49 protein-coding genes (2 of these 49 cut by a window edge) are annotated in these 56225 nt (G+C 69.5%); 21 read left to right on the top strand and 28 right to left on the bottom strand.

Annotated elements, in window-relative coordinates; all coding sequences use genetic code 11:
* A protein-coding gene (locus tag AC1DTW_RS13760; protein WP_477981714.1) for a helix-turn-helix domain-containing protein crosses the window boundary here: on the bottom strand, positions 1 to 477 show its 5' portion. It extends 342 nt beyond the left edge of the window; only the first 477 of its 819 coding nucleotides appear in the window; the start codon lies at positions 475 to 477; the stop codon falls past the left edge of the window.
* 145 nt (positions 478 to 622) lie between these two features.
* Here AC1DTW_RS13760 and AC1DTW_RS13755 point away from each other — a divergent pair, with 145 nt between their 5' ends.
* A complete protein-coding gene (locus AC1DTW_RS13755) occupies positions 623 to 1369 on the top strand; it encodes an acetyltransferase domain-containing protein (RefSeq protein ID WP_477981713.1) in 747 nt (248 codons plus the stop codon).
* Here the strand turns inward: AC1DTW_RS13755 and thrH are convergent, their stop codons facing one another.
* A complete protein-coding gene (gene thrH / locus AC1DTW_RS13750) occupies positions 1370 to 1984 on the bottom strand; it encodes a bifunctional phosphoserine phosphatase/homoserine phosphotransferase ThrH (RefSeq protein WP_477981712.1) in 615 nt (204 codons plus the stop codon).
* A 70-nt stretch (positions 1985 to 2054) separates the two neighbouring features.
* Here thrH and rlmB point away from each other — a divergent pair, with 70 nt between their 5' ends.
* Together rlmB and upp are read left to right on the top strand one after the other, a co-directional pair.
* Positions 2055 to 2804 carry a 23S rRNA (guanosine(2251)-2'-O)-methyltransferase RlmB gene (rlmB, locus tag AC1DTW_RS13745; protein WP_477981711.1) on the top strand — a complete coding sequence of 250 codons (750 nt, stop codon included), beginning with the start codon at positions 2055 to 2057 and terminating at the stop codon, positions 2802 to 2804.
* A gap of 18 nt (positions 2805 to 2822) precedes the next feature.
* A complete protein-coding gene (gene upp, locus AC1DTW_RS13740; protein ID WP_477981709.1) occupies positions 2823 to 3449 on the top strand; it encodes a uracil phosphoribosyltransferase in 627 nt (208 codons plus the stop codon).
* A 6-nt stretch (positions 3450 to 3455) separates the two neighbouring features.
* Here the strand turns inward: upp and AC1DTW_RS13735 are convergent, their stop codons facing one another.
* Positions 3456 to 3962 carry a GNAT family N-acetyltransferase gene (locus tag AC1DTW_RS13735; protein ID WP_477981708.1) on the bottom strand — a complete coding sequence of 169 codons (507 nt, stop codon included), beginning with the start codon at positions 3960 to 3962 and terminating at the stop codon, positions 3456 to 3458.
* 92 nt (positions 3963 to 4054) lie between these two features.
* Here AC1DTW_RS13735 and AC1DTW_RS13730 point away from each other — a divergent pair, with 92 nt between their 5' ends.
* Positions 4055 to 4576 carry a hypothetical protein gene (locus tag AC1DTW_RS13730; RefSeq protein WP_477981707.1) on the top strand — a complete coding sequence of 174 codons (522 nt, stop codon included), beginning with the start codon at positions 4055 to 4057 and terminating at the stop codon, positions 4574 to 4576.
* A gap of 2 nt (positions 4577 to 4578) precedes the next feature.
* On the opposite strand, the gene AC1DTW_RS13725 is transcribed toward AC1DTW_RS13730, so the two are convergent.
* The 4 genes from AC1DTW_RS13725 to AC1DTW_RS13710 are packed head-to-tail and all read right to left on the bottom strand — an operon-like array spanning position 4579 to position 7869.
* Positions 4579 to 5124 (bottom strand): chromate transporter, encoded by a 546-nt coding sequence (locus AC1DTW_RS13725; RefSeq protein WP_477981706.1) that lies wholly within the window; start codon positions 5122 to 5124, stop codon positions 4579 to 4581.
* Positions 5121 to 5699: a chromate transporter gene (locus tag AC1DTW_RS13720; protein WP_477981705.1), complete on the bottom strand. Its 579-nt coding sequence runs from the start codon at positions 5697 to 5699 to the stop codon at positions 5121 to 5123. Before AC1DTW_RS13720 ends, AC1DTW_RS13725 begins: the two co-directional genes overlap by 4 nt.
* Entirely contained in the window at positions 5699 to 6865 is a 1167-nt protein-coding gene (locus AC1DTW_RS13715) for an MFS transporter (RefSeq protein WP_477981704.1), read from the bottom strand. The genes AC1DTW_RS13720 and AC1DTW_RS13715 overlap by 1 nt, the downstream gene beginning before the upstream one ends.
* On the bottom strand, positions 6862 to 7869 hold the full coding sequence (locus AC1DTW_RS13710; protein WP_477981703.1) for a D-2-hydroxyacid dehydrogenase family protein: 1008 nt from the start codon (positions 7867 to 7869) through the stop codon (positions 6862 to 6864). Before AC1DTW_RS13710 ends, AC1DTW_RS13715 begins: the two co-directional genes overlap by 4 nt.
* Before the next feature lie 133 nt (positions 7870 to 8002).
* Here AC1DTW_RS13710 and AC1DTW_RS13705 point away from each other — a divergent pair, with 133 nt between their 5' ends.
* Positions 8003 to 8515, top strand: coding sequence for a DUF1993 domain-containing protein (locus tag AC1DTW_RS13705; RefSeq protein WP_477981702.1), 513 nt, complete (start codon positions 8003 to 8005; stop codon positions 8513 to 8515).
* On the opposite strand, the gene AC1DTW_RS13700 is transcribed toward AC1DTW_RS13705, so the two are convergent.
* Both AC1DTW_RS13700 and lexA read right to left on the bottom strand, forming a co-directional pair.
* Positions 8516 to 8818 carry a helix-hairpin-helix domain-containing protein gene (locus AC1DTW_RS13700; protein WP_477981700.1) on the bottom strand — a complete coding sequence of 101 codons (303 nt, stop codon included), beginning with the start codon at positions 8816 to 8818 and terminating at the stop codon, positions 8516 to 8518.
* Positions 8819 to 8829: 11 nt separating this feature from the next.
* The gene (lexA, locus tag AC1DTW_RS13695) at positions 8830 to 9522 is read right to left on the bottom strand and encodes a transcriptional repressor LexA (protein ID WP_477981698.1); all 693 of its coding nucleotides are present in this window, start codon (positions 9520 to 9522) and stop codon (positions 8830 to 8832) included.
* 106 nt (positions 9523 to 9628) lie between these two features.
* Here lexA and AC1DTW_RS13690 point away from each other — a divergent pair, with 106 nt between their 5' ends.
* On the top strand, positions 9629 to 10576 hold the full coding sequence (locus AC1DTW_RS13690) for an asparaginase (protein ID WP_477981696.1): 948 nt from the start codon (positions 9629 to 9631) through the stop codon (positions 10574 to 10576).
* Here the strand turns inward: AC1DTW_RS13690 and AC1DTW_RS13685 are convergent.
* Complete coding sequence (locus AC1DTW_RS13685) at positions 10573 to 10968, bottom strand: hypothetical protein (protein WP_477981695.1); 396 nt, start codon at positions 10966 to 10968, stop codon at positions 10573 to 10575. The genes AC1DTW_RS13690 and AC1DTW_RS13685 overlap by 4 nt on opposite strands.
* Positions 10969 to 11156: 188 nt before the next feature.
* Between AC1DTW_RS13685 and AC1DTW_RS13680 the strand changes: the two genes are divergently transcribed.
* Positions 11157 to 13433, top strand: coding sequence for a putative bifunctional diguanylate cyclase/phosphodiesterase (locus tag AC1DTW_RS13680; protein WP_477981694.1), 2277 nt, complete (start codon positions 11157 to 11159; stop codon positions 13431 to 13433).
* Here AC1DTW_RS13680 and AC1DTW_RS13675 read toward each other — a convergent pair.
* The 10 genes from AC1DTW_RS13675 to queF all read right to left on the bottom strand — a co-directional run bounded on the left by AC1DTW_RS13675 (position 13419) and on the right by queF (position 23597).
* Positions 13419 to 14477 (bottom strand): cyclic di-GMP-binding domain-containing protein, MshE-related, encoded by a 1059-nt coding sequence (locus AC1DTW_RS13675; RefSeq protein ID WP_477981693.1) that lies wholly within the window; start codon positions 14475 to 14477, stop codon positions 13419 to 13421. The two genes, AC1DTW_RS13680 and AC1DTW_RS13675, sit on opposite strands and share 15 nt — an antisense overlap.
* Positions 14478 to 14612: 135 nt before the next feature.
* On the bottom strand, positions 14613 to 15038 hold the full coding sequence (locus AC1DTW_RS13670) for an organic hydroperoxide resistance protein (RefSeq protein WP_477981692.1): 426 nt from the start codon (positions 15036 to 15038) through the stop codon (positions 14613 to 14615).
* A gap of 34 nt (positions 15039 to 15072) precedes the next feature.
* Positions 15073 to 15558 carry a MarR family winged helix-turn-helix transcriptional regulator gene (locus AC1DTW_RS13665; protein ID WP_477981691.1) on the bottom strand — a complete coding sequence of 162 codons (486 nt, stop codon included), beginning with the start codon at positions 15556 to 15558 and terminating at the stop codon, positions 15073 to 15075.
* A 107-nt stretch (positions 15559 to 15665) separates the two neighbouring features.
* A complete protein-coding gene (locus tag AC1DTW_RS13660) occupies positions 15666 to 17660 on the bottom strand; it encodes an ABC-F family ATP-binding cassette domain-containing protein (RefSeq protein WP_477981690.1) in 1995 nt (664 codons plus the stop codon).
* Positions 17661 to 17687: 27 nt separating this feature from the next.
* On the bottom strand, positions 17688 to 18575 hold the full coding sequence (gene prmB / locus AC1DTW_RS13655; protein ID WP_477981689.1) for a 50S ribosomal protein L3 N(5)-glutamine methyltransferase: 888 nt from the start codon (positions 18573 to 18575) through the stop codon (positions 17688 to 17690).
* A complete protein-coding gene (dapE, locus tag AC1DTW_RS13650; RefSeq protein WP_477981688.1) occupies positions 18572 to 19723 on the bottom strand; it encodes a succinyl-diaminopimelate desuccinylase in 1152 nt (383 codons plus the stop codon). The genes prmB and dapE overlap by 4 nt, the downstream gene beginning before the upstream one ends.
* A 21-nt stretch (positions 19724 to 19744) precedes the next feature.
* On the bottom strand, positions 19745 to 20935 hold the full coding sequence (locus AC1DTW_RS13645; protein ID WP_477981687.1) for a PilT/PilU family type 4a pilus ATPase: 1191 nt from the start codon (positions 20933 to 20935) through the stop codon (positions 19745 to 19747).
* A 92-nt stretch (positions 20936 to 21027) separates the two neighbouring features.
* A complete protein-coding gene (gene dapD / locus AC1DTW_RS13640; protein WP_477981685.1) occupies positions 21028 to 21861 on the bottom strand; it encodes a 2,3,4,5-tetrahydropyridine-2,6-dicarboxylate N-succinyltransferase in 834 nt (277 codons plus the stop codon).
* Positions 21858 to 23069 carry a succinyldiaminopimelate transaminase gene (gene dapC / locus AC1DTW_RS13635; protein ID WP_477981684.1) on the bottom strand — a complete coding sequence of 404 codons (1212 nt, stop codon included), beginning with the start codon at positions 23067 to 23069 and terminating at the stop codon, positions 21858 to 21860. Before dapC ends, dapD begins: the two co-directional genes overlap by 4 nt.
* A gap of 54 nt (positions 23070 to 23123) precedes the next feature.
* Positions 23124 to 23597, bottom strand: a complete 474-nt coding sequence (queF, locus tag AC1DTW_RS13630) for a preQ(1) synthase (RefSeq protein WP_477981683.1) — start codon at positions 23595 to 23597, stop codon at positions 23124 to 23126.
* Between the two features lie 126 nt (positions 23598 to 23723).
* Between queF and smc the strand changes: the two genes are divergently transcribed.
* From smc to AC1DTW_RS13610, 4 genes are all read left to right on the top strand, one after another.
* Positions 23724 to 27275: a chromosome segregation protein SMC gene (smc, locus tag AC1DTW_RS13625; protein ID WP_477981682.1), complete on the top strand. Its 3552-nt coding sequence runs from the start codon at positions 23724 to 23726 to the stop codon at positions 27273 to 27275.
* 70 nt (positions 27276 to 27345) lie between these two features.
* Positions 27346 to 28410, top strand: a complete 1065-nt coding sequence (locus AC1DTW_RS13620) for a cell division protein FtsZ (RefSeq protein ID WP_477981681.1) — start codon at positions 27346 to 27348, stop codon at positions 28408 to 28410.
* A 40-nt stretch (positions 28411 to 28450) separates the two neighbouring features.
* Complete coding sequence (ligA, locus tag AC1DTW_RS13615; protein ID WP_477981680.1) at positions 28451 to 30526, top strand: NAD-dependent DNA ligase LigA; 2076 nt, start codon at positions 28451 to 28453, stop codon at positions 30524 to 30526.
* Between the two features lie 8 nt (positions 30527 to 30534).
* Positions 30535 to 31350, top strand: coding sequence for an NUDIX hydrolase (locus AC1DTW_RS13610; protein ID WP_477981679.1), 816 nt, complete (start codon positions 30535 to 30537; stop codon positions 31348 to 31350).
* 4 nt (positions 31351 to 31354) lie between these two features.
* Here the strand turns inward: AC1DTW_RS13610 and AC1DTW_RS13605 are convergent, their stop codons facing one another.
* Positions 31355 to 33793 (bottom strand): GcvT family protein, encoded by a 2439-nt coding sequence (locus AC1DTW_RS13605; protein ID WP_477981678.1) that lies wholly within the window; start codon positions 33791 to 33793, stop codon positions 31355 to 31357.
* A gap of 114 nt (positions 33794 to 33907) precedes the next feature.
* Between AC1DTW_RS13605 and bcsA the strand changes: the two genes are divergently transcribed.
* The 3 genes from bcsA to bcsS are packed head-to-tail and all read left to right on the top strand — an operon-like array spanning position 33908 to position 39237.
* A complete protein-coding gene (gene bcsA / locus AC1DTW_RS13600) occupies positions 33908 to 36202 on the top strand; it encodes a UDP-forming cellulose synthase catalytic subunit (RefSeq protein ID WP_477981677.1) in 2295 nt (764 codons plus the stop codon).
* Between the two features lie 39 nt (positions 36203 to 36241).
* On the top strand, positions 36242 to 38530 hold the full coding sequence (locus AC1DTW_RS13595; protein ID WP_477981676.1) for a cellulose biosynthesis cyclic di-GMP-binding regulatory protein BcsB: 2289 nt from the start codon (positions 36242 to 36244) through the stop codon (positions 38528 to 38530).
* A complete protein-coding gene (gene bcsS, locus AC1DTW_RS13590; RefSeq protein WP_477981675.1) occupies positions 38527 to 39237 on the top strand; it encodes a cellulose biosynthesis protein BcsS in 711 nt (236 codons plus the stop codon). The genes AC1DTW_RS13595 and bcsS overlap by 4 nt, the downstream gene beginning before the upstream one ends.
* Before the next feature lie 6 nt (positions 39238 to 39243).
* Here the strand turns inward: bcsS and bcsZ are convergent, their stop codons facing one another.
* From bcsZ to AC1DTW_RS13555, 7 genes are read right to left on the bottom strand one after another with little or no spacing between them, the layout of a single operon-like run.
* Positions 39244 to 40422, bottom strand: a complete 1179-nt coding sequence (gene bcsZ, locus AC1DTW_RS13585; protein ID WP_477981674.1) for a cellulose synthase complex periplasmic endoglucanase BcsZ — start codon at positions 40420 to 40422, stop codon at positions 39244 to 39246.
* Positions 40419 to 41279, bottom strand: a complete 861-nt coding sequence (locus tag AC1DTW_RS13580) for a DMT family transporter (protein ID WP_477981673.1) — start codon at positions 41277 to 41279, stop codon at positions 40419 to 40421. The genes bcsZ and AC1DTW_RS13580 overlap by 4 nt, the downstream gene beginning before the upstream one ends.
* On the bottom strand, positions 41276 to 41842 hold the full coding sequence (locus AC1DTW_RS13575) for a phosphonate degradation HD-domain oxygenase (protein WP_477981672.1): 567 nt from the start codon (positions 41840 to 41842) through the stop codon (positions 41276 to 41278). Before AC1DTW_RS13575 ends, AC1DTW_RS13580 begins: the two co-directional genes overlap by 4 nt.
* A gap of 16 nt (positions 41843 to 41858) precedes the next feature.
* Positions 41859 to 43538, bottom strand: coding sequence for a Na/Pi cotransporter family protein (locus AC1DTW_RS13570; protein WP_477981671.1), 1680 nt, complete (start codon positions 43536 to 43538; stop codon positions 41859 to 41861).
* A 51-nt stretch (positions 43539 to 43589) separates the two neighbouring features.
* Positions 43590 to 45050: a phosphonoacetaldehyde dehydrogenase gene (gene phnY, locus AC1DTW_RS13565; RefSeq protein WP_477981670.1), complete on the bottom strand. Its 1461-nt coding sequence runs from the start codon at positions 45048 to 45050 to the stop codon at positions 43590 to 43592.
* Between the two features lie 2 nt (positions 45051 to 45052).
* Complete coding sequence (phnA, locus tag AC1DTW_RS13560) at positions 45053 to 46285, bottom strand: phosphonoacetate hydrolase (protein WP_477981669.1); 1233 nt, start codon at positions 46283 to 46285, stop codon at positions 45053 to 45055.
* Positions 46282 to 47025, bottom strand: coding sequence for a phosphonate utilization associated transcriptional regulator (locus AC1DTW_RS13555; protein ID WP_477981668.1), 744 nt, complete (start codon positions 47023 to 47025; stop codon positions 46282 to 46284). The genes phnA and AC1DTW_RS13555 overlap by 4 nt, the downstream gene beginning before the upstream one ends.
* Positions 47026 to 47206: 181 nt before the next feature.
* Between AC1DTW_RS13555 and AC1DTW_RS13550 the strand changes: the two genes are divergently transcribed.
* The 7 genes in view from AC1DTW_RS13550 to AC1DTW_RS13520 are tightly spaced (at most 28 nt apart) and all read left to right on the top strand, a layout consistent with a single transcriptional unit that may run on beyond the window.
* On the top strand, positions 47207 to 48244 hold the full coding sequence (locus AC1DTW_RS13550) for a putative 2-aminoethylphosphonate ABC transporter substrate-binding protein (RefSeq protein WP_477981667.1): 1038 nt from the start codon (positions 47207 to 47209) through the stop codon (positions 48242 to 48244).
* A 9-nt stretch (positions 48245 to 48253) separates the two neighbouring features.
* On the top strand, positions 48254 to 49339 hold the full coding sequence (locus AC1DTW_RS13545) for a putative 2-aminoethylphosphonate ABC transporter ATP-binding protein (RefSeq protein ID WP_477981666.1): 1086 nt from the start codon (positions 48254 to 48256) through the stop codon (positions 49337 to 49339).
* Positions 49340 to 49343: 4 nt separating this feature from the next.
* Entirely contained in the window at positions 49344 to 51056 is a 1713-nt protein-coding gene (locus AC1DTW_RS13540) for a putative 2-aminoethylphosphonate ABC transporter permease subunit (protein ID WP_477981665.1), read from the top strand.
* A gap of 28 nt (positions 51057 to 51084) precedes the next feature.
* Positions 51085 to 52197 (top strand): 2-aminoethylphosphonate--pyruvate transaminase, encoded by a 1113-nt coding sequence (locus AC1DTW_RS13535; protein ID WP_477981663.1) that lies wholly within the window; start codon positions 51085 to 51087, stop codon positions 52195 to 52197.
* A 19-nt stretch (positions 52198 to 52216) separates the two neighbouring features.
* Entirely contained in the window at positions 52217 to 53605 is a 1389-nt protein-coding gene (locus AC1DTW_RS13530) for a glutamine synthetase family protein (RefSeq protein ID WP_477981662.1), read from the top strand.
* A 14-nt stretch (positions 53606 to 53619) separates the two neighbouring features.
* Positions 53620 to 55203: an ABC transporter substrate-binding protein gene (locus AC1DTW_RS13525; RefSeq protein ID WP_477981661.1), complete on the top strand. Its 1584-nt coding sequence runs from the start codon at positions 53620 to 53622 to the stop codon at positions 55201 to 55203.
* Positions 55200 to 56225, top strand: partial view of an iron-containing alcohol dehydrogenase gene (locus tag AC1DTW_RS13520; protein ID WP_477981660.1) — the 5' portion only. It continues 114 nt past the right edge of the window; only the first 1026 of its 1140 coding nucleotides appear in the window; the start codon lies at positions 55200 to 55202; its stop codon lies beyond the right edge, outside the window. The genes AC1DTW_RS13525 and AC1DTW_RS13520 overlap by 4 nt, the downstream gene beginning before the upstream one ends.

The following is a 56225-nucleotide window of genomic DNA, read 5'->3' as shown; positions in this document are numbered from 1 at the left end:
GACGATGCGCGGCGCGAGTCCCTGCGGGTGCAGGCTCACGCGCAGCACGTTGACTGGGGGCCGCAGCAGCTCGGGCGCAATGCCGAGCTGCAGCAGCGCCGCGGCCGCCGTGTTGTGGAACAGCAGGTTCCAGTGGCGATCGACCGCGAGGGCCGGATAGGGTTCGTGCGCCTTCAGGATCTGCTCGACGGCCGAGCGGGCTGCGCCAAGTGCCGGATCGTCGAGCGCGCGCTCGGCGTACATCGGTGCGAAGCCCGCGGCGGTGAGCAGGCGGTTGCGCTCGCGCAGGGGCACGTCGAGGCGGTCTGCCAGGCGCAGCACCATCTCGCGGCTGGGCATCGCGCGGCCGGTCTCGACGAAGCTCAGGTGGCGGGTCGAGACCTCGGCGTCGACCGACAGGTCGAGCTGGCTCAGATGCCGGCGCTGGCGCCATTCGCGCAGCTGCGCGCCGACCGGCGCAGGGGTGGACAGGTTCATCGCCGGCACGATAGCGCAGGCTTGCGCCGGTCGCGATGACCTCGCGGGTCATCGCGGAATTGACCGATCAGGTCGGCGCCGTGCTCGTGGCACAGGCCACGCGGCGCACGCGGCCCGAACCGCGCTTGCGCTATCGTCCGCCGCGATGATCGCCACCGCCTTGCCCGAACTCCGCACGCCGCGCCAGCGCTTCGATCGCCTCGACGCGCTGCGCGCGCTCGCGATCGTCTGGATGGCGGTCTTCCATTTCTCGTTCGACCTGAACCACTTCGGGTTCACGCGGCAGAACTTCTACGCCGACCCGTTCTGGACGCTGCAGCGCAGCGCGATCGTCAGCCTGTTCTTGTTCTGCGCCGGGGTCGGCCAGGCGATCGCGCTCGATCAGCACCAGGCCCGGCCGCGCTTCTGGCGGCGCTGGGCGCAGGTCGCGGGGTGTGCGCTGCTGGTCACGCTTGGTTCGATGTGGATGTTCCCGCGCAGCTTCATCAGCTTCGGTGTGCTGCATTGCATCGCGGTGCTGCTGATCGTGATGCGGCTGAGTGCAGGGGCAGGGCGCTGGCTGTGGCCGCTCGGGCTCGCGGCGGTGCTGCTGCCGCAGCTCGTCCAGCACTCGTTCTTCGACACGCGCTGGACCGACTGGATCGGCCTGGTCACGCACAAGCCGATCACCGAAGACTACGTGCCGCTGCTGCCCTGGCTCGGCGTGGCGTGGTGGGGCCTGGCCGCCGGTCAATGGGTGCTGGCGCGGCGCCGGGCCTGGCTCACCAGCGCGTTGCCCGCGCCGCTCGCGCCGCTGGCGGTGCTCGGCCGCTGGAGCCTGAGCTTCTACATGCTGCACCAGCCGGTGCTGATCGGCCTGCTGAGCGCGCTGGTCGCGTTGCGCAAGGCGTGATCAGGCGCGCAAGCGCTCGGCGGCGCCGTCGATCGCCGCCTTCAGCTGCGCATAGCTGCGCGTCACCGGGAACTGCGGGAACTGCGCGACGATCGCCTCCGGCGGGTGGATGAAGAAGCCGGCATGCGCCGCGCCCAGCATGCCGGTGTCGTTGTACGAATCGCCGGCCGCGATGACCTGGAAGTTCAGCCCGCGCAGCGCGTTCACCGCGTGGCGCTTCTGGTCCGGCTGGCGCAGCACGTGGCGGCGCACGAAGCCTTCGGCATCGACCTCGAGCTTGTGGCACAGCAAGGTCGGCCACGCGAGCTGCTTCATCAGCGGCTGCGCGAACTCGTAGAAGGTATCGGAGAGCACCAGCACCTGGTAGCGGCTGCGCAGCTCGTCGAGAAAGTCCTTCGCGCCTTCCATCGGGCCCATGCCGGCGATCACGTCCTGGATGTCGGCCAGCTTCAGCCGGTGCTGCGCGAGCAGGCCGATGCGAAAGTTCATCAGCTTGTCGTAGTCGGGCTCGTCGCGGGTCGTGCGGGCGAGCTCCTTGATGCCGCTGCGCTTCGAGAACTCGATCCAGATCTCGGGCACGAGCACGCCTTCGAGGTCGAGGCAGATCATTTGCATGGGGGTCTCCGGCGCGTCGGGGTGAGGGCGGCGGGATCGTACCCGACCGACGCGCGCGTAACATCGGCGCATGACAAAAGGTACGCAGGTCCTGTTCGGTTTTCACGCGGTGACGGTCCGCCTCAAATCGGCACCGAAGTCGGTGCTCGAGGTTCATGTCGACACCACGCGGCGCGACCAGCGCATGCGCCAGTTCGTCGAGCGTGCACGCGATGCCGGCGCGAAGCTGATCGACAGCGACGACGATCGCCTGCAGAAGCTGAGCGGCTCGCACCGCCACCAGGGCGTCGCGGCGCGCGTCGAGGCGATCGCGCTCAGCCATTCACTCGACGACACGCTCGACGCCGTCGAGGGCCCGCCGCTGCTGCTCGTGCTCGACGGCATCACCGACCCGCATAACCTCGGCGCCTGCCTGCGCGTCGCCGACGGCGCCGGCGCGCACGCGGTGATCGCGCCGAAGGACCACGCGGTCGGCATCAACGCGACGGTCGCGAAGGTCGCGAGCGGCGCCGCCGACACCGTGCCGTACTTCATGGTGACGAACCTGGCGCGCACGCTGAACGAGCTGAAGGAGCGCGACATCCGCATCGTCGGCACCTCGGACGATGCGCCGCGTTCGCTCTACGAGCTCGACCTGACCGGCCCGGTCGCGCTGGTGCTCGGCGCGGAGGGCAGCGGCATGCGCCAGCTCACGGGCAAGACCTGCGACGAGCTCGTGCGCCTGCCGATGGCCGGCGCGGTCGAGAGCCTGAACGTCTCGGTCGCCAGCGGCGTGTGCCTGTACGAAGCGGTGCGCCAGCGCGCGCCGAAGAGCGTCTAAGCCCCAACGGAGTTCCCCATGCCAGTCATCGACGTCAAGCACCCGCTGGTCAAGCACAAGGTCGGCCTGCTGCGCGAGAACGACATCTCGACGAAGAAGTTCCGCGAGCTGACGAACGAGCTCGCCCGGCTGCTCGCCTACGAGGCCACGGCCGACTTCCCGCTCGAGACCACGACGATCGAGTGCTGGAGCGGCCCGGCCGAGATCCAGCGGATCAGCGGCAAGAAGGTCACGGTCGTGCCGATCCTGCGCGCCGGGCTGGGCATGCTCGACGGCGTGCTCGACATGATCCCGAGCGCGAAGGTCAGCGTCGTCGGGCTGTCGCGCAACCACGAGACCTTGCAGCCCGAGAACTACTTCGAGAAGTTCGTCGGCAAGCTCGACGAGCGCACCGCGCTGATCATCGATCCGATGCTCGCGACCGCCGGCTCGATGATCGCGACCGTCGACCTGCTGAAGAAGCGCGGTTGCAAGGACATCCGTGCGCTCGTGCTCGTCGCCGCGCCCGAAGGTGTGGAGGCACTCGCGAAGGCGCACCCCGACGTGCGTTGCTGGACGGCCTCGATCGACAGCCACCTGAACGAGATCGGCTACATCATCCCCGGGCTCGGCGACGCCGGCGACAAGATCTTCGGGACCAAGTGACGAGCGCTACAAGCGCGTGAAGCCGAGCTTGCCGAACAGCGTCTCGGAGGGCGTGTTGCCTTCGGTGATCACCGCGTAGACACGGCCCCAGCGTGCCTCGGCGAGCCGCGTCAGCGCCGCGTTCATCACCGCGATGCCGTGGCCCTGGCCGCGCGCGCTCGGGTGCACGATCACGTACGCGACGAGCGGGCCGGCGACGACCTGGTGGCGCTCGTTCCAGTCGCACATCAGCGCCGCGGCGATCGAGCGGCCGTCACGCTCGATGGTCACGCAGGCATCGAGCAGCGGCGCGCCGTACTTGCCGGCGAAGAAGCCGCGCATCTCGATCCGGGCCTGCGCGAGCGTTTCGCCCTCGTCGTCGATCGTGCCGAGATAGGCTTCGTAGAGCAGCCCGGCGAGCGCGTCGGCGTCTGCCGCGGTGACCGCGCGGCACGCCGCCGGCGGGCTGCGCAAGGCCGCGCGCCAGGCGCCGCCGCGGCCCGTGAGGGTGTACAGGTGACGTACGCTTTTCATCTCGAACGCGGTCCTGCGCACCCCGTCATCGGTTTACCAAACTTGACTCTATATGTCTTGCCGCTGTCACGTGGCGCTCCTACCCTAGCACCATGAAAAGCATAGTCCAACCCCTGGTGCAGCGCTGGCGTCAGGAGTCCTCCGGCGTGATCGCGCCGGCCATCGACGCGCGGCCGTTCCGCCTCTGGATGACCGGCAGCCTCGCCGTCGTGATGGCCGCGATGATCCCGCTGCGAACCTGGTCGGAGACCGAGCGCAGCCACGCGATGCGGCTGCTGCGTCACAGCCGCTACGACGTCAGCGAAACGCTGCAGCGCATCGAATCGGCGGCACGCGATCGTGGCCTGTCGGTGCTCGCGAAGGTTCCCGGTTCGCCGCCGGTGCTGGTGCTTGCGGCATCGATCGGCGGCACGCTGGTCGTGATGAACCAGCCCGACTCGCGGCCCGCGATGCCACTGAGCCTGATGGTCAGTGCGTCGGTCGACGGTGGCGCCGATGTGCTCGTCGCGGCGGCGCACCGCGAGGCGGTGGCGAGCGATTGGTCTGACGTGCCGGCCTCGGTGGTCGAGGAGTTGCACGCGCTGCCCGAGGTCGTCGAGCGCGCGCTGGTCTAGACCTAGACCCAGCCGAGCGCGCCGGCGATGCAGCCGAGCGCGACCAGCCACATCGGGCTCAGCTTCGTGCGCAGCATCACCGCGATGCTGACGACGATCAGCGCGAGGGCGCCCCAGCGCTGCGCCGGATCGCGCAGGTACGGCTCGGCGAGCACCCATCCGGTCGCGAGCAGCAGGCCGAGCGTCAGCGGCGTCAGGCCGGCGGTGAAGGCACGCACGAAACGGGTCTCGCGCCGCTGCGCGCCCCAGCGCGTTGCCCACAGCGAGAGCGCGGTCGAAGGCAGCAGGATGCCGGTCATCGTCGCGAGCGTGCCGAGCGGGCCGGCGACGTTCCAGCCGAGCACCGCGACGAACAGCACGTTCGGCCCCGGCGCCGCCTGCGCAATCGCGATCGACGCGGTGAACTGCGCATCGGTCAGCCAGTGGTGCTCGGCGACGATGTAGCGGTGCATGTCGGGCACGGTCGTGATCGCGCCGCCGACCGCGAGCAGGCTCAGGATCAGGAAGTGCGTGAACAGGCCGAACAGGTCGGAGGCGTCGTGGTTCATGTGCGCAGCCGCAACCGGTGCCAGGCCACCGCGATCGCCAGCGAACCGAGGCCGAGGATGACCCAGACCAGCGGCAGGCGCAGCCACGCCGTCGCGATCAGCGTCAGTGCGCCGAAGCCGAGGCAGATCGGCAGGCCCATCACGTTGCGCTTCAGCGTGCCGAGCAGCCTGAAGCCGGTCGACAGCACCAGGCCGGCCGCGACCGCGCCCATGCCACGCAGCGCGCCGGTGACCATCGGGTACTCGACGAAACGCGCATACAGCGCCGTCAGCGCGAGCACGACGAACATCGGCGCGAGCAGCATCCCGCCGAGCGCGGCGAGCGCGCCGCGCAGTCCGAACGCGCGGTCGCCGAACATCAGCGCGAGGTTCACGACGTTCGGGCCCGGCAGCACCTGGCTGATCGCCAGCATCTCGACGAACTGGTCTTTCGTGAGCCAGCGGTTGCGCTCGACCAACTCGCGCTGCGCCACCGGCAGCACGCCGCCGAAGCCCTGCAACGCGAGACGATTGAAGGCGAAGAACAACTCGCCCAGCGAGCCCGGCGCAGCAAGTGCCTCGTCAGCGGCGACCATCAGGCGAACACCGCCTTGCGCCGGCCGGCCCAGAGGCTCAGCGCGATCGCGGCCAGCAGCCACGCGAGACCGAACCAGTTCAACGGCGCGTAGCCGCCGTGTGCGATCAGCCAGCCGCCGCTCGAGGCGCCGGCGGCCTGGCCGAGGTAGATCGCCGAGGTGTTCAGCGCCATCAGCGCCGGCGCGAACGCCGGCGCGGCGATGCTCAAGCGCGCCTGCTGGGTCGAGTTCGACGCGAAGCAGCCGAGCGCCCAGGGGATCAGGATCACGGCCATGCCGACGAGCGTGGAGACCAGCGGCCAGACCAGCATCGACAGCGCGATCATCGACAGGGTGACCGCGACCGCGACGTTCGGTCCGACGCGGTCGATCACGCGCGTCAGCACGACATTGCCGATCAGGCCGAACACGCCGAACCACATCAGCAGCAGCGTGATCTGCTCGGTGCTCGCGCCGAGCGTGTGCCGGTAGTACGGCGCGAAGTACGAGAACAGCGTGAACTGGCCGGCGCCCGACAGGGCCGTGACGAGCACCATCGCCATCAGCACCGGGTTCGTCAGCACATCCTTCCAGGCCCGCAGCGAGAGCGCGGCCGGGCGCACGCCGTCCGGCATCACCGCGAACACCCAGACCGCGGCGACGAGCGCGAGCGCGGCGACCACGTCGAACGCGACGCCCCAGCCATGCGTCTCGCCGATCCAGGCCGACATCGGCAGCCCCAGCACCGAGGCGATCGACCAGCCGAGAAAGATGAAGGTGATCGCGCGGCCGCGCTCGTGCGGTGCGGCCATGAAGCCGATCGCGGCGGCGGCCTGCGGCGTGAACACCGCGGCGGCGAGCATCGTCAGCGCGCGCACCGGCCAGAGTGCCGCATAGCTCGGCATCAGCGCGCTGATCGCATGGCCGGCGCCGTACCAGAGCAGCGCGATCGCGAGCAGGCGCCGCCGGTCGAACCCCGCGACCCAGCCGGCGAGCAGCGGCGCGCCGAAGGCCATCGTCGCCGCGGCGATCGCGATCAGCTGGCCGGCCAGCGCGACCGAGACGTTCAGCGAGCGCGCCATGTCGTTCAGCGTGCCGGCCGCCGACATCACGCCGCAGCCGATCACGAAATTGCCGAACATCAGGGCCCAGCGGATGCCGCCGCGCAGCGGCGCTGCCTCGGTCATCTGAGCACTCGCAAGGCCTCGGGATTCAGGATGTTCGTCGGCGTGCCGTTGATGAAATTCACGACGTTCTCGAACGCGGCCTGGAAGTACAGCTCGTAGCTGTCCTGCTCGACGTAACCGATGTGCGGCGTGCAGACCGCGTTCTCGAGCCGCAGCAGCGGGTGGCCCTGCAGGATGGGTTCGCTCTCGAACACGTCGACCGCGGCCATGCCCGGCCGGCCGCGGTTCAGCGCCGAGACCAGCGCGCCTTCCTCGATCAGCTCGGCACGCGAGGTGTTGACGAGCAGCGCGGTCGGCTTCATGCGCGACAGCGCGTCGAGCTTGACGACGCCGCGCGTGCTGTCGTGCAGCCGCAGGTGCAGCGTGATCACGTCGCAGGTCTCGAAGAACGCTTCGCAGCTCGCTGCCGCGGCGTGGCCGTCGGCCTCGGCCCGTGCCCGCGCCGACTCGCTGCCCCAGACCGTGATGTGCATGCCGAAGGCCTTGCCGTAGCCGGCGACCATCTGGCCGATCTTGCCGTAGCCCCAGATGCCCAGCGTGCGGCCGCGCAGGACCATGCCGAGGCCGAAGTTCGCCGGCATCGACGCTGCCTTCAACCCCGACTGCTGCCATGCACCGTGCTTCAGGTTGCCGATGTACTGCGGCAGCCGCCGCATCGAGGCCATGATCAGTGCCCAGGTCAGCTCGGCCGGCGCGACCGGCGAGCCGACACCCTCGGCGACCGCGATGCCCATGCGCGTGCAGGTCTCGACATCGATGTGCGGGCCGGCCTTGCCGGTCTGCGAGATCAGCTTGAGCTTCGGCAGCTTCTCGAGCAGCTGCTTCGGGAACTGCGTGCGCTCGCGGATCAGCACCAGCACATCGGCATCGCGCAGGCGCACCGACAGCTGGCCGATGCCCTTGACGGTGTTGGTGAAGACCTTCGCGTTCAGTGCCTCCATCACGCTGGCGCACTTGAGTTTGCGCACGGCGTCCTGGTAGTCGTCGAGGATGATGATGTTCACGGGGATCGGGGTCGCTCGCTGTTGCCCGGCGGGTGCCTGGCGATTGCCCGCAGGCTCGACCTTCATTGTGCACGCCGAAGCGCGAGCCTGTAGCATGCCGGCTCGCATACCCAATGACCCGGAGACAAGAACCATGTCGATCACCATGCACTCGGCCAGCGCGCCGATCTTCATCACGATGCTCAAGAACCTGAGCGTCTGGCTCGACAAGGCCGAGGCGCACGCGCAGGCGAAGAAGTTCGAACCGAGCGTCTACCTCGGCACGCGTCTCGCACCCGACATGCTGGCGTTCACGACCCAGGTCCAGATCGCCTGCGACACCGCAAAATTCGCGATCGCGCGGCTCGGCGGCGTGGACGCGCCGAAGTTCGACGACGCCGAGGCGAGCCTGGCCGACCTGCGCGAGCGCGTGAGCGCGACGATCGAGTACATCAACTCGGTGCCGGCCGCGAAGGTCGACGGCAGCGAAGACAAGGAGATCACGATCCCGCGCCGCACCGGCCCGATCACGATGAAGGGCGAGGCCTACCTGAAGCACTACGCGCTGCCGAACTTCTTTTTCCACGTGACGACCGCGTACGCGCTGCTGCGCCACAACGGCGTCGATCTCGGCAAGATGGATTACCTGGGCGCGCCCAGGTCCTGATCAGACCTGGCCGAACAGCGCCTTGCGCTGCGGCGTGTAGTGCCACCAGGGCGCGGCCGGCGCGCCGCGCATGAAATCGACCGCGGCCATGAAGGTGTCGAGCACGCAGGGATCGTGGCGCTGGTCGGTTGCGGCGCAGAGCTTCTGGTAGAGCACGAACGCATCCTTGCCGCGCAGGTCGGAAGGGCGCTCGATGCCGATCAGGCGCAGGTCGGCGGCCAGCGACGGGCCGATGTTCGGCAGCTGCTCGAGGGCAGTGCATTCGGCGGCGTTGGCGGCCTTGGGTGACTTGATTGCGGCCATGGTTGTCGCCGTCACATCATCATGTTGTTGCGGATCAGGCCGACGGCCAGGCCCTCGAGTTCGAACTGCAGTTCGCCGGCGTCGGCGCCGCTGGTGGGCACGACGATGGTCTGGAAGTCGGGGTTCTCGGGAATCAGCTCGATGCTGTTGCGGGTGCGCCGAAAGCGCTTCACGGTGACCTCGTCACCGAGCCGCGCGACGACGATCTGCCCGTTCTTCGCGTCTTTGGTGCGCTGCACCGCGAGCAGGTCGCCGTCGATGATGCCGGCGTCGCGCATGCTCATGCCGCGCACTTTCAGCAGGTAGTCGGGCCGGCGCGGGAACATGCTGGCCTCCATCAGGTAGGTCTGGTCGATGTGCTCCTGCGCCAGGATCGGGCTGCCGGCCGCGACCCGGCCGATCAGCGGCAGGGTCAGCTGCGCGAGGCTCGGCAGCGGCAGGCTGAACTGCTTGCCGCGCTGCAGGTTCAGCTGGCGCAGCGTCTCGGAGCGCAGCCGGATGCCGCGCGAGGTGCCGCCGACCAGCTCGATCACGCCCTTGCGTGCGAGCGCCTGCAGGTGCTCTTCGGCGGCGTTCGCCGACTTGAAGCCGAGCTCGCTGGCGATCTCGGCGCGCGTGGGCGGGGCGCCGGTGCGCTCGATCGCGCTTTGCACCAGATCGAGAATCTGCTGTTGCCGGTCGGTGAGCTTGGGCGGTTCGTACACGGGATTTCCTTGATGATGGCGGCTTGGGTAGCGCTGTGCCTTCGCACCGCACCCGCCTCACTGGAAATTCATCCAGCACCTGTATTTTCATCCAGCTTCCAGAAAAATGCAAAACCATGTATCGAAGGTCGTCGTGCTCGGCACCGGCGGGACGATCGCGGGCGCCTCGGCGGATCCCTCCGACAACGTCGGCTATGTGGCCGCGCAACGCGCGGTCGCCGACCTCGTTCGCGGCGTGCCGGCGCTCGCCGGCGTCGCACTCGAGGTCGAGCAGGTCGCGCAACTCGACAGCAAGGACATGGACCACGCGACCTGGCGCGCGCTCGCGCTGCGCTGCGCGCTGCACCTGGCCCGGCCCGAGGTGGCCGGCCTCGTCGTCACCCACGGCACCGACACGCTCGAAGAGACCGCGTGGTTCCTGCAGCGCGTGCTGGCGCCGGCCAAGCCGGTCGTGCTAACGGCGGCGATGCGGCCGGCCACCGCGCTGCAGTCCGACGGCCCGCAGAACCTGCTCGACGCGGTCGTCGTCGCACGCATCGCGGGCGCGCGCGGCGTCGTCGCGTTGCTGGGTGGACAACTGTTCGGCGCGCGCGACGTGCGCAAGGTGCATCCGTACCGGATTGACGCGTTCAGCGCCGGCGACGCCGGCGTGATCGGCATCGTCGAGGAGGGCCGGTTGCGCCTGTTCCGCGCGTGGCCGGACAGCGGCGCCGCGATCGGCGTCGAGGCCTTGCCCGATGCCGATCGGTGGCCCTTCGTCGCGATCGTGACCAGCCATGCCGGCGCGAACGCCGCGGTCGTGCGGGCGCTGTGCGCGGCAGGCGTCCGGGGTCTTGTCGTGGCCGCGACCGGCAACGGCAGCGTGCACCATGAACTCGAGACGGCGCTGCTCGAAGCCCAGCGCGACGGCGGCGTGCAGGTGCTTCGCAGCACCCGCTGCGGCAACGGTCGCCTGCTGGACGCCGGCGACACCGCGCTCGCGTCGGCCGACGACCTCACGCCCGCGAAGGCGCGGGTCGAGTTGCTGTTGCGCCTGGTGACGGGCGCGGTTTAGGGTCGACGCGGCGTGGCGTCGTCGGAATCGAACGGCTGCGTGTCGGCGAAGCCGTGCGCAGTGGTCTGGGGCGCTTCGAACACCAGCCCCGCCGCGATCTCCGGCGCTAGCTTGACGCTCAGCCGCGCCGCGGCCGGCGGCGCGCTGGCAGCCTTCGCGGAGGCCGCCGTCGTCGAGGCCATGCGCCAGGTCGACAGATCCTTCTGCAGCTGCGCGACCTGCTGACGGGCCTGCTTGACCTGCTCCTGCAGCGCATCGCGGTCGCTCTGCAGCTTGCCGAGGCGGTGCTCGAGCCGGCGTCGCTGGCGGCCGTAGCGCCAGCGGCAGACCCCGGTCGCCACGGCCGCGCCGAGCGCCGCCAGCACCAGCCAGGAGGTTGTGAAGTCTTGCATGGTCTTCGGCCTATCGGCCGTCCGCGGCGAGACTTGAGCCCCACGGGCTAGGGCTTTCACTACTTCCGGCATCAAGTTGTGCCGCCTCGCGGCCGATATCCCCCGAGTGCCCCGGCACGGCGGACGAGATGCCGCCGTGCCGGGCCCGAGTCGCCGCTGTTCGGCGATCCTGCTCGAAAGGGAACCTGATGGAGGCCTTGCCCGTCCGCGTCGCGTTGTTCGCGGCCGCCTTGTTGCTCTGTCTCTATTTGCCGCACGTGGCGCTGGACATGGTCCGGCGCACGCGCGCGCATCGTCATGCCAGTCCGTGGGGCTGGCTGCTCGGCGGCGCCGCATCGTGGGGCACCAGCCTGTCGGCCGCGCTGTTGCTGACGCTGCTGGCGCGCCACGGCGAGCTCGACCTGTCGCACGACGGCGCCTTGCTGCTCGCGTCCTGGCTGGTGAGCATGGGCACGGCCTTCGGGCTCTATGCGTCCGCCGCGGTCACGCTCGCCGGCTGGCGCGGCTGGCTGCGCATCAGCGCCGGGGTCGCGCTGGGAACGAGCGCTTCGTTCGGCCTGCTGCTGGTCTCGCTGCAGCCGGTGAACCCGTGGGCGGCGCTGTGGGCGCAGTCCTGGCTGCTCTCGGCGATCACGGCCGGCACCAGCGGCCTGCTGGTGGCCTACATCCTCGCGAGCGAAGGCCTGCTGCAGCTGCCCGCGCGCTTCGTGCAGACGGCCTCGGCCGGCGCCGGGCTGGCAATCGCGGGCTTGCTGTGGCTCTCGATCGGCGACGAGGTGTCGTCCGGCGCGCCCGACAACATCATCGGCCTGCCGACCGCGCATGCGGCCTTGCTCGCCGGCGTCGCCACCGTGCTGTCGCTCGCGGTGACGCGCTTCATGTCACGCGTCCAGCGCCACCTGGTCGATCGCACCGACGGGCTCGAGCGCTCGCTGCGCCAGGCCAACTCCGACTTGCAGAAGATCGCGTACCACGACGCGCTCACCGGCCTGCCGAATCGGCTCGTGTTCGAAGACAAGCTGCTCGCCGCGGTCGGCCGGGCCGATCAGGCGAAGGCGCGCCTGGCCGTGCTGTTCATCGACCTCGACGGCTTCAAGCCGATCAACGACTCGTTCGGCCACAGCAGCGGTGACGCGGTGCTGCGCCAGGTGGGCGATCGGCTGCGGCGCCTGTCGCGCTCGGCCGACACGATGGCGCGCGTCGGCGGTGACGAGTTCCTGATGCTGCTCGAAGGCGATGCCGACGAGCAGAGCGCCGCGCAGGTCGCCGCGCGCATGCTCGCCACGCTCAGCGAGCCGTACTCGATCGGCAGCCGCGAGGTCGCGGTGTCGTGTTCGATCGGCATCGTGTTCTACCCGGATGGCGGCGCGCAGCCGAAGCTGATCGCGCGCGCCGACGCGGCGATGTACGCCGCCAAGCGCTCCGGCGGCGCCTGCTACTGCTTCTTCGAGCCGAGCATGGAGGCCGATGCGCACGAGCAGCTCGACCTGCAGCGCGACCTGCGCCTGGCGCTGGAGAAGAACGAGCTCGAGCTGTTCTACCAGCCCAAGGTCGACGCCCACAGCGGCAAGGTCACCGCCGCCGAGGCGCTGCTGCGCTGGAAGCACCCGACCAAGGGCATGGTCGGCCCGGCCACGTTCATTCCCGTGGCCGAGCGTTTTGGCCTGATCGGCACGCTCGGCAACTGGGTCATCGAAGATGCCTGCCGCCAGTCGCGCGCGTGGCGCGACAAGGGGCTGCGCATGCGCGTGGCGATCAACCTGTCGGCGTTCCAGATGCGCCAGGACGATCTGGTCGAGCGCATCACGACCGCGCTGGCGCGGCATCGCATCGACCCGTCGCTGCTGACCTGCGAGATCACCGAGTCGGTCGCGATGGAGGACACGCGCGCGACCCAGACCACGTTCAAGCGCCTCGGCGACGCCGGCGTGCACTTGTCGATCGACGACTTCGGCACCGGCTATTCGAGCCTGAGCTACCTGCGCAAGCTGCCGGCCGAGGAACTGAAGATCGACCGCAGCTTCGTGATGGACATCGAGACCAGCGCCGACGCGCGCGCCGTCGTCGATGCGGTGATCCACCTCGCGCATGCGCTCGGCCTGAAGGTCGTCGCCGAGGGCGTCGAGACGGAACGCCAGCGCGACGTGCTGATCCAGCTCGGCTGCGACGAACTGCAGGGCTACCTGTTCGCCAAGCCGATGTCGGCGCGCGCGCTGCTGCTGTGGGCCAGCGACGATCGCGAGCGCGAGGCCGCCTTCAAGCCCTCGTTGTTCGGCGAGACGCGGCCGGTGACGGCCGGCGACGTGCTGGCCCAGCGCCACGCCGTCACGTCGACGGTGCCGAGGGCGACGCGCCACGGCGGGCCGGCGAGCGGCGGCGCATTCGCCGATACCTTGCCGGGCGAACGGCTCGATCCGTGGGCCGTCACGGCGGTGCTCGACCCGGGCAGTTCAGACGGTCGTTGAGAAGAAGCCGATGCGATCGGCGACGTGGCCGGACCAGACGTCGTGCTTCTGGCGATCCTGCGCCAGCAGGATCTGCATGCGCGACGCCAGCACCGGCACCACGCTGAGCCCGGCGGTGTGATCGGCCTTGAGCTTGACGATTCGCGACGGCTTGTCGACTGCGACGATCAGCCGCGTGCCGTCGAGCATCAGCGGCACCAGGCGGAACTTGGCAGCGATGCCCTGCGGCAGTTTCGCGATCGCCTTCGGATCGATCGGAAAGCGCGTCAGGTCGACCAGCGGATAGCCCATCTTGTGGGCCAGCGCGGTCTGCAGGCTGCCGCGCGAAATCAGGCCGCTGGCCACCAGCGACTCGCCGAGCGGGACATCGCGGGTCTGGCGCGCCAGTGCGCGTTCGAGCTGGGCCGGCGTCAGCAGCCCGAGCTCCAGCATCGACTGGCCGAGCGGGCGGATCGGCATGCGCTGCTGGCGCTCGATCGCCGCGAGCAGCTCGGTCGGGCTCGCGATCCACATGCGGGCGGCCACCTCTTCGGCGGACGCGCCGAACTCGGCGAGCGTGTACGCCGTGCGCGGTACGAACACGCGCTGCAGCGCCGCTTCCTCATCGACCGGTGTGAACAGGTACAGGCCCTCGGGCGCTTCGACGCGGCCGGTGGTGCGCCCGCTGACGACCGCCGCGCCGGCATTCAGCTGCAGGCGATAGTCGCGCTCATGCGCGGCGGCCGGCAGCCGTTCGACCGGCACCGGGCCGATCTGCACGACCGGCTCCAGCGTTGATTTCAACGTGAGGCGGCGAATGCGGGCGAATGGCAGCTCGACCGCCGGTCCGGCGCTCGAGCTGCGGAAGGTCAGCGTGCGCCCGGCCGGGTCGAAGCCGAGCATCTCGCCGTCGACCGCCGTGCCGGCCCGGCTCTCGATGCAGCACGGCTGCGCCACATCGTGCGCTGGCGCCGGCCGATGCCGCCATGCGAAGGGCGGCGCGGGCCACTGCCAGCGTCCAGGGTCTTCGGGGGCGTCGGTGATCAGGGTCGGAAACGGGGTCACGGCAGGCAGCGCAGAGGACGAGCGGGATTGCGGCGGCCACCTCGATGGCCGGAACCCAGCGTACGCCCTTCCGCGCTGCCGTGAGCGATCGAGAAAGCGCCGGATGCGCCCTCTTTTGGGCCGATCCGCCAATGCTCAGGCGACCGTCAGCAGCACCTCGATGTTGCCGCGCGTCGCGTTCGAGTACGGGCACACCTGGTGCGCGGCTTCGACGATCTTTTCGGCGGCGGCGCGCTCCATGCCCGGGATCGTGACGTTCAGTGCAACCTGGATGCCGAAGCCGGCCGGGATCGGGCCGATGCCGACATCGGCCTTGATCGACGTGTCGGCCGGCAGCGTGATCTTCTGTGTCATCGCGACGTACTTCATCGCGCCGATGAAGCAGGCCGAATAGCCGGCCGCGAACAACTGCTCGGGGTTGGTGCCGACGGCGCCGCTGCCGCCCATTTCCTTCGGCGTCGTGAGCTTCAGGTCGAGCACGCCGTCGGACGACTTGGACGTGCCTTCGCGGCCGCCGGTCGAGGTGGCGTGGGCGGTGTAGAGAACTTTGTCGAGCTTCATGGTGCGTTCCTTCGTGGAGCGGTGGTGGGGGAAATCAGGCGGCCGCCGGCGCCAGTTGGCCGGCGATGTTGGCGCGCAGCGCTTGCAGTTGCGCGGTCAGTTCGGAGAGCTCGCTGAGCTTGCAGCCGGTCGCGCAGGCGACCTGCACCGGCACGCTCTCGGCGCGGCGGCGCAGCGCGCGGCCGGCCGCCGTGAGCGTGACGATCACGCGGCGCTCGTCGCCGACGGCGCGCGCGCGGGCCAGCAGGCCGGCCGCCTCCATGCGCTTGAGCAGGGGCGTCAGCGTGCCGGAGTCGAGGTACAGGCGCTCGCCGAGTTCGCCGACGCCGATCGCGTCGGTCTCCCACAGCACGAGCAGCACGAGGTATTGCGGATAGGTCAGACCGAGCGCGCCGAGCACCGGCTTGTACAGCTTGGTCATCACCAGCGAGCTCGAGTAGAGCGCGAAGCAGAGCTGGCGATCCAGGCGCTGCAGCTCGCGCGGATCGGACTTCAGGACGCTGGTTCTGGTGCTCGACATGCCGCCAGTATATTACATCGCTGGCAATTTGATTGTGTGCAATTGAAATGCCGGACGGCGACGCCGAATGCACGACTCGACGGCCGAGGTCGGGGCGTGGCTCGCGATCAGCCGGCCGGCTGGGCGCTCAATGCGTCGAGCCGGGTTCCGAGCTCGAGCCAGCGGGCCTCGAGCGTCTCGATCTCGTCGACGATCTGCTTCAGGCGCTTGCCTTGCTCGGCCCGTTGCGCCGGCGCGAGGCCCGGTGCGGCCAGCGCCGCTTCGACGCTGTCGCGGTCGCTCATCAGCACGCCGAGGCGGTTGTCGATGCCGGTCAGCTCCTTGCGCAGCGGCTTCAGCTCGTCGCTGCGCTGCTGGCGCACCGCGGCGCCGACCTTGCGATCGCCGGCGCTCGACGCCGGGGCCGGTGGCATCGCAGGCGTCGCGGGTGCCGCCGCGGCAGGCGCCGCCGCGCCGCGCTTGCGCTTGGCCTTGTCGCCCTTCGACTGCTCGCGCGAGGCTTCGCGCGATTGTTCGAGCAACCACTTCTGGTAGTCGTCGAGGTCGCCGTCGAAGGGCTTGACGGCGCCGTCGGTGACGAGCCAGAACTCGTCGCAGACCTCGCGCAGCAGCGCGCGGTCGTGGCTGACCAGCATCACGGTGCCCTCGAACTCGTTCAGCGCCATCGACAGCGCCTCGCGCGTCGTCAGGTCGAGGTGGTTGGTCGGCTCGTCCATCAGCAGCAGGTTGGGGCGCTGCCAGACCAGCATCGCGAGCACGAGCCGCGCCTTCTCGCCGCCCGACAAGGTGCCGACCGGCTGCGTGACCATCTCGCCGACGAAGCGGAACGAGCCGAGGAAGTCGCGCAGCTCCTGTTCGCGGCCGGCCGGGCCCTTGTCGCGCGCGAGGCGGACCATGTGCATCAGCGCGCCGTCGTCGAGCGAGAGCACGTCGAGCTCCTGTTGCGCGAAGTAGCCGATCGACAGGCCCTTGCCCTCGGTGATGTCGCCGGCCAGCCGCGGCAGGTCGCCGACGATCGTCTTGACCAGTGTCGACTTGCCCTGGCCGTTCGCGCCGAGGATGCCGATGCGCTGGCCGGCGAGCACCGACCGGTTGATGTTGTCGACGATGCGCGCCTCGTGGCCCGTCTCGGAACGGTATCCGCACGCGACCTGAGAGAACGCGAGCATCGGGTTCGGCAGATTCAGCGGCTCGCGGAACTCGAACTGGAAGTCGGCGCTGGTCAGCACCGGGCCGAGCTTCTCCATGCGCGCCAGCGCCTTCACGCGGCTTTGCGCCTGCTTGGCCTTGCTCGCCTTGGCCTTGAAGCGGTCGATGAACTTCTGCAGGTGCGCCATGCGCTCCTGCTGCTTCTGGAAGTTCGCGGCGGCCTGCAGCAGGCGCTCGGCGCGCATCTCTTCGAACGCGGTGTAGTTGCCGGTGTAGCGGGTCAGCTTGGTCGCATCGAGGTGCAAGGTGACGTTGGTGATCGCGTCGAGGAACTCGCGGTCGTGGCTGATCACGATCATCGTGCCGCTGAAGCGCTTCAGCCAGGCCTCGAGCCAGACGAGGGCGTCGAGGTCGAGGTGGTTGGTCGGCTCGTCGAGCAGCATCAGGTCGGCCGGGCACATCAGCGCGCGCGCGAGCTGCAGCCGCATGCGCCAGCCGCCCGAGAAGCTGTTGACCGGCGCATCGAGTTCGGCCGTCTTGAAGCCCAGCCCGAGCAGCATCGCCTGCGCGCGCGGCCGGGCGTCGAAGCCGCCGGCATCGCTGATCGCATGGTGCGCGTCGGCCATCGCGTGGCCGTCATCGTCGAGCTCGGCCTGCACGAGCTGGGCCTGCGCTTCCATCAGGCGCGTGTCGCCTTCGAGCACGAAGTCGGTCGCGCCCTGGTCGGTCTCGGGCATCTCCTGCGCGACCTCGCCGATGCGCCAGCGCGGCGGCATGCCGACGTCGCCGGCGTCGGACTGGAGCCGGTGGGTCAGCAACGAGAACAGCGAGGACTTGCCCGCGCCATTGCGGCCGACCAGGCCGACCTTCTCGCCCGGCTGCAGCACGACGCTGGCCTGGTCGAGAACGAGTTTGACGCCGCGGCGCAGCGAGACTTGGTTCAGAACGAGCATGGGGAGGGCAATCGGGAAAGTAGGTGTTCAGGACCAGCGGTACTTGGCGAGGGCTTCGCGCGTGACGAGCAGGACCTGATCGTCACCGGCACTGGTTTCGAGCCACGCAACCTCGAGGCGGCGGAACGCGTGCTCGAAATGCGCGCGCTCGTTGCCGATCTCGAGCACCAGCACCGCGTCGACGGTCATGTGCTTCGCCGCTTCGCGCAGGATTCTGCGGATCAGGTCCATGCCGTCGTCGCCGCCGGCCAGCGCGAGTGCCGGTTCGGCGCGGTACTCGGCCGGCAGCGTCTGCATGCTCTGCGCGTTCACGTACGGCGGGTTGCACAGGATCAGGTCGTACGGGCCGCGCACCGCCGCGAGCAGATCGGACTGCAGCAGCGCGATGCGCTTGCCGAGCTTGTGCTGGTCGATGTTGATGCGCGCGACCGCGAGCGCGTCTTCGGAGACGTCGGCGGCATCGACCGTGACTTCCGGGTACGCCATCGCCGCGATCACCGCGAGGCTGCCGTTGCCGGTGCACAGGTCGAGCACCTTGTGCGTCTGGTCGGAGAGCCAGGCGTCGAGCGTGCCGGTCTGTTCACCGTCGACGAGCAGTTCGGCGATGAACGAGCGCGGCACGATCGTGCGCTCGTCGACGTAGAACGGCACGTTCTGCAGCCAGGCCTCGCGCGTCAGGTAGGCGGCCGGCTGGCGCGTCTCGATGCGCTTCGTGATCAGCGCTTCGGCCTTGGCCTGTTCGTCGGCGGTGAGTTCGTTCTTCGCCTTCACCTCGAGCGCGTCGAGCGGCAGGCCGAGCGCCCACAGCACCAGCCACGCGGCTTCGTCGAAGGCGTTGCCGGTGCCGTGCCCAAATGAAACGCCCGCCTGTTTGAGGCGGGCGGCTTGCGCGGTGATGAGGTCGATCAGGGTCATGTCAGCAGTCGAATCAGCGTATCGCGGTAGATGTTCTTCAAGGGTTCGAGGCTCGCGACCTCGACCCGTTCGTCGATCTTGTGGATCGTCGCGTTCAGCGGGCCGAACTCGATGACCTGGGGGCAGATCTTCGCGATGAAGCGGCCGTCGGAGGTGCCGCCGGTCGTCGAGAGTTCGGCGGCGATACCGGTCTGGCCGCGGATCGCGGCGCAGAGCGCCTCGCTCAACTCGCCGACCGGCGTCAGGAACGGTTCGCCGCCGAGCGTCCACGCAAGCTCGTATTTTAGGCCGTGGCGGTCGAGCAGCGCCTGGACGCGCTGCTGCAGCGCCTGCGGCGTCGATTCGGTCGAGAAGCGGAAGTTGAAGTCGACCACCGCATCGCCCGGGATCACGTTGCCTGCGCCGGTGCCGGCGTGGATGTTCGAGACCTGCCAGCTGGTCGGCGGGAAGTACGCGTTGCCTTCGTCCCAGCGCGTTGCGACGAGCTCGGCGAGCGCCGGCGCAAGCGCATGGATCGGGTTCAGCGCCAGGTGCGGATACGCGATATGGCCTTGCACGCCGATCACGCGCAGCTTGCCCGACAAGGTGCCGCGGCGGCCGTTCTTGATCATGTCGCCGAGGCGCTCGACCGAGGTCGGTTCGCCGACGATGCAGTAGTCGAGCCGCTCGCCGCGCGCGGCGATCCATTCGCAGACGCGCACCGTGCCGTCGAGCGCCGGGCCTTCTTCATCGCTGGTCAGCAGGAACGCGATCGAGCCGGCGTGGTCCGGCGCCGCCGCGACGAACTCCTCGGTCGCGACGATCATCGCGGCAAGCGAGGTCTTCATGTCGGCCGCGCCGCGCCCGTAGAGCTGGCCGTCGCGGTGCGTCGGCACGAACGGGTCGCTGGTCCATTGCGCGAGCGGCCCGGTCGGCACGACGTCGGTGTGGCCGGCGAACGCGAGCAACTTGGCGGCCGTGCCCGCGCTGCCGCGGCGCAGCGCCCAGAGGTTGGTCACGCGCCCGTCGTTGGGCCCGTACTCGAGCGTATGGCACTCGAAGCCCAGCGCTGCGAGCCGTTCGCGGATCAGCGCCTGGCAGCCGGCATCGACCGGCGTGACCGAGCGGCGCGAGATCAGCTGCTCGGCGAGCTGCAGCGTGCGTGACATGGCGAAGGCGCGCGACCCGGCTCAGAAGCGGCGCAGGCTCGCCGACGCGGTCGTCGCCGGCTCGGGGCGAACGTCGAGCGTGAACTCGGTGAAGCTGGCCTGGTCGTCGGCTTCCTCGCGCTTCGGGACCAGGCGTGTGACCGGCGTCAAGTCGTTCTGCAGGCGCCACATCAGGTTGGTCGGCGAATCGGCGAAGGCCAGGCCCTCTTCGCGGCTGATCACGCCGGTGTTGATCAGGCGCGCGAGGTCTTGCTCGAAGGTCTGCGAGCCTTCGGCGAGCGACTTTTCCATGGCCTCCTTGACACCGGAGAAGTCGCCTTTTTCGATCAGCTCGGAGACGAGCTTGGTGTTCAGCATCACCTCGACCGCCGGAATCCGGCCGCCGGCGGTGGCGCGCATCAGGCGCTGCGAGACGATTGCCTTCAGGCCCGCGGCCAGGTCGGCGAGCAGCGCGGGGCGCGCCTCCGGCGTGTAGAACGACAGGATCCGGCCGAGCGCGTGGTAGCTGTTGTTCGCATGCAGCGTCGACAGCACCAGGTGCCCGGACAGCGCGTACGAGATCGCCGCGGTCATCGTTTCGCGGTCGCGGATCTCGCCGATCAGGATGCAGTCGGGCGCCTGGCGCAACGCGTTCTTCAGGCCGATGTTCAGCGACTGCGTGTCGCGCCCGACCTCGCGCTGGTTCACGACCGACTTCTTGTTGTTGAACAGGAACTCGATCGGATCCTCGATCGTCAGGATGTGGCCGGCGAGCTGCTGGTTGCGCTGCTCGAGCATCGAGGCCAGTGTCGTGCTCTTGCCGGCGCCGGTCGCGCCGACCATCAGGATCAGCCCGCGCTTCTCGAGGATCATCGTGTTCAGGATCGTCGGCACGTTCAGGCTCTCGAGCGACGGGATCACGAACGGGATGCAGCGGAACACCGCGGCGATCGTGCCGCGCTGCTTGAAGGCCGAGAGCCGGAAGCTGCCGACGCCGGGGATGCCGACGCCGATGTTCAGTTCGCCGGTGTCGTCGAGCTCCTCGAGCTGGCTGGGCGTCAGCAGCTCGGCCAGCAGCTGGCGCGGCTGCGTGTGCGTGAGCGGCTGGTCGCTGAGCTGCAGCAACTGGCCGTTGATCTTGATCAGGATCGGCGAGCTGGCCGACAGATAGACGTCGGACGCACCCTTCTCCGACATCAGCCGCAGCACCCGCTCCATGTTTCCGCCACTCATGAGATTCCTTTCAGGCTTGGGGAACGTCGATCATTTCACGCTTCGAGCGCCAGAGGCCGGCCGGTGCATGCGCGCAACGGCCCTTGCCGTGATCAGCTGCGCAGCAGATCGTTGACGCTGGTCTTCGCGCGCGTCTGCGCGTCGACGCGCTTGACGATCACCGCGCAGTTCAGGTTGTACTTGCCGCCGTCCTTCGGCAGGCTGCCGGCGACGACCACCGAGCCCGACGGCACGCGGCCGAACGTGATCTCGCCGGTCGCGCGGTCGTAGATCGGCGTGCTCTGGCTGATGAACACGCCCATCGAGATGACCGAGTTCTCTTCGACGATCACGCCCTCGACGACCTCGCTGCGCGCGCCGACGAAGCAGTTGTCTTCGATGATCGTCGGGTTCGCCTGCAGCGGCTCGAGCACGCCGCCGATGCCGACGCCGCCCGACAGGTGCACGTTCTTGCCGATCTGCGCGCACGAGCCGACGGTGGCCCAGGTATCGACCATCGTGCCTTCGTCGACATACGCGCCGATGTTCACGTAGCTCGGCATCAGCACCACGTTCCTTCCGACGAACGAGCCGCGCCGCGCGACCGCCGGCGGCACGACGCGCACGCCGGTGGCACGCATCGCGTCCTCATCGAGGTGCGCGAACTTGGTCTGCACCTTGTCGAAGAAGCCGAGGTCGCCGGCGCGCATCAGCTTGTTGTCGTTGAGCCGGAAGCTCAGCAGCACCGCCTTCTTCAGCCACTGGTTGACGCTCCACTGGCCGACACCATGGCGCTCTGCCACGCGCAGCCGGCCGGCGTTCAGCTCGGCGATCACGGCCTCGACGGCCTGGTAGATCTCGGGGCTGTTCGTCGCGTTGATCGACGCGCGGCTCTCCCAGGCGAGTTCGATGGTGCTTTGCAGCTTCTGCGTGCTTGCTGAGGTCATGGTGTGCTTGGTTGCGTTTTGGTGAAGGAGACGATGCGGCGCGCGGCTTCGAGGCACTCTTCGACCTCGGCGACGAGGGCGAGGCGGATGCGGCCGGCGCCCGGGTTCAGGCCGTGCGCCTCGCGTGCCAGAAGGCTGCCGGGCAGCACCGCGACATTGTATTGAGCCAGCAGCCCGAGCGCGAAGGCCAGGTCGTCGCCGCCCGGCGCGATGCGCGAGACATCGGCCCAGAGATAGAAGCCCGCGTCGGGCAGCGCGACCGGCAACGCCTGCGCAAGCAGCGGCGTGACCTGCGCGAACTTCGCGCGGTACTTGTCGCGATTCGCGACCACGTGCGCCTCGTCGTTCCAGGCCGCGATGCTGGCCTGCTGGACGACCGGGCCCATCGCGCTGCCGTGGTAGGTGCGGTAGAGCAGGAACGCCTTCAGGACCCCCGCGTCGCCGGCCACGAAGCCCGAGCGCATGCCCGGCACATTCGAACGTTTCGACAGGCTCGTGAACGCGACGAGCCGCTCGAAGCCGCGCCCCAGCTGCGTGGCCGCCTCGAGCGAGCCGAGCGGTGGCTCGTCGCGGAAGTAGATCTCGGAGTAGCACTCGTCCGACGCGATCACGAAGCCGTGGCGGTCGCTGAGCTCGAACAGGCGCTTCCACTCGGCCAGCGGCATCACCGCGCCGGTCGGGTTGCCGGGCGAGCACACGTAGAGCAGTTGGGTGCGCGCCCAGGTTGCGTCGGAGACGCTCGCCCAGTCGGCCGCGAAATTGCGCGCCGGGTCGCTGTTGACGAACGCGACCTGCGCGCCGGCGAGCAGCGCCGCGCCTTCGTAGATCTGATAGAACGGGTTCGGGCAGACGACGGTCGCGCCCGGTCGGGTCGGGTCGATGACGGTCTGCGCGAGTGCGAACAGCGCCTCGCGCGAGCCGCCGACCGGCAGCACCTGCGTCGCCGGATCGACCGTGACGCGATAGCGCCGCGCGATCCAGGCCGCGATCGTCTGGCGCAGCGCGGGTTCGCCGGCGGTCGCCGGGTAGCTCGCGAGGCCCTTCAGGTTGTCGCGGATCGCCTGCTTGATCAGCTCGGGCGTTGCGTGGCGAGGCTCGCCGATGCCCAGCCCGATCGGCTTGAATGCCGGGTTCGGCACGATGTCTTTCGTCAGCGCGCGCAGGCGCTCGAACGGGTAGGGGTGCAGGCGCGACAGCAGCGGATTCATCGGCGAATTATCGCGGCAGCGAGCGGCCGGCGCCCCTGGTGCGCGCCGCGGCGATTACAGCAGTCCGGTCGCGCTCGCATGCTGCGGCATCTCGACCGCCGGCTGCGGTTTCCAGCCCTTCTTGCGGTGCTCGGCCACGACGTTGGTGTAGATGCCGCCGCGCACATACCACTTCGCGGTGATGCGGACGAAGCGCGGATCGGTCGCGCGCACGATGTCGTCGACGATGTCGTTCGTGACCTTCTCGTGGAACGCGCCCTCGTTGCGGTAACTCCACATGTACATCTTCAGGCTCTTCAGCTCGACGCAGAGCTTGTCGGCCACCATGTCGATCGTGAAGTGCGCGAAGTCGGGCTGGCCGGTCAGCGGGCAGTTGCAGGTGAACTCCGGAATCTGGAACTGGATCGCGTAATCGCGCTTCGGCGCCGGGTTCGGGAACACCTGCAGGTCCTTGCTCGGAACGCTCGGCGGATTGACAGGTTTCTGGCGCTCGGTGGCGGTGGATTTCGGGCTGGCGGGCTTGGCCATGATGGTGACGTTTGAAGAGCGTTGAGCCGGGGGCCGGATGCTATCATCCGCGCTCTCTCGAGGCCCGCGGTCTGCGGGTTTTATTCAAACAAATCAAGCACTTAGGCGTCGACCCGCCATTCGCCAATGCGCCTGAACTCGATCAAGCTCTCCGGTTTCAAGTCCTTTGCGGAGCCCACGAACTTCCAGTTGCCGGGGCAGTTGGTCGGGGTCGTCGGGCCGAACGGCTGCGGCAAGTCCAACATCATGGACGCGGTGCGCTGGGTGCTCGGCGAGAGCAAGGCCAGCGAACTGCGCGGCGAGTCGATGCAGGACGTGATCTTCAACGGCTCGGGGCTGCGCAAGCCGGCGTCGCGCTCCAGCGTCGAGCTCGTGTTCAGCAACGAAGACGGCCGCGCCGGCGGGCAGTGGAACCGCTTCACCGAGATCGCGGTCAAGCGCGTGCTGACCCGCGACGGCACCAGCAGCTACTTCATCAACAACCAGCCGGTGCGCCGCCGCGACGTGCAGGACGTGTTCCTCGGCACCGGCCTCGGCCCGCGTGCCTACGCGATCATCGGTCAGGGCACGATCAGCCGGATCATCGAGAGCAAGCCCGAGGAGCTGCGCCTGTTCCTCGAAGAGGCCGCGGGCGTCTCGAAGTACAAGGAGCGCCGCCGCGAGACCGAGAACCGCCTGAAGGACACGCGCGAGAACCTGACCCGCGTCGAAGACATCCTGCGCGAGCTCACCAGCAACCTCGAGAAGCTCGAGAAGCAGGCCGAGGTCGCGAGCCAGTATCGCGCGCTGCAGAACGCCGGCGAGCTGAAGCTGCACCAGCTGTGGTTCCTGAAGCATCGTGATGCGGCGAGCGAAGAGGCGCGCGTCAAGAAGGCGGTGGCCGAGGCGATCAACGCGCTCGAGGCGCGCACCGCCGAGCTGCGCCACGGCGAGGCCGAGCTCGAGACGATCCGCCAGGCGCACTACGCCGCGAGCGACGAGCTGCACGCGCACCAGGGCTCGCTCGCCGAAGCCGCGCTGGAGGTCAGCCGGCTGGAGGAGCGCATCCGCTACGTCATCGAGGGCCGCGCGCGGGTCGAGCAGCGCCTGGTCGAGCTGAAGGCGCAGAGCGAACAGTGGGCGCTGCGCCAGACCGAGGCGCAGGACGAACTCGAGCGCATCGGCGAGCAGATCGCCGCCGCCGACGAGCAGGGCGAACTGCTCGCCGCGCAGGCCGAAGAGCAGGGCGGCAACCTGCCGAACTTCGAAGACGCGGTGCGCGCCGCGCAGAACGCCAGCAACGAGCAGCGCAGCAAGGTCGGCGCGGTGCAGCAGCAGATCCAGGTGCTCGCGGCCGAGAGCCGCAACCTCGACGACCAGAAGCGCCAGTTCAACGCGCGCCGCGACAAGCTCGCCGCCGAGCGCAGCCAGCTTGCCGCGCCCGATGCCGATCGGCTCGCCGAGCTGAAGACGCAGCACGGCGTCGCCGACGAGGCCTTCGGCGTCGCCGATGCGCGGCTGCACGAGCTGACCGAGCAGGTACCGGCGCTCGACGAGGCGCGCCGTGCCTGCCAGGAAGGCAGCAACGCCGAGAGCGCGAAGCAGGCCGAGCTGAGCGCCCGCCTCGACGCGCTGCGCGCGCTGCAAGAGAAGGTGCAGACCGAGGGCAAGCTCAAGCCCTGGCTTGCGAAGCACGGGCTCGATGCGCTGCAGGGCCTGTGGACGAAGATTCACATCGAATCGGGCTGGGAAACCGCGCTCGAAGCCGCGCTGCGCGAGCGCATGGGCGCGCTCGAGGTCGGCAGGCTCGAGACCGTGCGCGCCTTCGCCGGCGACGCGCCGCCGGCCAAGCTCGCGTTCTACACGGCGCACGCACTGCCGGCGACAGCCGGGCAGGGCCCGTCTGCCGGTGCCGTGGCGCCGACCACGCACGAGACGCTGTCCAAGCTCAGCGATCTGCTGCGCCTGAACGACGCCGGGCTGAAGGCCTTGTTGAACGACTGGCTCGAAGGCGTCTACACCGCGGCCGACATCGACGCCGCGCTTGCGCAGCGCGCGAAGCTGACGCACGGCGAAGTCATCATGACGCGCGACGGCCACGCAGTGAGCCAGTTCGCCGTCGCGTTCTACGCCCCCGACACCGAGCAGGCCGGCCTGCTGGCGCGCGCGCAGGAGATCGAGAACCTGGAGCGCCAGCTGCGCGCACAGGCGCTGATCAACGACGAGGCGCGCAGCGCGCTGGTGCGCGCCGAAGCCGCCTACACCGAGGCGTCGCAGCGCCTGGTCGGCGTGCGCCGCGAGGCCGGCGAGGCGCAGACGCGCGCGCACCAGTTGCAGGTCGAGCTGCTGCGCCTGTCGCAGCTCGCTGAAGCGACCAGCACGCGCCGCGCGCAGCTCGACGACGAGCTGACGGAACTGGACGCGCAGCTCGAAGAACTGGCCGAGCGCGGCGCGACCGGCGAGGCACGCTTCGAGGAACTCGACATGCAGCTCGCGACGACGCAGGAGCGCCATGCCGAGCTCGACGACGCGGTCATCGGCGCCGAGCGCAAGCTCGCCGAGGCGCGCGAGCAGCTGCGTGCGCTCGAGCGTGAGGAGCAGGAGGCGCAGTTCGCATCGCGTTCGCTCGCCGCGCGCCGCGGCGAGCTGCAGCGCGGCATCGAGACCGCGACGCAGCAACTCGCCGGCAACGAGCAATCGCACGCGCAGCTGCAGCAGGAACTCGCGCTGCTCGCCGATGCCTCGGCGCAGGCCGGGCTGCAGGAGGCGCTCGCGCTGAAGCTCGATCGCGAGGCCGCACTCGGCGCCAAGCGCAGCGAATACGACGACCTGACGCTGCGCCTGCGGAGCAAAGACGAGCAGCGAATGCAGCACGAGCAAAGCCTGCAGCCGCTGCGCGACCGCATCACGAAGCTGCAGCTCGAAGAGCAGGCCGCGCAGCTCGGCGGCGCGCAATACCTCGACCAGCTCGTCGCCGCGAATGTCGACTTCGAGGCACTCTCGGCCGGCATCGAAAGCGACGGCGTCAGGCTGACCGGCCTGCAGGGCGAGATCGACCGCATCAACCGCGAGATCAACGCGCTCGGCGCGGTGAACCTGGCCGCGCTCGACGAGCTGACCGCGTCGCGCGAACGCAAGACCTTCCTCGATGCGCAGAACGCCGACCTGGTCGAGGCGATGACGACGCTCGAAGACGCGATCCACAAGATCGACCTCGAGACCCGCGACCTGCTGGCCAACACCTTCGACCAGGTCAACACGCACTTCGGCCGGATGTTCCCGACGCTGTTCGGCGGCGGCAACGCGAAGCTCGTGATGACCGGCGACGAGATCCTCGACGCCGGCGTGCAGGTGATGGCGCAGCCGCCCGGCAAGAAGAACAGCACGATCCACCTGCTCTCGGGCGGCGAGAAGGCACTGACGGCGATCGCGCTGGTGTTCGCGATCTTCCAGCTGAACCCGGCGCCGTTCTGCCTGCTCGACGAGGTCGACGCGCCGCTCGACGACGCCAACACCGAGCGCTACGCCAAGCTCGTCAAGGAGATGGCGCAGAGCACGCAGTTCCTGTTCATCAGCCACAACAAGATCGCGATGGAGATGGCCGAGCAGCTGATCGGCGTGACGATGCAGGAGCAGGGCGTCTCGCGCATCGTCACGGTCGACATGGAAGGTGCTGTCAGCCTCGCTGAAGCCGCATGAACTCCGCCCGGCCGCCCGAAGGAGTTCATTCCCGCCCGGCGGGATCGCGCGCAGCGCGTAGGGTGCACCCATGAGCAATACGTTGACGATCGCGCTGGCGTCACTGGGCGGCGTCGTGCTCGCGGGCGTGGTTGCGCACGGCGCGTGGGCGGCGCGCAAGGCCGGCCCGAAGCGCGCCGAGCCTCTGCCGGAGCGCATCGAACCGCGCGAGCCGGTGATGGATGGCGTCGCGCCGTCGTCCGCGTCGATCGAAGGATCGGCGCTCGCCGAGCTGCAGTCGCCGGCGCCGGAACGCCGCGCGAACCGCCGCACCGTACCGCGCCTCGATGCGCTGATCGACTCGATCGCGACCTTGACGATCGAAGCGCCGATCGGCGGCGCGCAGGTGATCGCGCACCTGCCGACGACGCGCCGTGCCGGCGGCAAGCCGTTCATGATCGAGGGCCTGAACAGCGAGACCGGCGAATGGGAGCCGCCCGCGAGCAGCCAGCGCTACGGCGAGTTCCAGGCCGGCGTGCAGCTCGCGAACCGCACCGGGGCACTGAACGAGATCGAGTACTCCGAGTTCGTGCAGAAGGTGCAGGCCTTCGCCGATGCGATCGGCGCGATGGCCGACTTTCCCGACATGCTCGAAGCGGTGGCCGCGGCGCGCGAGCTCGATCACTTCGCCGGCGCGCACGATGCGCAGCTCGCGGTCCATCTGCAGGCGCGCGCTGCGGCCTGGAGCGTCGGCTACATCCAGCAGCACGCGGGCCGGCACGGCTTCGTGCCCGGTGTCGTTCCCGGCCGGCTCGTGATGCCGGCTGCCGACGAGGGCGCACCGCCGGTGCTGACCTTGACCTTCGACTCGCAGGCCGCGCTCGCCGACGACCCGAACCTCGCCGCGGTGCGCGACGTGACGCTGAGCTTCGACGTGCCCCAGACCGACCCGAAGGCCGAGCCGTTCGCCGCGTGGCGCTCCGCCGCGCAGGCGCTCGCGCAGGGCATGGATGCCAGCGTCGTCGACGACCACGGCCGGGCGCTCGGCGCCGAGAGCTTCGCCGCGATCGGCGCCGAGCTGGGACAGTTGTACGCGACGCTCGAGGGCCGCGATCTGGCCGCGGGCACCGCGGCGGCGCGGCGGCTGTTCAGCTGACGGTTCCCGTCGCGCGGCCGCGGCCTGTCTAAACTTCGGCATGCCCAAAGAAGAAGACCCCGCCCAGCGCGCCGCATCGTTGCGCGAACAGCTTCGGCATCACGCCCACCGCTACTACACGCTCGACGACCCGGAGATCCCCGACGCCGAGTACGACAGGCTGTTCCAGGAACTGCAGGCGATCGAGGCCGCGCATCCCGAGCTGCTGACGCCCGATTCGCCGACGCAGCGCGTGATCGGCGCGGTCCTCGAGGGCCTGACGCCGGTGCGCCACCAGGTGCCGATGCTGTCGATCCACACCGAGACCGACACGACGCCGGCCGGTGCCGAGAAGTTCGATGCCCGCGTGCGCAAGGCGCTGGCGCTCGACGACACCGCGCCGCCGATCGCGTATCACGCCGAACTCAAGTTCGATGGCCTGGCGATCAACCTGCGCTATGAGCTGGGCGAACTGGTCCAGGCCGCGACCCGCGGCGACGGCGAGACCGGCGAGGACGTGACACACACCGTGCGCATGATTGCCACCGTGCCGAAGCGCCTGCGCGGCGCCGCGGCCGAGCGCGCCGCGGTGATCGAGGTGCGCGGCGAGGTCTTCATGCGGCGCGACGACTTCGAGGCCCTGAACGAGCGCCAGCGCAAGCTGATCGAGGGCGGCGCGCGCGGCGCGAAGACCTTCGTGAACCCGCGCAACGCCGCCGCCGGCGTCGTGCGCCAGCTCGACGCCGGCAAGGCGGCGCGGCGCCCGCTGAGCTTCTTTGCGTATGGCCTCGGCGAGGTGATCGGCTGGGAGCTGCCCGGCACGCAGAGCGGCCTGCTCGCGGCGCTGCACAGGATCGGCGTGCCGGTCAGCGCCGAGAGCACGGTCGAGCAGGGCGCCGAAGGCTTGATCCGCTATCACCAGCGCATCGCGGCGCGGCGCGACCAGCTGCCGTTCGACATCGACGGCGTCGTCTACAAGGTCGACGATCGCGCGCTGCAGCAGACGCTGGGCTTCAAGTCGCGCGAGCCGCGCTGGGCCGTCGCGCACAAGTACCCGGCCCAGGAGCAGACGACCGTGCTGCAGGACATCGACGTGCAGGTCGGTCGCACCGGCAAGCTGACGCCGGTCGCGAAGCTGCAGCCGGTGTTCGTCGGCGGCACGACCGTCAGCAACGCGACCTTGCACAACCAGGACGAGATCGACCGCAAGGACGTGCGCATCGGCGACACCGTGATCGTGCGCCGCGCCGGCGACGTGATCCCCGAGGTCGTCGGCATCGTCGCGGCGCGGCGACCGCACGACGCGCAGCGCTTCGATCTGTACGCGAAGCTCGGCGGCCAATGCCCGGTCTGCGGCAGCGAGATCACGCGCGAGGAAGACGAGGTCGACTGGCGCTGTTCGGGCGGCCTGTTCTGCGCCGCGCAGCGCAAGCAGGCGTTCCTGCACTTCGCGGGCCGGCGCGCGATGGACATCGAGGGGCTGGGCGACAGAATCGTCGATCAGCTCGTCGATGCCGGCATCGTGCGCACGCTGCCCGAGCTCTACAAGCTCGGCGTCGCGAACCTCGCCGCGCTGGAGCGCATGGCCGACAAGAGCGCGCGCAACCTCGTCGACGGGCTCGAGAAGAGCAAGCACACGACGCTGGCGCGCTTTCTGTACGCGCTGGGCATCCGCCATGTCGGCGAGACGACCGCGAAGGACCTGGCGCGGCATTTCGGCAGCCTCGAACGCGTGCTCGACGCGAGCGAGCCGCAGCTGCTCGAAGTGAGCGACGTCGGACCGATCGTCGCGCACAGCATCCACACCTTCTTCGCGCAGCCGCACAACCGCGAGGTCGTCGAGCAGTTGCGCGCCTGCGGCATCACCTGGAGCGAGGACGACGGCACCGCCGACAGCACGCCGAAGCCGTTGCTCGGCCGGACCTTCGTGCTGACGGGCACCTTGCCGACGCTCTCGCGCGACGACGCGAAAGACCGCATCGAGGCCGCCGGCGGCAAGGTCAGCGGCTCGGTCTCGAAGAAGACCCACTTCGTCGTCGCCGGCGCCGAGGCCGGCAGCAAGCTCGACAAGGCGACCGAGCTCGGCATCCCGGTGCTCGACGAGGCGGGGCTGCTCGCGATGCTGCCACCCATGTGAGCGTTGAGATGAAGATGAACGAGGACTGGCTGACGCGCTTGAGGCAGCGCCTCGACGCGCCGCCGCGGCAGCCGCGCGCGCCACTGACGATCGCTGTCGGCGATGCCGTGCCGGCGTCGATCATCGGCTCGATCGAAGCCACGCTCGCGTTGCAGCTGGCCGGTGCCGGCCTGCCGCTGCGCGATGCCGGTGACGCCTGGCGCATCGAGGTGCCCGACACGCCGCGTGCGGCCGAGGCGACCAACGCCGCGCTGGCCACGATCGCGCAATGGCTGCGCGAGAACGGCCATGCCGGCCGCTGGCGCGGCGAGCTGCTGGCCGTCACCGATGCGGCCGGCACGCCGACCGGCTGCGTCGAGCGTGGCGTCGTGCGACCGCTGGGGATCGCGACCCATGCGGTGCACCTCGTCGTCTGCGACGCGCGCGGCGATGTCTGGGTGCAACTGCGCGCGCTGAACAAGGCGACCGATCCGGGGCAATGGGACACCACCGTGGGCGGCCTGATCGCGGCCGGCGAGTCGATCGCGCAGACGCTCGTGCGCGAGACCTGGGAGGAAGCGGGCCTGCGGATCGACGCGTTGCAGCGCGTCGCGCCGTTCGGCCGCTTCACCGAGCGGCGCCCGCTCGCCGAAGGCTACATGGTCGAGCACATCGAGATGTTCGAGGCCCAAGCGCCGGCGGGCTCGACGCCGGTGAACCAGGACGGCGAAGTCGCGCGATTCGAGTGCCTCGACCGCGCGACGCTGGTCGAGCGGCTGCACGCCGACGCGTTCACGCTCGAGGCGGCGATGATCCTGGCCGAGTGGCTGGCGCTCCGGCCCTGACGGCCTAACGCGCCGCCGGCGGCCAGCGGTCCCAGGCGGTCGCGCCGACCGTGTCGCCCCAGAGGTCGATGCTGACCCGCGTCCCGGCGTGCGGCTGCCGCGCGGCCTCACCGCGCAGGTAGGCGAAGCCGACGCAGGCGTTCGCCTTCGGGCTCCAGCCGACCGATGCGAGTTCGCCGACCGTCACGCCGTCGAGCCGCAGCGCTTCACCGCCCCACGCGTAGTGATCGGCCGAATCGAGCACGATCGTCACGAGCTTCTTGCGCAGCGGCTCGCGTTGCGCCTTCGACAGCGCGGCCTTGCCGATGAAGTCGCTCGGCTTGTCGAGCTTCACCGCATAGGCCAGCCCGGCCTCGAACGGCGTCTCGTCGGGCCCGAGTTCGGCGCCCCAGGCGCGGCGGCCGGCCTCGATGCGCAGCGCATCGAGCGCGTAGTAGCCGGCGTCGCGCAAGCCCATGTCGTCGCCGGCCTCCATCAGCGCGAGGTAGACGTGACGCGCCATCTCGATCGGCACGTAGAGCTCGAAGCCCGGCCCGCCGACATAGCTCATGCGCGCTGCCCGCGCGCGCGCAAAGCCGACATCGATCTCGCGCGTGTGCGAGAACTTCAGCGCCGGCGGCGCGAGATCCTCCGCGCTGTTGGGTGATCCAACGCGCGCCAGCAATTCGCGCGCCTTCGGCCCCATCACCGACAGCACCGAATACATCGCGCTGACATCGGTCAGGAAGGCGTGCTCGGTCGGCGCGATGTGCCTGGCGATCCAGTCCATGTCGCGTGTCGGCTGCGCCGAGCCGGTGACGATCAGGAAGCGGTCTGCGGCTTGGCGGATGACCGTCAGGTCGCTCTCGAAGCCGCCGCGCTCGTTCAGCAGCGCGGTGTAGGCCATCGCGTCGACCGCGATGTCGATCTCGTTCGCGCACAGGCGCTGCAGCAGCGCGAGCGCATCGCGGCCCTGCAGCAGCAGCTTGCCGAACGAGGTTTGGTCGTACAGCGCGACGGCCTCGCGCGTCGCGCGCTGCTCGTCGATGACCCAGTCCAGCCATTCCGGCCGGCCGAGGTCCGGCTCGGCCGGGTGCGCGCCCGGCGGCTTGAAATAGTTAGCGCGCTCCCAGCCGTTCTTCGCGCCGAAGACCGCGCCCTTGTCGGCCAGCAGGTCGTACAGCGGCGAGGTGCGCAGCGGCCGCGCGGTCTCGAGCTCCTGGCGCGGCCAGCGCATCGCGTAGTGCAGCCCGAGCGTCTCGCCGGTACGTGCGCTAAGCGCCTTGCGGTTCGCGGTGAACGCGCCGAAACGGCGGATGTCGACATCCCACAGGTCGCTCGGCGCCTCGCCGCCGATGATCCATTCGGCGATCAGCCGGCCGGCGCCGCCGGAGTTCGCGATGCCGGCCGAGTTGAAGCCGGCCGCGACGAAATAGTGGCGCAGCTCGGGCGCCTCGCCGAGGATGAAGTTGCCGTCGGGCGTGAAGCTCTCGGGCCCGTTCAGCAGCATCTTGACGCGCGCGGTCTCGAGGCAGGGCGTGCGGTGGATCGCGTTCGTCATCAGGATCTCGAACTGATCCCAGTCCTCGCCGAGCAGCTGGAACTGGAAGCTGCTCGGGATCGGGTCGAGCGCCCAGGGCTTGGCCTGCGGCTCGAAGCCGCCCATCACGAGGCCGCCGACTTCTTCCTTGTAGTAGATGAAGCCGTCGGGGTCGCGCAGCACCGGCAGCATCGGGTGCACGCCGTCGATGCGATCGGTCACGATGTAGAAATGCTCGGCCGAGTAGAGCGGCACGTTGACGCCGGCGAGCCGGCCGAACTGGCGCGCCCACTGGCCGGCGCAGTTGACGAGGATCTCGCAGCGCACGTCGCTGACTTCACCGTTCCTCGCGGTGCGCACGCCGGTCACCACGCCGCGCTCGGCGAGCACGCCGGTGACCTCGATGTCCTCGACGATCTTGACACCCCGGTTGCGCGCGCCCTTCGCGAGCGACATCGTCAGGTCGGCCGGGTTCGCCTTGCCGTCGCCGGGAATCCACAGCCCGCCTTCGAGGTCGTCGGTGCGCAGCAAGGGATAGAGCTCGCCGGCACGCCGCGCATCGATCACCTCGACATCGACGCCGAAGCTGCGCGCCAGCGAGGCCTGCTTGCGCAACACCTTCATGCGCTCCTTTGTTGCCGCGACGTTCACGCTGCCGCATTGCTTCCAGCCGGTCGCCAGGCCGGTTTCGGCCTCGAGCTTCGCGTACAGCTCGATGCCGAACTTGCTCATGCGCGTCATGTTGCGGTTCGGGCGCATCTGGCCGACGAGGCCGGCGGCGTGCCAGGTCGTGCCGCAGGTCAGCTTGCCCTGTTCGAGCAGCAGCACGTCGCGCTCGCCCATCAGGCTCAGGTGGTAGGCGGTCGAGCAACCGGCGATGCCGCCGCCGACGATCACGATGCGGGCCTGGTTCGGTAGGGTCATGGGTGCGATCTTGCCGGAATGTCCGATCGCGGCCGCGAATGTTTCGCCGCAGCGTGGACAATGCGGCCCACCGCGTGACTGTCGCGTGCGCTGCAATTGCTCTCCAATGCCCTGATGTCCGGCCTCTCGAATCCCTTGACGACCGCCTTCACGCCGTCCGCCGAGCAGCCGCTTCCACCGGGGCCGCAAGAGCGCCACGAGCGCCGCAGCCACCGGCTGCAGTTGTTCGCGTGGCTGGCGTGCGCCTGCGTCCTGGTCTACCTGACGCTGGTGCCGATCGAGCTGCGCGCGCAGGCGCTGACCTCCTCCGCGGTGCTGGCGCTGCTCGGCGCCTGCTATGCGTTCGGCCGCCGCACCCGCACGCTGCGCGGGCGCCGGCTCGCGCGGCTGCTGATCATCGTGCTGTGCGCGTTTCTCTCGCTGCGCTACATGCACTGGCGCGTCAGCGATTCGCTGCCGCTGCAGTTCGGGATCGTCTCGATGCTGTGCGGGCTGGCGCTGTTCCTGGCCGAGTGCTACGGCTTCATCAACATGCTGCTGGGCTTCTTCATCAACAGCGAGCCGTTCTTCCGCCGCTCGATCGCGCTGCCGGCGGACCCCGAAGCGCTGCCGCACGTCGACGTCTACATCCCGACCTACAACGAGGACGTGGCCATCCTGCGCTCGACGGTGATCGCCGCGACGCAGATGAACTACCCGAGCGACAAGCTGCACGTGTACGTGCTCGACGACGGCGGCACCGACCAGAAGTGCAACGACGCGAACCCCGGGAAGGCCGCCGCCGCCCGCGAAAGGGCCGCCGAACTCAAGGCGCTGGCACGCGACTTCGGGGCGGGCTACTGCACGCGGGCACGCAACCTCCACGCGAAAGCCGGCAACATCAACAACGCGCTGACGATGACGAACGGCGAACTGTTGCTGATCCTGGACTGCGACCACATCCCGACCGCCGATTTCCTGCAGCGCACGGTCGGCTTCTTCATCGCCGACCCGAAGCTGTTCGTGCTGCAGACGCCGCACAACTTCATCAGCCCCGACCCGGTCGAGCGCAACCTCGCGACCTTCAAGGCCTCGCCGGCCGAGAACGAGCTGTTCTACGACGTGATGCAACCGGGGCTCGACTTCTGGGGCACCTCGTTCTTCTGCGGCTCGGCGGCGGTGCTGCGGCGCAGCGTCGTCGACCGGCTCGGCGGCGTGTCGGGCCAGACGATCACCGAAGACGCCGAAACCACGCTCGACGCGCTCGCGCTCGGCTACAAGTCGGCGTACTACAACCGGCCGATGGTCTCCGGCCTGCAGCCCGAGACCTACTCGGGCTTCATCGTGCAGCGTGTGCGCTGGGGCCAGGGCATGCTGCAGATCTTCCTGCTGAAGAACCCGTGGGCGCTGCCCGGCCTGACGCTGATCCAGCGCGTGCTGTACACGAACTTCGCGTTCTACTGGGGCTTTGCCGGCGCGCGCGTCGTGATGCTGCTCGCGCCGCCGGCCTACCTGCTGCTCGGCATCAACCTGTGCGACACCACGGCCGCGCAGCTGCTCGCGTATGCCGGCCCGGCGCTGCTCGCCTCGCTGGTCTCGACACAGTTCTTCTACGGCCGCGTGCGCTGGCCGTTCATGTCGCAGCTCTACGAGATCGTGCAATCGGTGTACGTGATGGTCGGGCTGATCGAGGTCGTGCGGCGCCCGCGCTCGCCGTCGTTCAAGGTCACGCCGAAGGGCGAGGTGCTGAGCCGGGAGTTCATCTCGTCGCTGGCCAAGCCGTTCTACGGGCTGCTCGGGCTGACGCTGCTCGGCGTCGTTGCCGGCATCGAGCGGCTCGACAGCCAGCCCTGGAACCGCGGCGCGATCTCGTTCGTGCTGTTCTGGGCCGCGCTGGACGTGCTGCTGCTGCTCGGCGCGCTCGGCATCACCTTCGAGCGCCGGCAACTGCGTGTCGAACCGCGCGTGCAGCACGACACGCCGGTGCGCGTGCAGATCGGCGCCCAGGTCTACGAAGGCCGCGCGGTGGATGCATCGGCCGCGGGCCTCGGGCTCGTGGTGTTGCTCGCGCCCGGCCAGGCCGTGCCCGATCTCGCGGCTGGCCCGACGGTCATGGTCGAACTGCCCGCGTATCGCGCCAGCCTGGCCGGCGCGCTGGTCTCGTGCCGGCGACTCGGCGCAGATCGGCTCGGTCTCGGGCTGCGATATGTTCACGGCACGCCGGCCCAGGAGCGTGCGGCAATCGATGTCGCGTTCGGTTCCAGCGACAGACTTGTGCACAACAACGCGCAACGCCATGCCGGGCGCAGCGTGCTGGGTGGCCTGCTGGGTCTGGCTCGATATGCTTCGACGCACGGCATGGGCCACTTGGCCTTCCTGCTGCGGCAAGGCGTACAGGAGGTGCTGGCGCGTCTGCCGTTCCGAACCTGATCCCGCTGATTCCGTTTCCCGACCGCGACGCTCCCGACGATGAAACCCGCCTTTTGTTCTTCACGCCGCCGGGCCGGCGCCATCGTCGTCGCGTTGCTCGGCCTGCTGATCGCGCCGGGCGCGGTCGAACGTGCCTTCGCGCAGACAGCGCCGGCGCGTGCGGCGGCGCCGGGCGCCGTGCGCGTGGTGCTGCCGCTCGCGCGGCTGGTCGGGCACGACCGGCCGGTGCGCTTGTCGAGCGTCGCGGCCAGCACGCAGTGGGCGCTGCCGATCCCGGCCCTCTGGCAACCCGACGACGTGCACCTCGAACTTGCCGGCACCGCGTCGATCGGGCTGGCCGACACCTCGCAGCTCGAACTCGCGGTGAACGGCCGTGTGGTCCAGCAGTTCCGGCTCGGCGGGCGGCAGCAGGATTTCCGGCGCGACATCGCGATCCCCGCCGAGCTGCTGCACGAGGGCTTCAACGACGTGAAGGTGACGGTCGCCCAGCACTACACCGACCGCTGCGAATACCCGATGGCCACGCAGCTCTGGACCGATCTCGACCTGAGCGCCTCGCGCTTCGTGCTCGCGATGTCGCCGCGGCCCGTCGTGCCCCGGCTCGATCGCCTCGACGGCCTGTTCGACAAGGCCGGCATCGACGCGACGCCCACGGTCGGCGTGCTGAGCTCCGCCGCGCCGCGCGGACCGGTGCTCTCGGCCATGGGCCTGGTCGCGCAGGGCATCGGCCAGCGTTTCGACTACGTGCCGGTGCGCCTGACGAGCGGCCGGTTCCCGCCGTCGCTGGCGGCGCTCGGCGGCACGCTGCCGGCCGGCGCGCGGGTCGCGGTCGTGCTCGGCACGGTCGACCAGCTCGGGTCCTACCTCGCGGGTCTGTCGATCCCCGCGGGTGCCGGCGGGGTCGTCGCGATCCGGCCGCTGCCCGGCGATCCGACGCGCGCCGTCGTCGTGCTCGCAGCGCCGAAGGAGGCCGATCTGCCGATCGTCGCGAGCGCATTCGCAATGCGGCGCATGCCGTGGCCGGACCGGGACTGGGTCTCGATCGCCGACCTGAAGATGCCGCCGGCCGCCAGTGCCGGCATCGCGGCGTCGCTGAAGCCGTCGACCGATGCGTTCCCGCTGAGTGCGCGGGGCTACGCGACGACCACCTTCAGCGGCACCGCGCCGGGCGGCGCCGCGCTGCGCTTCTGGAACGCGGGCTGGCAGGGGCGTGCGCAGGTCCGCATGCACATGGCCTACGGCGGCGGCATGTCGGCGCAGTCGGTGATGAACGTGCTGGTCAACGGCACGCTGCACGGATCGATCCCGCTCGACCAGGCCGCCGGCGGCGTCTATGACAACTACGCGGTCAGCCTGCCGACCGGCGCGCTGCGCACCGGCTGGAACACGCTCGAGCTGCAGCCGATGCTGATCCCGCAGACCAACGGCGGCGACTGCAAGCCCTTCTTCCCCGGCAACCTCGCGCTCACGCTGTACGACGACAGCACCTTGCAGACCTTCGGCGGCAGCCCGCTGCGGCGTCCCGACCTGGCGATGCCGATGGCCGACGCGCAGCACGATCCGGCCGTCGACCTCGGCGCCGGCACGGCCGTGCAGCTCACCGATGGCGACGACGCCACCGTCGGCGCCGGGCTGACGCTGGTGGCCAAGCTGGGCCAGACTTCGCGCGCGCCGCTGCTGCGTTCGCGCCTCGTCGTCGGCGAGGATGCGGACGCGACGAACCCGATCTGGGTCGGCGCGCTCGACCGGCTGCCGCAGACCGTGCGCCAGGCCGTCGGGCTCGGCGAAGCAGGGCGCCTGACGCTGCCGGTGCCGCTGGTGCAGTCGATCGAGGTGCCGGTGCTCGAAGGCGGCGACACGATGCGGCGGCTGCGCGAGGCGATCGACGGCGCCGCGGCGGCGCCTTCCACTGTCGGCGCGACGGTGACGGTCGGCCAGGCCCCGCTGCCCTACGGCATCGCCGCGACCGCAGCGCGCGGCGACCGGCGCTTCACGGTCTTCACCGCGGCGACACCCGCGGCCCTGCAGGCCGGCCTGCACGACGTGGTCGACTACGGACAGTGGGCCCAGCTGCGCGGCGATTTCGCGCTCTGGCGGCCGGGCAGCGCCACCGTGCACAGCTACGCCGCCGACGACGCGCCGTTCGCCGCGTACTCGCTGCGCGGTGGCCTCGGCCTGTGGGTGTCGCAGTACCCCTGGTGGGCGCTCGCGATCCTGCTCGCCGGGATGACGCTGCTGGTGCTGCTGACGCGCGCCGTGCTCGCCAGCTACCGCCGGCGCAACCTGCCGGTGCAGGGCAGCCGGCGCGAGGATGGGGTCGCGTCATGAGGTTCGCTGGCTGGCTTCTCGGGTGCTGCGCGGGCCTCGCGTCGGCCGGCGCGGTCCACGCCGACGAGCCGACCTGGCTGCTGTTCGGCGGTGCGCAGGCCTCGTCCGAGAACAGCTACCTGTACGCCGGCGGGATCGAGCCGATGTGGGGCGGCGGCGTCGGGCAGGGTTGGTTCGGCAAGGTGGTCGCGAGCTGGCTGAGGTACCGCTACGACACCGTGCAGGGCGGCGCGCCGGTGGAGGTGCGCGCCAGCGCGCCGGGCATCGAGGTCGGCGTCGGGCAGGCCTGGCGCGCCGGCGCGCTGAGCGCCGACGCGTCGCTCAGCGTCGGCGTGCGTCGGACGCAGCTGCGGCCCGATGTGCCCAGCGACACGCCCACCGGCACGCGGTTCACGCTGACGCCGCAGGTCGCGGCGCGCTACGACTTCACATCGCTGGTCAATGCCGACACGCTGGCCTCGTACAGCTTCGGCACCCGCGCGTTGTTCTGGCACACGAGGGTCGGGCTGGACCCGGCCGCGCACTGGCGCACCGGCATCGAAGGCGTGTTGTCGTCGGGACCGGACTACCGCAGCGTGCAGCGCGGCGTGTTCGTCGGCACGCGAGCGGGCGAGGGCGGCTGGGTCGAGATGAACGCCGGCCGTGCGCGCGCACGCGACGGCAAGCAGAGCAGCTACATCGGCATCTCGGCGTCGAAGCTGCTCTAAGGGCGATCAGTTGCGGGCCCACGGCACCCGCATTGCGCCATGCCGGTCGAAGCGGAAACGGCCCTCGATCGCGCCGGTGCCGAACAGCGTGAGCGCGCCGTCGAAGTAGCTCGGCAGCAGGCCGCCGGCATCGCTGGCCGCGGCGCGCAGCCGCGCCGCCTGCTGCTCGGCGAGGTGTCGCTCGCCGAGCGCGTGCAGGTACGGCAGCAGTGCCGCGGAGAAGCCGCTCGGCCCGGTGCCGGCGCCGACGCCGCGGTCGGTGCGCACGCGCTCGGGTGGCAGCGCGTGCCCGCCGGCGAGCCAGTCGCGCATGCCGCGCAGGCTGCGCAGCAGGGCCGGGCGCAACGGATCGGCGGGGTGCAGCAGGCCGGCCCAGAGGTAGGTTCGGATCGCGTCGTAGCTGCCCTCCGGCGGGCTCGCGGCATCGGCATGCCAACGCGACTCGGTGTCGTAGCCGACCCAGTCGGGCGCGAAGCCTTGCGGTGCCGCGGCACTCAGCATCGCGACGGTGTTCGTGGCGATCTCGTCCCACGGACCCTCGGGATCGTGGCGCGCGAAACAGCGCAGCTGGTGCACGGCCAAGTAGCTGGGATTGAGTCGCCACGCCGCCGGGCCGGGCTGAAAGCCGGCCGGCGCGGGCAGCACCATCCAGCCGAAGCCGGGCAGGCGCACCAGTTCGTCGCGGCGGATCAGCGCAAGCACGGCCTGCGCGGCGCGGCCGTACGACGGCTCGGCCCACAGCCGCGCCGCCTCGAGCAAGGCGTAGGCGAGCCAGAGGTCGGCGTCGGCGGCGGGGTTGGCGTCGATCAGCGTCCATTCGCCGTCGTCGCGGCGGCCCCAGCGCCAGCCGGGCAAGCGGTTCGCGAGCGCGCCACCGGCGAGATGGCGTTCGGTCCACGCGAGCAGCGTGTCGAAGCGCGCGCGGTCGTTCGCGACCAGGCTGAAGAAGAGCGCGTAGGCCTGGCCCTCGGAGCTCGTGTAGCGCGTCGCCTGCTGGTCGTCGATGACGCGGCCATCGGCTTGCACGAAGCGGGAACGGAACGCCTGCCACAGCGGCCAGTCGGACCGCGCCGCCCGCGCCGCCCGCGCCGCCCGCGCCGCCCGCGCCGGCCATGCAGCACCGAGTGGCGCCGCGCCTGCGAACGCGAGCACGCGGCGCCGCGAGAGGCCGCGCGGCACCGTCATCCGAATCGCAGCGCCATCACGCCGGCGACGATCACGCAGGTGCCGATCGCGCGCTGCAGGCCGAAGCGCTCCTTCAGCAGCACGGTGCCGAGCAGCGCCGCGAACAGCACCGAGGTCTCGCGCAGCGCGGCGACCGATGCGACCGGCGCGCGCGTCATGGCCCACAACGCGATGCCGTAGGCGCCGATCGACGCACCGCCGCCGAGCATCGCGACCGGCCAGCGCTGGCGCACGTACGCGACCAGCGCGGTGCGCTCGGCTGCGTCGCGCCGCCACCAGACCAGCCCCGGGTACAGGAAGCCGTCGAGCACGAAAAGCAGCAGCACGTAGCGCGCGGCGCCGCCGTTCGCACGCACGCCGACGCCGTCGACCGTCGTGTAGATCGCGATCAGCCCGGCGTTGACGAACGCGAACAGCAGCGCGCGGCGATGGTGCAGCGCTTCGCCCGGGTGCGCCAGGCCGACCAGCCCGACGCCGACCGCGATGCCGATGATCCCCAGCCACGCCGCCGCCGACGGCGCCTCGCCGATGAACACGCCGCTGCCGAGCGCGACCAGCAGCGGCGCGAAGCCGCGCATGATCGGGTAGGTCAGGCCGAGCTCACCATGGCGGTAGGCCTCGACGAGCGCGATGTAGTAGCCGACATGGATGATCAGCGAGGCCACCAGGTAAGGCCAGGCGCCGCGGTCGGGCGGGCCGATCCCGATCAGCAGCGGCAGCGCGATCAGCGCGCCGGCGATCGTCAGGAGCGCGGTGTCGACGGCCTTGTCGCCGCCCGACTTGATCATCGCGTTCCACGAGGCATGCAGCATCGCGGCGCACAGCACGACCAGCACGATCGGCCATGTCAGGGTCATGCGGACGTGCGGCCCGACGTCGGCAACGCGCAGCGTTCGGCACGCCCCAGGAAATGCGCGAGCGACGGCGTGTCCAGGTCGGCCTGCTTCGCCAGGTCGTCCCACTGGCGCAGCATCACCGCATCGCGCGCGCCGCTCTGGTTCAGGAAGCCGGCGGCCTGCTCGGCGCTGAACACGCCGCCCTGCAGCGCGAGGCTGCGCTTCGAATCAATCGACAGCTTCGCGTGGTAGCCGGGGTTCGCCTGGCACAGGTAGCGCTTCGCGTCGACATGCAGCTTGATCGCGGCCAGCACCGCCTCCGGGAACAGGCCGCGCAGAAACGGCAGCGCGAAGTACTGGTGCGTGTCGTCGACGCCGCGCAGCGACGGCGTTTCACCTTGATCGTTCAGCAGGTGCCCGAGGTCGTGCAGCAGGCAGGCGGTGACCAGCGCGTCGTCGGCGCCCGATTGCTCGGCCAGATGCGCGGTCTGCAGCGCATGCTCGAGTTGCGTGACCGGCTCGCCGCTGTACTGGCTGGCGCCGCCGCGGGCGAAGAGCAGTTCGATGTCGGTCAGGCTGAGCATGTCGGGCGACGCCGTTTCAGGGCTTGGGGATTTCCGGTCCGCCGAGCGCACCGTGCTGCGAGCTGCGGATGCGCGTCTTCGTCAACGCGCCGGCCGACTCGAGGATCGGGTAGGCGATCGAGCAGATGTGCGAGTTGATGCGCTTCAGGTCGCTGATCAGGTCGATGTGCAGCGAGCTGGTCTCGATGCTCTGCGCGGTGTTGTCCTGCAGCCGCGCGATGTGGCTGGCGGCGTATTCGTGTTCGAGATCGCGAAAGCGCGCCTTCTCCTCGAGGAGCTTCTTCGCGTCGCGCACGTTGCCTTCGAGGAACACGCTCATGCCCAGGCGCAGGTTCGCGGTCAGGCGCTCGTGCAGGTGCACGATCTCGGCCATGCCGGCGTCGGAGAAGCGGCGCGCCTTGCGGATCTTCTTGTCCTCGATGTCCTGGATCACGCGCTCGATGATGTCGCCGATCTGCTCCATGTTGATCGTGAACGAGACGATGTCGGTCCAGCGCCGGCCTTCGCCCTCCGACAGCGCCTCGCGCGAGATCTGCGTCAGGTAGAACTTGATCGCCGAGTAGAGCTCGTCGACCGTGTCGTCCATGTTGCGCAGCTGCTCGGCCAGCACGAGGTCGTTGTCGCGCAAGACCGGCAGGATGCCGTTCAGCATCGTCTCGACGACGTCGGCCTGGTGCAGCGCCTCGCGCGCGGCGCAGCTGATCGCGAGCGACGGCGTCGCCAGCGCCGACGGGTCGAGGTGACGCGGGCGGGTCGAGCCGGCCGGTGTGGGCCGGGCCGGCAGCAGCTGCTCGACGAAGCGCGCCATCGGGCCGGTCAAGCCGATGAACAGCACCGCGCGGATCACGTTGAAGCCCAGGTGGAACGCGATCACCTGCGCGTGCACGGTCGGGATGTGGTTCTGCAGCAGCACGTGGATCTGCGGCAGCAGCGGGATCGCGACCGCGGCGCCGACCCCCTTGAACAGCAGGCTGCCCAGCGGCAGGCGCAGCCGCACGATCGGCGGGCCCGAGCTCGTCAGCAGCGCCAGTGCGCCGCTGCCGAGGTTCGCGCCGAGCACCAGCCCGAGCGCGACGGTGACCGGCAGGATGCCCGAGGCCGCGAGCGTCGCGGTCAGCAACACGAACGCGAGGCTGGAGTAGCAGGCCATCGTCAGCAGCGCGCCGACGATGATGTCGAGGAACACGTCGTTCGGCAGCGCGACGATCAGCCCGCGGATCGCCGGCGAGGCGATCAGCGGCTGCGTCGCCGCGACGATCAGCTGCAGCCCGAGCGTGATCAGCCCGAAGCCGATCGCGACCTGGCCGATGCGCCCGGCCGTGCTCTTCTCGTTCGAGAGGTACGCGACGACGCCGCTGAAGATCAGCAGCGGCGACAGCCACGACAGGTCGAACGAGAACACCACCGTCATCAGGCTGGTACCGACCTCGGCGCCGAGCATCACCGCGAGCCCCGCGGCCATGCCGACCAGCCCGCTGCCGACGAACGACGAGATGATCACCGCGGTCGCGTTGCTCGACTGCACCATGCCGGTCACGGCGATGCCGGCGAGCACCGCCCTGAAGCGGTTGCTCAGGCTGAGCGCGAGCACCTTGCGCAGGTTCTCGCCGAAGATCCGGATCACGCCGGCGCGCACGATGTTCGTGCCCCAGACGAGCAGCGCGATCGCGGCGAGCAGGTTCAGCAGATGGACCATCGAGTCGGGTGTGCCCTTCTTGTCGTTCCGGGTTCGCCTGCGTCGGGCGCGTCAGGCCCAGGGCAGCGAATAAGTCTTGACGTTCGTGAAGCTTTTCATCGCCTCCTGCACGCCTTCCTTATAGCCCAGGCCGGAATCCTTGATGCCGCCGAACGGGGTCAGCTCGAGGCGGTAGCCCGGCACCTCGCGCACGTTGACGCTGCCGACCTGCAGCTCGGCAACGAAGCGGGTGATGTGGTCGAGCCGGTTCGTGCAGACCGCGGACGACAGGCCGTAGGCGGTGCCGTTCGAGATCGCGATCGCCTCGTCGATGCTGCCGAAGGTGATGATCGGCGAGACCGGGCCGAAGGTCTCCTGCAGCGCGACCGTCATCTCGGGTCGCACGCGGTCGAGCACCGTGGGCGAGTACAGCGCACCCTCGCGCCGGTTGCCGACGAGCAGGCGCGCGCCCTGCGCGACCGCCTCGTTCACGCGCGCCTCGAAGAGCCGGGCGGCTTCTGCGTCGATCACGGTGCCCATTTCGAGCGTGGCGTCGGCGGGGTCGCCGAAGGTCCAGGCGCGGGTCTTCTCGACGACCAGCTCGGTGAACTTCGCCGCGACCGCCTGGTGCACCAGCAGCCGCTTGATGGCCGTGCAGCGCTGGCCCGAATTCTTGTACGAGCCTTGCACCGCCAGCGTCGACGCCTCGTCGAGATCGGCGTCTTCCATCACGATGATCGGGTCGTTGCCGCCGAGCTCGAGCACCATGCGCTTGTAGCCGGCCTTGGCCGCGATGTACTTGCCGATCGAGACGCCGCCGGTGAACGTGACGAGGCCGACGAGCGGGTTCGTGATCAGCTCGTCGGCGATCTCGCTCGGCGCACCTGTCACGACCGACAGCATCTCGGGCGGCAGCCCGGCCTCGTACAGCAGGTCGGCAAAGAGCAGGGCGGACAGCGGCACCTTCTCGGAGGGCTTCAGCACCATCCGGTTGTTGGTCGCGATGCTCGGCACGATCTTGTGCGCGACCTGGTTCATCGGGTGGTTGAACGGCGTGATCGCGGTGATCACGCCAAGCAGCGGATCGCGCTGCGTGTAGACGCGGCGGCGCTTGCCGTGCGGCGTCAGGTCGCACGAGAAGATCTGACCGTCGTCCTTCAGGCACTCGTTGGCGCCGAAGACCAGCACGTCGGCGACGCGGCCGGTCTCGTAGCTCGCATCCTTCAGGCAGAGGCCGCTCTCGGCGCTGATCAGCGCCGCGATCTGCGCGCTGCGCGCGCACACCAGCCCCGCCGTCTTGTTCAGGATGCTGGCGCGCTCGAAGCGGGTCAGGCGAGGTTTGTAGGCGTGCGCGATCGCGAAGGCCTGCTGGACCTCCGCGAGCGTGGCCTTCGGAACGCTGGCGATGCACTCGTTCGTGAACGGGTTGAAGACCGGGATGCAGCGCTCGCCGCCGCGGTCGGTTCCGACCTTCTCGCCGGCGAGTCGCATGCCCCAGTTCGTCATGCCCTGATGCGGCGCGGCTTGGTTCATGGTCATTGCGCGTGGTTCAGTGCCAGGTCGAAGGCATCGAAGTTGCGCCAGCGGCGGTTCGGGACCAGCCCGTCGATCCTGCGGTTCAGGATCAGCGGCACGCGCTGCTCCGAGACGCCGCCGTGCGAGCGCAGCGGCGCGTCGAGCGCGCTCAGGTCGTGACGCGCTGCTTGGGTCCCGATCACGGTGCTGCGCTCGGAGACGACGACGATGTCGCCGATGCGGTCGGCCGGCAGCTCGAAGCGCTCGGCGGCCGCAGCGCGGCTCAGCACCGTCTCGACGCCGCGCAGCGCTGCGAGCCGCTGCGCCAGCGCGGCCTGATCGAGATCGCTCGGCAGGTAGACGGTCGCGAACGACCCCAGTGCGCCGTGGTGCACGACGTAGGGGTCGGTGATCGGCAGGATCACTCGCGCCTGCGCGACGCCCAGCCAGTCGTCGAGCACGTCCTGCAGGTAGATCACGTCGGGCTGTGCGTCCATCCGCGTCTTCGCGTTCATGCCGTGGTCGGCGGTCAGCGCGATCACGCAGCCGAGCGCGTCGAGCTGGCCGAGGTACTTGTCCATCATCGCGTAGAACGCATCGGCACCCTCGGTGCCCGGCGCGTGCTTGTGCTGCACGTAGTCGGTGGTCGACAGGTACATCACGTCGGGCCGGCCGCCGTGACCGGGGCGGCGCTGCATCAGCTTGACGCCGGCCGCGAACACGAACTCGGAGAGCTCGGCGCTGTAGACCGAGGGCAGCGCCATGCCGACGAGTTCGAGGACGCCGTCGATGCCGTTCTCGGCCAGCGTGGCCTGGTCGGCCTTCTCGGCGGAGAAGCAGATGCCGCGCATCTTGTGCCCGAGCAGCTGGCGCAGCTTGTCCTTCGCGGTGACGACCGCGACCGAGTGACCGGCCTCGGCCAGCGTCGCCAGCAGCGTCGGCGCGCGCAGCCACTTCGGGTCGTTCATCATGACCTCGGTGCCGCTCGCGACATCGAACAGGTAATTGCCGCAGATGCCGTGGACCGACGGCGGGGCGCCGGTCACGATCGACAGGTTGTTCGGGTTCGTGAAGCTCGGGATCACGCAGTCGGCGACCAGCACCGTGCCCTCGGCGAGCACGCGCTTCAGCCAGGGCATGCGGCCATGCGCGACGGCCTGCGCGATGTACTCGGGCTCGCAGCCGTCGACGCAGACGACGACGGTCGGCTGCTTCGGCGTCGCATAGCCCCGGTCGTTGACGTGGATCATCATGGGGGTGCCTTCTCGAGTGCGCGCGGCGTGGGGCGCGCGGCCGCGGCGGCGGGGTGCGCCTGCTGCTGGTGATTCCTGACGGTGCGTTCCTTGCTCTCGATCACGTGGTCGAACATCGCCTTGCCCGCGGCCTCGGGGTTGCCGGAGGCGATCGCCTTGACGATCTGGCGGTGCTCGTTGGCCGAGATCGGCATCAACCAGCCGTCGGCAAGGTTCAGGCGGCGGAACAGGCTCAGCTCCTTGATCAGCTTGCGGTAGATCGCGGTCAGCTTGCTGTTGCCGGCGAGCTCGACGAGGCGGTCGTGGAAGCGCAGGTTGAGCAGGTGGTAGTGGTACGCGTCCTTCGCCTTCACCGCCTGCTCCATCTGGTCGACCAGGCCGCGAATCTCCTTCAGCTGCGCCGGCAGGATGTGCTCGGCGAGACGCCGGCCGACGAGCTCGTCCATCGCGGCGCGCAGATCGAAGATCTCGACGGCTTCTTCGATCGGGATGTCGCGCACGAACACGCCGCGGTTCTTTTCGGTGCGCACCAGGCCGGCTTCCTCGAGCATCCGGAAGGCCTCGCGCAACGGGCCGCGCGAAACGCCGAGGCGCGCCGCGAGCGCCATCTCGGTCAGCTTCGCGCCGGGCGCGAGTTCGCCCGACAGGATCATGCGTTCGAGTTCGCCCTGCACCACGCTCGTCAGCGAGCTCGTCTGCAGCAGCGTGATCGTCGGGTGCGGCACAACCGTAGTGCTCATGGGTGACGAGTAGATGACAGGCCATGTTGATTGTCAACAATTTTCAAGAAACAGTTGACGACCGTTTGACCCGACCCCTAGACTGGCCGCACGGCAACGTGCTGTGCGGCTTGTCGCGCACCCGGCACGCGGCTTGCACCGACCCGCTCGCTTCACACTTCCTCTTCGTCAGGAGATCCGCATGAATCTGGGTTCCATCAAACCGGTGCTCGCTGCGCTGGCCCTGCTCGTCGGCACCGCGGCCTTTGCGCAGAAGACGCAGCTGACCGTCTACACCGCGCTCGAGACCGACCAGCTGAAGGCCTACGAGTCCGGCTTCACGAAGGTCAACCCCGACATCGAGATCAAGTGGGTGCGCGACTCGACCGGCGTGATCACCGCAAAACTGCTCGCCGAGAAGGCGAACCCGCAGGCGGACGTCGTGATGGGGGTGGCCGCCTCGAGCCTCGCGCTGCTCGACAAGCAGGGCATGCTGATCCCGTACGCGCCGCTGAACCTCGACGGCATCATGAGCCAGTACCGCGACAAGAAGAACCCGCCGGCCTGGTTCGGCATGGACGTCTGGGGTGCGACGGTCTGCTTCAACACCGTCGAGGCGCAGAAGAAGAACCTGCCGAAGCCCGAGAGCTGGAAAGACCTGACCAAGCCGATCTACAAGGGCCAGATCGTGATGCCGAACCCGGCTTCGTCGGGCACCGGCTTCTTCGACGTCTCGGCCTGGCTGACCCTCTGGGGCGACGACAACGGCAAGGGCGGCGGCTGGAAGTACATGGATGCGCTGCACGAGAACATCGCGCAGTACACCCACTCCGGCTCGAAACCCTGCAACATGGCCGCGACCGGCGAGTACGTGATGGGCATCTCGTTCGAATACCGCGGCAACACCAACAAGGCCAAGGGCGCCCCGATCGACCTGGTGTTCCCGAAGGAAGGGCTGGGCTGGGACCTGGAAGCCTTCGCGATCCATACCGGCACGAAGAAGCTGGCCGCCGCGAAGAAGCTCGCCGACTGGGCCTCGAGCAAGGACGCGATGAAGCTCTACGGCAAGAACTTCGCGATCACCGCGATCCCCGGTGTCGCCGAGCCGCTGAAGAACGTGCCGGCCGACTACGAGCAGCGCCTGGTCAAGATGGACTTCGCGACCACCGCGGCGAATCGCGAGCGCGTGCTGGCCGAGTGGAACAAGCGCTACGACGCCAAGTCGGAGCCGAAGAAGTAGGCAGTCTCGATGGCCGACTACCTGCGCCTGGAAGGCATCCGGAAGAACTTCGGTTCGTTCCAGGCGCTGCGTGACATCGATCTCTCGATCGAGAAGGGCGAGTTCGTCTGTTTCCTCGGCCCCTCGGGCTGCGGCAAGACGACGCTGCTGCGCATCATCGCGGGGCTCGAGACGCAGACCGCCGGCAGCATCCGCCAGGGCGGGCGCGACATCTCGGTGCTGCCGCCGGCGCAGCGCGACTACGGCATCGTGTTCCAGTCCTACGCGCTGTTCCCGAACCTGACGGTGAGCGACAACGTCGCCTACGGTCTCGTGAACCGCAAGCAGCCGCGCGCCGAGATCGCGCGGCGCGTCGATGAACTGCTGAAGCTCGTCGGCCTGCCGGGCAGCGGCGTCAAGTACCCCGCGCAGCTGTCGGGCGGGCAGCAGCAGCGCATCGCGCTGGCGCGTGCGCTCGCCACCAAGCCGGGGCTGCTGCTGCTCGACGAGCCGCTGTCGGCGCTCGACGCGATCGAGCGCGTGCGGCTGCGTCATGAGATCCGCTCGCTGCAGAACAAGCTCGGCGTCACGACGATCATGGTCACGCACGACCAGGAAGAAGCGCTGTCGGTCGCCGACCGCGTCGTCGTGATGAACCAGGGTGCGATCGAGCAGGTCGGCACCCCGCTGCAGGTCTACAGCGAGCCGGCGACCGTGTTCGTCGCCGACTTCATCGGCAAGGTGAACCGGATCAAAGCGGTCGCCGCGGGCGACGGCACGCTGCGCTGCGGGCATCTGCGCCTGCCCTGGCTGCCGCGCTGGGGCGCCGAGCTGGCGCCGGGTGCGGCCCTGACGCTGTACCTGCGGCCGGAGGACCGCGTGGTCGAGGGCCTCGGCGCCGATCACCCGCACCAGTGCGTCGGCACCGTGCGGCGCGTCGATTTTCTCGGCGGCAACTGCCTGGCCGAGATCGAAGTCGAGGGCCTGCCGGAACAGAACATGCACCTGCAGTTCTCGCTGAACCAGATGCACGACCTCGACGTGCGCGAAGGCGCGACGCTGCGCTTCGCGCTGCGCGCCGATCGGCTGCGCGCGTTCGTCCCACCTTTACCCTGACCTCATGTCGGCCGTGCTGCCGCTGCCCACCGTCGCGCTGCGCCAGCGCGCGCACTGGACCGACCGCATTGCGCATGCGCTGATGCTGCTGCTCGTGCTGGCGCTGGTCGTGTTCCTCGCGCTGCCGCTCGCCAGCATCCTCGTCAAGTCGCTGCAGAACGCCGACGGCGCGTTCGCCGGCCTCGTCAATTTCACGAGCTACCTGGCGACCCCCTCGCTGCTGACCTCGCTGTGGCACAGCGTCGGGGTCTCGATGGCGGTCACGCTGATCGCGTTGCCGCTGGCCTTCGGTTTCGCCTACGCGCTGTCGCGCAGCTGCATGCCGCTGAAGGGCAGCCTGCGCACGATCGCGCTGGTGCCGCTGCTCGCGCCGTCGCTGCTGTCGGCGCTCTCGCTGATCTACTGGTTCGGCAACCAGGGCGTGCTGCTCGGCGTCGTGCGCGCGTTCGGCTTCGAGAACATCTACGGCGCGCCGGGCATCGTGATGGCCGAATGCTTCGCGGTGTTCCCGCACGTGCTGATGATCCTGATCACCGCGCTGTCGCTCGCCGACCAGCGGCTCTACGAGGCCGCCGACGCGCTCGGCACGAGCACGCGCCGCAAGTTCCTCACGATCACGCTGCCGGGCGCGAAGTACGGGCTGATCTCGGCGGCGCTCGTGTCGTTCACGCTGGTGATGACCGACTTCGGCATCCCGAAGGTGATCGGCGGCAACTTCAACATGCTCGCGACCGATGTCTTCAAGCTCGTGATCGGCCAGCAGGACTTCCAGCGCGGCGCCGTCGTCGGCCTGCTGTTGCTGCTGCCGGCGGTGCTGACCTTCGTCGTCGACTGGCTCGTGAGCCGCAAACAGACTGCGATGCTGTCGGCCCGCGCGGTGCCGTACCGGCCGAAGCCGGCGCGCGCCTTCGATGCGCTGATGCTGGCGTATGCGCTGCTGATCGGCGCGCTGATGCTCGCGATGCTGGGCATGGCGGTGTTCGCGTCGTTCGCGAGCTTCTGGCCCTACAACCTCGCGCCGACGTGGAAGCACTACACGATGGGGCTGGTCGACGCCGAGGTCGGCGACGCCTTCGTCAACAGCCTGATGCTCGCGGCCGGCACCGCGTTCTTCGGCACGATCCTGGTCTTCATCGGCGCCTACATGCTCGAGAAGACGCGCGGCATGGACGCGCTGCGACCCGTCGTGCGCCTGCTCGCGATGCTGCCGATGGCGGTGCCGGGCCTGGTGCTCGGCCTGGGCTACATCTTCTTCTTCAACCTGCCCGGCAACCCGTTGAACGGCCTGTACCAGACGCTGCCGCTGCTGGTGCTGTGCACGATCGTCCACTTCTACACGACCGGCCACCTGACGGCCGTGACCGCGCTGAAGGCGCTCGACGCCGAGTTCGAATCGGTCTCGGCGTCGCTGAAGGTGCCGTTCTTCAAGACCTTCTGGCGCGTGACCCTGCCGATCTGCACGCCGACCCTGCTCGACATCGCGCGCTACTTCTTCATCAACGCGATGACGACGATCTCGGCGGTCGTGTTCCTCTATTCGCCAAGCACCAAGGTCGCGGCGATCGCGATCCTGAACCTCGACGAGGCCGGCGAGGCCGGCGCCGCCGCGGCCTGCGCGGTGCTGATCACGGCCGGCTCGACGCTCGTCACGCTGCTGTTCATCGCACTCGGGTGGTGGATCAACCGCAGCACGCAGGCCTGGCGCGGCGGGCGATAGATCACGACAACACAAGGAGACCGACACCGTGGACCGCGACGCCATCCTGCTGACCCCCGGCCCGTTGACGACGACGCTGCGCACCAAGCTCGCGATGCTGCGCGACTGGGGCTCGTGGGACGCCGACTTCGTCGCGATGACCGCCGGGCTGCGGCGCCAGCTGCTGGCGATCATCGACGGCCAGGACTCGCACGTCGTCGTGCCGCTGCAGGGCAGCGGCACGTTCTCGGTCGAGGCCGCGGTCGCGACGCTCGTGCCGCCGCCGGCGCAGGGCGGCCACCTGCTGGTGCTCGACAACGGCGCGTACTGCAAGCGCCTGGGCCGGCTCGCGACCCTGATGGGGCGGCGCACGACGATCATGTCGCACCCGGAAGACGAGGCCGTGTCCGCCGAGGCGCTCGACGCGAAGCTCGCCGCCGACCCGAGCATCACGCACGTCGGCTTCATCCACTGCGAGACCGGCACCGGCGTGCTGAACCCGCTGCAGGCGATCAGCGACGTCTGCAAGCGCCACGGCAAGGGGCTGATCATCGACGCGATGAGCTCGTTCGCGGCGCTCCCGATCGACGCGCGCGCGCTCACCTTCGACGCGCTGGTCGCGGCCAGCGGCAAGTGCCTCGAAGGCGTGCCGGGCATGGGCTTCGTGTTCATCCGCAACGCGGTGCTGGCCGGTTGCGAGGGCCGCTCGCACTCGCTCGCGATGGACCTGTTCGACCAGCACGCCTACATGGAGAAGACCGGTCAGTGGCGCTTCACGCCGCCGACGCACGTGGTCGCCGCACTCTGCGAGGCGATCGCACAGTTCGTCGAAGAAGGCGGCCAGCCGGCCCGGCTCGCGCGCTACACCGACAATGCCCGCACCTTGATCGACGGCATGACCGGGCTCGGCTTCAAGCCGTTCCTGGCGCCCGCGCTGCAGGCGCCGATCATCGTGACCTTCCATGCGCCGGCGGTGCCGGGCTACGACTTCAAGGCCTTCTATGCCGAGGCGAAGCAGCGCGGCTTCATCCTGTACCCGGGCAAGCTGACGCAGGTCGAGACCTTCCGCGTCGGCTGCATCGGCGCCATCGGGGTCAACGAGATGCGCCAGGCCGTCGATGCGGTGGATGATGCGATGCGCGCGCTCGGCTGGGCACGCTGAACGAACAACGGGAGACGACGTGGCGACGAAGCAATCGAAGACGGCGAACGAACACCCGGCACTGACGGCGGTGCGCGAATCGGGCACCGGCAAGGTCAAGGTCGCGGTCAGCGACATCGATGGCATCCTGCGCGGCAAGTACCTGCACATCGACAAGTTCCTCGGCGCCGCGCAGCCGCACCCGAACGGCGGCTTCGGCTTTTGCGATGTCGTGTTCGGCTGGGACGCGAACGACAACTGCTACGACAACGCGACGCTGACCGGCTGGCAGCACGGCTTTCCCGACGCGCTCGCGCGGCTCGACCTCGACACGCATCGCAGCGTGCCCTGGGACGACGGCGTGCCGTTCTTCCTCGGCGAGTTCGTGCGGCCCGACGGCAGCCCGTCGCCGATCTGCCCGCGCCAGACGTTGAAGCGCGTGCTCAAGCGTGCCGAGAAGCTCGGCGTGCAGGCGATGACCGGCATGGAGTTCGAGTGGTTCAACTTCAACGAGACGCCGCAGAGCTGGGCCGGCAAGCGCGGCGTCGGCCCGGAGCCGATCACGCCGGGCATGTTCGGCTATTCGCTGCTGCGCATGAACCACAAGCGCGAGTATTTCAAGGCGCTGATGGACGAGATGCCGCTGTTCGGCGTGCCGATCGAGGGCCTGCACACCGAGACCGGGCCCGGCGTCTACGAGGTCGCGATCGCGTTCGGCGAGGCGCTCGAGCAGGCCGACCGCGCGATCCTGTTCAAGACCGGCGCGAAGGAGATCGGCGCGCGCTTCGGCGTGATGCCGAGCTTCATGGCGAAATGGAGCCAGCAGTATCCGGGCTGCTCGGGGCACATCCACCAGAGCCTGTCCGATGGCAAGAACAACCTGTTCTTCGACGCGAAGAGCCCGCGCAAGATGAGCAAGCTGTTCGAGAGCTACCTCGCCGGGCAGGTCGGTTTCCTGATGGAGATGGCGCCGATGTTCTGGCCGACCATCAACAGCTACAAGCGGCTCGTCGACGGCTTCTGGGCGCCGGTCAAGCCGACCTGGGGCATGGACAACCGCACCGCGAGCTTCCGCGTGATCGCCGGCAGCCCGAAGGCGACACGGCTCGAGACGCGCTGCCCCGGTGCCGACGTGAACCCGTACCTCGCGATGGCCGCGGTCGTCGCGGCCGGGCTGCACGGTGTCGAGAAAGGCCTGAAGCTGACGCAGCCGCCGATCACCGGCACGAACGCCGGCGCCGAAGACATCCCGCGCGCGCCGCGCACGCTGATCGAGACGACACGCATCTTCAAGCAATCGAAGGTGGCGCGCGACTGGTTCGGCGATGACTTCGTCGATCACTTCGCCGCGACGCGCGAGTGGGAGTGGCGCCAGTGGCTCGACGGCGTCACCGACTGGGAATTGAAGCGCTACTTCGAGGTCATCTGAAGTGGAATGCTGACATGAAGAAGTGCCTGCTCGCGCTGCTGATCCTCGCGAGCCAGCTCGCGGGTGCCGCGAGCCTGCGCATCGCCAGCGCCTTCGACCCGCAGACGATGGACCCGCACGCGCTCGCGCTGCTGTACCACACGCGTGTCTTCACGCAGGTCTACGAGTCGCTGGTGAACCGCGACGCGCAGTTCCGGCTCGAGCCCTCGCTCGCGCTGTCGTGGCAACCGGCCGGGCCGACCGCCTGGCGCTTCAAGCTGCGGCCCGGCGTGCTGTTCCACGACGGCACGCCGTTCACGGCCGACGATGTGGTGTTCTCGATCGAGCGCGCGATGGGGCCGACCTCGCAGCGCTCGTTTCAGCTCAAGGGCGTGAAGGCGGCGCACAAGATCGACGACCTGACGGTCGAGTTCGCGCTCGAAGCGCCCGACGCCGTGCTGCCCGAGAAGCTGCAGGCGCTCGCGATGATGAGCAAGGCCTGGTGCATCGCGCACAAGGTCGAGAGGGCGCAAGACTTCAACGGCAAGCAGGAGACCTTCGCGGTGCGCAACGCGAACGGCACCGGCCCGTTCAGCGTCGATCGCTTCGAGCCCGACGTGCGAACGGTGCTCAAGCGCAATCCGCGCTGGTGGGGCGGGAGCGACAAGCGTTCCGGCAACCTCGACGAGATCAGCTGGGTCGCGATCCGCTCCGACGCCACGCGGCTGGCGGCGCTCGTCTCCGGCGAGATCGACCTGGTGCTCGACCCGCCGGTGCAGGACATCGAGCGCCTGAAGCGCGAGCCGGCGATCAGGCTGCTGCAGGTCACCGACCTCGGCCAGCAGTACCTGACCTTCGATCAGGCGCGCGACGAACTCGAGGGCAGCGACGTGAAGGGCCGCAATCCCTTCAAGGACCTGCGCGTGCGGCGCGCCGTCTACCAGGCGTTGAACGTCGATCTGATCACGCAGAAGGTGCTGCGCGGGCAGGGCGTGCCGACCGGCGCGTTCCTGTCGCCGAAGGTCGACGGTTCGCCACCCGAGCTCGACAAGCGCTTGCCCTTCGACCCCGTGAAGGCCAAGGCGCTGCTCGCCGAGGCCGGCTACCCGAACGGCTTCTCGGTGACGCTCGACTGCGTCAACGTGCCGTGGCGCGAGGCGGTCTGCCAGGCGATGACGGCGATGCTGACGCAGGTCGGCATCCGCGCCACACTGCGCAGCTCGCCGACGAACCAGTTCTTCCCGAAGCTGAGCACCGCGAGCGCGAGCTTCCTCGAATTCGGCTGGACGCCGAACCCCGACGCCTGGGCTTCGCTGAACGGGCTGTTCCGCAGCTGGGACAAGTCCGGCGGCGGCACCTTCAACGCCGGGCGCTACAGCAATCCGAAGCTCGACGAGCTGATCGACCACATGCGCGTCGAACCCGACCTGACGCGGCGCCGCGCGATGGTCGGCGTCGCGCTGCGCATCGTGAACGACGATCTGCCGTTCATCCCTCTCTACCGCCGCACGCTGACCTGGGCGATGAACAAGCGCGTCAGCGTCGTCCAGTGGCCGAGCGATTCGTCAGAATTGCGCTGGGCCCGCATCCAATCCGACCACGCCAAGACCGCACCATGAGCATCACCCGCTTTTCGTTTCCGACCACAATCCATTTCGGCGCCGGCGCGCGCGCTCTCGTCGGCCCGCATCTGCGCGAGCAGGGGTTGAAGCGCCCGCTGATCGTCACCGACAAGGGCCTGGCGGCGCTGCCGCTGATCGCCGAGCTGAAGGCCGGGCTCGAATCGGCGGGTCTGGCGGTCGCGGTCTACGGCGGCGTGTTTGGCAACCCGACCGGCAGCCAGGTGATGAACGGCGCGGCGGCGTACAAGGCGTTTGATGCCGACTGCGTGGTCGGCGTCGGCGGCGGCGCGGCACTCGATGTCGCCAAGGTCGTCGGCCTGCTCGCGACGCACCTGGGCGACGTGATGGAGTACGTCTGGGATCATCCGCAGGTGCGCAGCATCGACGCGGCGGCACTGCCGTATTTCGTCGCGCTGCCGACGACCTCGGGCACCGGCAGCGAGGTCGGGCGCAGCAGCGTGATCAGCGAGGAAGCGACGCACGTGAAGCGCGTGATCTTCGCACCGGCGATCCTCGCGAAAGTGGTCTTCGCCGACCCCGAGCTGACGCTCGGCCTGCCGCCCGCGGTGACGGCCGCTACCGGCATGGACGCGCTGACGCACAACATCGAGAGCTACCTGTCGCCCGCCTACCACCCGCTGTGCGACGGCATCGCGCTCGAAGGCACGCGCATCGGTGCGCGTGCGTTGCTGGCGGCGGTGCGCGAGCCCGGCAACGTTCAGGCGCGCGCCGACATGATGATGAGCTCGATGATGGGCGCGATCGCGTTCCAGAAAGACCTCGGCGCGGTGCACTCGTGCGCGCACGCGCTGGGCACCGTCTGCGACCTGCACCACGGCCTCGCGAACGCGCTGATGATCGAGCCGGTGATGGCGTTCAACATGCAGGCGGTGCCGCAGAAGTTCGCGGAACTGGCGCATGTCGTCGGTGCGGCCTCGGGCGCGGCGTTCGTGCCGTGGCTCGCGCATCTGAAGCAGCAGATCGGCATCGCGCCCGGGCTGGCGGCGGTCGGCGTGAAG

The sequence above is a fragment of the Rhizobacter sp. P5_A1 genome (genome assembly GCF_056400745.1).
The sequence above is the reverse complement of the archived record's forward strand: the minus strand, read 5'-3'. Positions and strand labels throughout refer to the sequence as shown.

Coding starts and splice junctions, on each gene's coding strand:
- AC1DTW_RS13700 (WP_477981700.1), bottom strand. CDS start 8,818: ATGGCCGCAATCAAGTCACCCAAGGCCGCCAACGCCGCCGAATGCACT.
- phnA (WP_477981669.1), bottom strand. CDS start 46,285: ATGATGATCCACGTCAACGACCGGGGCTATGCGACGCCGAAGCAGCCG.
- AC1DTW_RS13680 (WP_477981694.1), top strand. CDS start 11,157: ATGGAGGCCTTGCCCGTCCGCGTCGCGTTGTTCGCGGCCGCCTTGTTG.
- AC1DTW_RS13725 (WP_477981706.1), bottom strand. CDS start 5,124: ATGAACCACGACGCCTCCGACCTGTTCGGCCTGTTCACGCACTTCCTG.
- AC1DTW_RS13685 (WP_477981695.1), bottom strand. CDS start 10,968: ATGCAAGACTTCACAACCTCCTGGCTGGTGCTGGCGGCGCTCGGCGCG.
- AC1DTW_RS13570 (WP_477981671.1), bottom strand. CDS start 43,538: ATGGTCCATCTGCTGAACCTGCTCGCCGCGATCGCGCTGCTCGTCTGG.
- AC1DTW_RS13735 (WP_477981708.1), bottom strand. CDS start 3,962: ATGAAAAGCGTACGTCACCTGTACACCCTCACGGGCCGCGGCGGCGCC.
- AC1DTW_RS13660 (WP_477981690.1), bottom strand. CDS start 17,660: ATGCTCGTTCTGAACCAAGTCTCGCTGCGCCGCGGCGTCAAACTCGTT.
- AC1DTW_RS13690 (WP_477981696.1), top strand. CDS start 9,629: ATGCAAAACCATGTATCGAAGGTCGTCGTGCTCGGCACCGGCGGGACG.
- AC1DTW_RS13575 (WP_477981672.1), bottom strand. CDS start 41,842: ATGCTCAGCCTGACCGACATCGAACTGCTCTTCGCCCGCGGCGGCGCC.
- AC1DTW_RS13730 (WP_477981707.1), top strand. CDS start 4,055: ATGAAAAGCATAGTCCAACCCCTGGTGCAGCGCTGGCGTCAGGAGTCC.
- AC1DTW_RS13545 (WP_477981666.1), top strand. CDS start 48,254: ATGGCCGACTACCTGCGCCTGGAAGGCATCCGGAAGAACTTCGGTTCG.
- AC1DTW_RS13645 (WP_477981687.1), bottom strand. CDS start 20,935: ATGAGTGGCGGAAACATGGAGCGGGTGCTGCGGCTGATGTCGGAGAAG.
- dapE (WP_477981688.1), bottom strand. CDS start 19,723: ATGTCACGCACGCTGCAGCTCGCCGAGCAGCTGATCTCGCGCCGCTCG.
- smc (WP_477981682.1), top strand. CDS start 23,724: ATGCGCCTGAACTCGATCAAGCTCTCCGGTTTCAAGTCCTTTGCGGAG.
- thrH (WP_477981712.1), bottom strand. CDS start 1,984: ATGCAAATGATCTGCCTCGACCTCGAAGGCGTGCTCGTGCCCGAGATC.
- AC1DTW_RS13715 (WP_477981704.1), bottom strand. CDS start 6,865: ATGACCGAGGCAGCGCCGCTGCGCGGCGGCATCCGCTGGGCCCTGATG.
- AC1DTW_RS13610 (WP_477981679.1), top strand. CDS start 30,535: ATGAAGATGAACGAGGACTGGCTGACGCGCTTGAGGCAGCGCCTCGAC.
- upp (WP_477981709.1), top strand. CDS start 2,823: ATGCCAGTCATCGACGTCAAGCACCCGCTGGTCAAGCACAAGGTCGGC.
- AC1DTW_RS13620 (WP_477981681.1), top strand. CDS start 27,346: ATGAGCAATACGTTGACGATCGCGCTGGCGTCACTGGGCGGCGTCGTG.
- AC1DTW_RS13665 (WP_477981691.1), bottom strand. CDS start 15,558: ATGTCGAGCACCAGAACCAGCGTCCTGAAGTCCGATCCGCGCGAGCTG.
- AC1DTW_RS13755 (WP_477981713.1), top strand. CDS start 623: ATGATCGCCACCGCCTTGCCCGAACTCCGCACGCCGCGCCAGCGCTTC.
- AC1DTW_RS13555 (WP_477981668.1), bottom strand. CDS start 47,025: ATGAGCACTACGGTTGTGCCGCACCCGACGATCACGCTGCTGCAGACG.
- bcsS (WP_477981675.1), top strand. CDS start 38,527: ATGAGGTTCGCTGGCTGGCTTCTCGGGTGCTGCGCGGGCCTCGCGTCG.
- rlmB (WP_477981711.1), top strand. CDS start 2,055: ATGACAAAAGGTACGCAGGTCCTGTTCGGTTTTCACGCGGTGACGGTC.
- AC1DTW_RS13670 (WP_477981692.1), bottom strand. CDS start 15,038: ATGAAGCTCGACAAAGTTCTCTACACCGCCCACGCCACCTCGACCGGC.
- phnY (WP_477981670.1), bottom strand. CDS start 45,050: ATGAACCAAGCCGCGCCGCATCAGGGCATGACGAACTGGGGCATGCGA.
- bcsZ (WP_477981674.1), bottom strand. CDS start 40,422: ATGACGGTGCCGCGCGGCCTCTCGCGGCGCCGCGTGCTCGCGTTCGCA.
- ligA (WP_477981680.1), top strand. CDS start 28,451: ATGCCCAAAGAAGAAGACCCCGCCCAGCGCGCCGCATCGTTGCGCGAA.
- AC1DTW_RS13550 (WP_477981667.1), top strand. CDS start 47,207: ATGAATCTGGGTTCCATCAAACCGGTGCTCGCTGCGCTGGCCCTGCTC.
- AC1DTW_RS13595 (WP_477981676.1), top strand. CDS start 36,242: ATGAAACCCGCCTTTTGTTCTTCACGCCGCCGGGCCGGCGCCATCGTC.
- prmB (WP_477981689.1), bottom strand. CDS start 18,575: ATGACCCTGATCGACCTCATCACCGCGCAAGCCGCCCGCCTCAAACAG.
- dapC (WP_477981684.1), bottom strand. CDS start 23,069: ATGAATCCGCTGCTGTCGCGCCTGCACCCCTACCCGTTCGAGCGCCTG.
- AC1DTW_RS13720 (WP_477981705.1), bottom strand. CDS start 5,699: ATGGTCGCCGCTGACGAGGCACTTGCTGCGCCGGGCTCGCTGGGCGAG.
- AC1DTW_RS13705 (WP_477981702.1), top strand. CDS start 8,003: ATGTCGATCACCATGCACTCGGCCAGCGCGCCGATCTTCATCACGATG.
- dapD (WP_477981685.1), bottom strand. CDS start 21,861: ATGACCTCAGCAAGCACGCAGAAGCTGCAAAGCACCATCGAACTCGCC.
- AC1DTW_RS13540 (WP_477981665.1), top strand. CDS start 49,344: ATGTCGGCCGTGCTGCCGCTGCCCACCGTCGCGCTGCGCCAGCGCGCG.
- AC1DTW_RS13605 (WP_477981678.1), bottom strand. CDS start 33,793: ATGACCCTACCGAACCAGGCCCGCATCGTGATCGTCGGCGGCGGCATC.
- bcsA (WP_477981677.1), top strand. CDS start 33,908: ATGTCCGGCCTCTCGAATCCCTTGACGACCGCCTTCACGCCGTCCGCC.
- AC1DTW_RS13580 (WP_477981673.1), bottom strand. CDS start 41,279: ATGACCCTGACATGGCCGATCGTGCTGGTCGTGCTGTGCGCCGCGATG.
- AC1DTW_RS13525 (WP_477981661.1), top strand. CDS start 53,620: ATGAAGAAGTGCCTGCTCGCGCTGCTGATCCTCGCGAGCCAGCTCGCG.
- queF (WP_477981683.1), bottom strand. CDS start 23,597: ATGGCCAAGCCCGCCAGCCCGAAATCCACCGCCACCGAGCGCCAGAAA.